The organism is Methylobacterium pseudosasicola (genome assembly GCF_900114535.1).
Taxonomy (GTDB): Bacteria; Pseudomonadota; Alphaproteobacteria; order Rhizobiales; family Beijerinckiaceae; genus Methylobacterium; species Methylobacterium pseudosasicola.
Map to the genome: position 1 here is coordinate 1 of NZ_FOTK01000027.1, position 57671 is coordinate 57671.

The following is a 57671-nucleotide window of genomic DNA, read 5'->3' on the forward strand; positions in this document are numbered from 1 at the left end:
CAGAGATGCGGCGGATCAAACGCTGGGTGCACGAGGACGTGCTCGATGCGATGCAGGAGCGGCTCGACCGGATGCCAGACGCGATGAAGATCCGTCGCCAGACGGTGGAGCACCCATTCGGCACACTGAAGGCCTGGATGGGAGCAACACACTTCCTGACCCGGACCTTGGCGAAGGTCAGGACCGAGATGAGCTTGCAGGTTCTGGCCTACAACATGAAGCGGATGATCCAGATCTTCGGGGTCGGTCCGCTGATGGCGGCGATCCGGGCCTGAAGGCCACCACTTCGCTCTGCGACACTCTCAGGACCTTCGCCTTGAACCTAAGGGATCTGCGTTCTCACACGGCCTCGGTCGGAAGCAGCCTGTATTTCGAAACCATTCTCTGTCCGTTCGATCCCTGGCTATCTGCCTAAGCTGACTCTATCGAACTGATGAAAGCTATGAGGATGTTTTTCCGCGCTCATCCGACCCGCTTCGACGCAGTTGTGCTCACCATGTCACAAGCGTCAGCTTTCGCCGGTTAGCGGGAACGTAATGGCGTCGGCCCATTTTAACGCAGATCCTCGCAACCTTCGGTCGTAGGAGCCACTTGGTGTGACAGAGCGAACGCCCCCGATTGGGCCGGCGATGATCGACCTTGAAAGTCCCCTCCCCATGCCAGGACCCCAGACGCACTGGGTTCACTCCAGCTCCCCCCATGCGATCCAGCGTCACCTCGGCCGCAATCTTCGGCAGGTCTACGCCGCGCTCCCGTCCGAGCCGGTGCCAGAGGCTATGGCCGCACTGCTCCGTCGGTTGGATACCACCCAGAGCCAGCGTTTCTCTGATCCGGACGCTACCGAAGATTAGACGAGCGATCCCAGATCGTGGGCCTGCAATCCGCTGAGCGGCGCCGTGATCGTACAGGCCACCCCCGTCGGCGGGTAGGCGAGGTCGACCACCCCGCCAAAGCTGCCGGCAAGCCCGCGACCGATCAACCGCGTGCCGAAGCCCGTCCGTGTCGGTGCGACCACAACCGGGCCGCCGACCTCCCGCCAGCTCAGCACCATCTCCGGCTCGTGCATCTCGGATCTGATCTGCCAATCGATCGTGACCTGCCCTGCATCGGTCGACAGCGCGCCGTACTTGGCCGCGTTGGTCGCGAGTTCGTGCAGGATCAGCGACAGGGAGAGGGCCGCCCGCGCGCCTACCGCGACCGGCGGACCCGCGATCACGAAGCGATCGGGTCGATCCCGGTGCAGCTCCAAGGCATTCGTGATCAGGGTGTCGAGTGCGGTGCTGCCGATCTCACCGCCGAGTAGGAGGTCATGCGACTTGCCCAGGGCGACGAGCCGCCCGGCGAGCACCTCTTTAGCGGTGTCCATGTCGGTGGCTGTACGCATGGTCTGCGTGGCGATGGCTTGCACCATCGCCAGCACGTTCTTCATGCGGTGGCTCAGCTCCTGGTTGAGCAGCCGCTGCCGGTCCTCGGCCTCGACCCGGGCGATAGCCGCGCGGGCGCGATCAGCGACGCTGTGCAGGAAGGCCACCTCGTCGGCGCTCCACACGTGCGGCGTCGCCTTCAGCGCGAAGAACAAAGCCACGAAGCGACCGCGCTCCATCACCGGCAGGTTGACTAGCGCGCGCGCCTCCATGGCGGCGAACGTGTCAGCCGCAGCCGCCGTGCGCGCGTCGCGGGCGAGATCGGCGATCAGCACGGTCGCGCCGGCCTGCAGATCGTCGATGTACGAGCCATAGTCGCGGAACCTGTGTAGGCCGGTGATCGCCGCGACGCCGGGCATGCTCCAGCCCCGTGTGATCACGATGGTCTCGCGGCGCTGATCGACGGCGCCGTATCCGGCGTGGGACAGATCGAGCGTCTGGCCCATGATCTCGGCCGCGGCTCCGATGATCTCCGAGCGCTCGCTCAGGTCCTTGAGGCGGTCGCCCAGCGCGACGAGCGCCGCCTGACGTAGGGCATCGAGCTTGCGCGCGGTGATGTCGATCGACACCCCCGGATACCGCAGCGGACGGCCGGCCGCGTCGTGGTAGCAGCGCCCGCGGGCATAGACCCAGCGCACGCTGCCGTCCGCCCGGAGCAGGCGGTACTCCTCGGCGAACTCACCGGCGTTGGCCAGTGCCTGCTCGATCTTCGCACCCACCCACGCCCGGTCGTCGGGGTGGATGCCGTCGATGTAGCCGGCGATCGAGGTGCCGACCGCCGCCGCCGCGGGATCGACCGAGTACAGCTCGGCGAAGCGCGCGTTGGCCACGATCCGATCGTTGGGGACGTCCCAGTCCCACCAACCGATGGCGCCGGCCGCCTCGAACGCCAGGCTCAGGCGCTCCTGGCTGATGCGCAGCTCCTCCTGCGCCGCCCGCTGAGCGGTGATATCACGGGCGACGCCGGAGAAGCGCGCCGGCCCTCCGGCGTCGTCGTGCTCGATCTCGCCCTTGCGCGCGATCCAGCGGACCTCGCCGGTGTCCGGCCGGCGGATGCGGTACTCGACGTCCCGCGGCGCCGCGCCGCTGCTGCGTGAGCGGGCGGTGGAGATCAGGTGCTGATCCTCCGGGACGATCAGTTCCTCGAACGCCGTCGACAGGTACGCCTCGCGCTCCGGCAGGCCGTACAGGCGGCAGAACTCCGGGCTCGGCCGCAGGATGGCGTCGGCGATGCCGATCGAGAACACCCCGACCCCACCCGCCTCCTGCGCCCTCTGCAGACGCACCGCGGTATCCCGCAGCGCATCGGCATTGCGGCGCTGCTCGGTGCGGTCGCGCAGGATCTTGACGAAGCCGATGGCCGCGCCGGCTTCGTTGCGCAACGCCATCATCTCGCCGTTGGCCCAGAACCGCTCGCCGCTCTTCCTCAGGTGCCAGCGCTCGTCGATGCCGCGGCCCACGGTCAGGGCGCTGTGCATCTCCTGGTCTGGGATCCCGGCCTCACGGTCTTCGGGGGTGAAGAACACGTCGGCAGGCTTCCCGCAGACGTCGCTCGGGGCCCAGCCCAGGATCCGGGTAGCGCCGGCGTTCCAGTCGATGACGTTACCCTTCAGGTCGAGCACGATGATCGCGTAGTCGATCGCGCTCTCGAACACGGCGCGGTAGCGCGCCTCACTCGCCCGCACCGCGCGCTGCGCCGCGATCTCGCTCGCCTCGGTCAGCCCGACGGTGGCCAAGCCGGCGAAGCTTCTGACCAGTTCGAGATCGCGCTCGGTGAACACGTCGGGTTTGCTCGACTGCAGCTTGAGCACGCCGAGCACCTTGCCGCCACGGTTGACCGGCGCGTGCACGGCCGAGCGAAGGTCTATGAGTGCGCGAAGATCGGCCTTCACCCGCGGGTCGAGCAGGGCATCGGCCAGCAGGATCGGCTTGTTGGCCCGGGCGCAGGTGCCGGACGTGCTGCCGTCCAGCGGCACGCGCACGCCCCGATGCTGGGTCAGGGTGCCGCCGACGGTGCGGTACTCCAGCTCCTCGCCGTCGAGTAATTCCAGGACGCCGCCCTCGGCCGCGGGCACGGCGCGCATCGCCCCTTCGATCAGGGCGTCGAGGATGGTGTCGAGATCGCCGCCGCTCGCTGCGATCGCGTCCTGGGTCTGGCTGTAGGTGCGTCGCTGCTGCGTCGCCACCCGCTGTTCGGCGAGCAGGCGCTCGCGCTCGCTCAGGGCACGACGCAGTTCGAGTTGGTCGACGACCTGTTCGGCCAGCCGCTCTAATCCTTCGAACTGCCCCGGTGTCAGTCCCTCCGGGCGCGGCTGCCGATCGAGCACGCACAGCGTGCCGAGCACCGCGCCCGCGGCGGTCCGCAGCGGCATGCCGGCGTAGAAGCGGACCCCGCCCTCGGCGACGGCCGCGTTATCAGCATGGCCCTCCTCGCGCGTGTCGTGGATGATGAGCGGCGCCTCGGCCTTGACCACCAGCGGACAGAACCCGACGTCGAGCGGCGCCTCGCAACCGCCGTCGAAGCCCGCTCGCGCCTTGAAGAACTGCCGCCGATCGTCGACCAGGGTCACGAGCGCAGTCGGCACCCCGCACAGCAGGGCCGCGATCCTGGCGAGATCATCGAACCCTTTCTCCGATGGCGTGCCCATCACCGCGTAATCGGCCAGGGCGTGTAGACGGTCGGGCTCAGGAGGGGCGATCGTCATGCGTCCGCGGAGGGCGACGGGGGAAGGATGCTGAGCACGGCCGAGATAGACCAAGCTGAGCTGTAGCCCGAACAGCTACCCCCGCCAAGCTACTGCCGCGGCGGCATGATTTGTCTCCGATCGTTATCGCTTCCGTTGTAGCTATCCCTGGGGTGCCACGGCGCGGTGAGCCCGCGGCTCATCACCCTCACCGGTGGGGTGAGGCTACCGCGTCGGCGCGAGCATACGGCTGCCGACCTCGGCCAGCGGCACATCGATCCGGCAACGCAGGCCGTCCACGTCGAAGTCCAGATCGACGTCCCCGGCCAGCTCGCGCCCGACGCCGCCGGCGATCAGCCGCGTCCCGAACCCGCGGCGCGCCGGTGGGGCAACGGCCGGACCGCCGCTTTCCCGCCAGGTCAGGCGTAACCACGCCGCTCCCGTCTCGCTTCGATCCACCCGCCAGCTTACCTCGACCCGACCGTCCGCCGTCGACAGCGCCCCGTACTTGGCTGCGTTGGTCGTCAGCTCGTGCACGGTCATGCCGAGCGCCAGGACGTGGCGCGGCGGCAGCGCCACCTCGGGCCCGTCGAGGACGATGTGGTCACACCCGGCGCGGTAGGGTGACAGCTCGTTCTCCAACACCTCATTCAAGGTGGCGCCGCTCCAGTCCTCGCGGGTGAGCAGGTCGTGGGTCTTCGACAGGGAAAGGATGCGCGCTTCGAGTTGCACCGCCTGTCCCTCACCGCCCTTGGCCGATTGGCGCGCCAGCGACTGCACGGTGGCGAGCGTGTTCTTCACCCGGTGGTTCAGCTCGTGCAGCATCGTCACCTGCCGCTCCTGTAGGGCATGCCCGCGCCGGATCTCCTCGCGCAGCTCGCCCTCGTTGCGCTGGAGCAAGGCGGCCATCGCGTCGAGCTTGTCCCCGAGCCGCCCGAACTCGCTGGCGCCGCCCAGACCGGTCCGCGCGGTCAGATCGCCCGTCTGCCAAGCGGTGGAGGCGCGCAGTAGGCGGTCGAACGGGCGACGGATGAACAGGCGCCCGGCCACGAGGGCCGCGGCAAGGGCCATCGCCACACCCAGCCCGATGAGGATCGAGCCTCGGTGCGCCGCCGCATCGACGTCGGCGAAGGCGACGTCGCGGTCGCGCCCGACCGTGACCCAGGCCCGCACCGCCGTCCCCCGCGGGCGGACGTTGGCGAGGATGCGCGCACGCCCGTCGATGCCGAAGTCGAGGCGCACACCCTCGCCCCGGCTCGCCAGCAGCCCCATACGCTCGGCGGGGACCGGCTTGCCGACCCAGTCGGTCCCATCCGGCTTGCGTACGATGATGACGTTGTCCTCGTCAGCGATGGTGAGCGACGTGCTCGGCAGCCGCAGTTCCTGTTGCAGGTACTGCGACAACCAATCGAGATCGACCGCCGCGACCAGGACGCCGTCGATGGCCCCGCCCGCGCTGCGCAGGGGCTGGGCGAAGTGGACCGAAGCCCTACCGGTCGCAGTCCCCCGCGCGTAGCCGCCCATGACGAAGCCGCCCTCGGCCAGGGCGCGGCGGTGATAGGTGCGCTCGGCGTTCGAGTAGGCGCCGGGCTGCGAACCGACGCTGTTGCACGCGAGCGATCCGTCCGGGCGGGCCAGAGCCAGCAACAGGATGTGCGGCAGCCGGGCGGCGGCACGGCGGAGATAGTCCGTGCACGGGACGGCGTCGAGGCTGCGCACGCTCGGGTCCTCGCCGACGAGGTCCAGCGCTTGGTGGACGCCGTCGGCGAACTGGGCGAAGTCATCGGCGACGGCCCGGGCAGTCGCCATCGTGTCGGCGCGCACGGCCTCGTCACGCGCGGCGCGCAGGTCACCCTCGTTGTAGCCCTGGATCGCGAGTGCTGGGGCGAGGGCGAGCAGCACGAGGAGCAGGATGCGGGTGGTCAGGGACATCGAGATGCCCGGCCGACAGGATTTAGGGGCAGGTGGCATCTCTCCGACCGGCCACGAGCACGGGTGGGCAGGCCGATCCTGGATAGGTTGCGGTCCGGCGGGGGAAAGCTGGGGTGGGACGGCATCAGCTCGGCCGCAAACCCATCGATCGCGGTCGAGGTCATCCGTGCGGCCTGTAGCGCCTTCGTCTACGAGCGCCAAGCACGACCCAGAAACCTTATGGTCGCGTAAACGGCAGGACGACTGCGACGCAACCCCAACCAAACCAAAAGAGCGGTCTCATACCGTCGATCATCAATGGCAAGGTCAAGTTCCGGCTATGCAGTTCCATTGAGCTTGCCCTATTGGAACGGCCACATTCCAGCGGGATAGTTCTAGTCAGCGAGCCCTATTGGAATACAACGGCAGGTAGCGCGATCGGTTGTGTACGAAAAATGATGGTTTTCCCGACATGCCCAAGCGCTAGATTTCGACCTATAGCAGTCCTCAAGTTTCGCGTGGCCATGCCCAACGGATGTGAGAAATAACGAACGACTTTGAACTGCTGCGCCACTCAGCAGTCTGGAGCGTAATGTTGGGATAGGGCTTTTGGAGGAAACGGTGCAGCCGGTGCTGGCCTACGCGGTGGTGGCATCGAACTACTGCGCAGCGAGTTCGCGTGTACGGTCCGCCAAAGCCCGCCGGAGGTTAAGCTGCTCCATGACTTGGCCAGCGAGGGCCTGGAGGCATTCTCGCTGCTCAGGCGTCAGGCCGGTCCGTCGAGCTACAGTGTCGATGACGCATAACGTCCCAAGCGTGTGTCCCTTTGGCGTAAGCAGGGGGGCACCGGCATAGAAGCGGAGATGCGGTTCCCCCACGACCAGAGGGTTCTGGCGGGTACGCGCGTCGAGCGTCAGATCGGTGATCACCAGCAAATCGGTACGACCTAAGGCATGGGCGCAGATGGACCCGCTGAGTTCGGTCCCCGTCAGCTCGAACCCGGAGCGCGCCTTGAACCACTGCCGGTCCTCGGCGACGAGGCTTACCAGTGCCACCGGAGCAGCACAGAGCACGCGCGCCAGCAGCACGATGTCGTCAAATCCCTTCTCGGGCGGCGTATCGAGCACCGCATAGCCATCAACCGACGCGATGCGGTCCGGATCTGAGACTTCAACCGGCGTTCGATCGGTCACGAAGGCGGCACTTTCTGCGTAGGGCCCGAGGCGCTGTTTTCGCCAATGATCCGGCGCAGGACGCGCGAGAGCTGATCGGCCGAGTACGGCTTGTGCAACAGCTCGAAGCCGTGGTCCCCGTCGCGGGCGAGGACGTGGCTGTAGCCCGAGGCCAGTAGTACGGGCAGGCTCGGCAGCCGATCCCGCAGCTTCTCGGCCAAGACGATCCCGCCCATGCCCGGCATCACCACGTCCGAGAACACCGCGTCAAAGCCGCCGCCATCTGCCCCCAGTCGTTCGAGGGCATCCTCGGCGTTCGCTGCCCAAACGGGATCGTAGCCGAGGTCCTCCAGGATCTGCGTCGCGAAGCGACCGACCTCAATGTTGTCCTCAACAACCAGGATGCGCCGTCCGCCACCGTGTGTCGCTTCTACGGGGGCCGGCGACGTGATCGCCGCGCCCGCAGCAGCTTCGACCTCCGGCAGGTAGAGCGTGAAGGTCGTGCCATGCCCCAGCGTGCTCTCGACGTCCACGTCCCCGCCGGACTGCTTGGCGAAGCCGAACACCTGGCTCAGCCCTAGCCCCGTCCCCTTGCCCACCGCCTTAGTCGTGAAGAACGGCTCGAAGATCCGCGCGAGGTACTCCTCCGGCATGCCCGTGCCGGTGTCGGTGAGCGATACGGCGGCGAAGGCTTTGCGCGAGCCGACGTGCCCGCGGATCCCCGGCATCGGCAAACCGCCAGTAAGGCGTAGCGTCAGGCAACCTTCGCCATCCATCGCGTCGCGGGCGTTCACCGCGATGTTCACTAGCGCCGTCTCGAACTGGCTGCGGTCGCAGCGCACGAAGCACTCCACCGTGGCAACCTCGACCACGACGCGGATACGGGCGCCGGTGATCGTGTCGAGCATGTCGGCCACCTCGTGCAGGCAGGCTCCCACTTGGAACGTCTCAGGCTTGAGCGCTTGGCGCCGCGCGAAGGCCAGCAGCTGACCGGTCAGCTTGGCGGCGCGGTCCACCGTGTCGGAGACCGCGTCCATGTACCGAAGGCGCCGTTCCTCGGGCAGCGACGGTCGGCGCAGGAAATCCACCGACGATCGGATGATGGTCAGCAGATTGTTGAAGTCGTGGGCGATGCCGCCGGTGAGCTGGCCGATCGCTTCCATTTTCTGAGCCTGCCGCAGCGCCTCCTCGATCCGCTCGCGCTCCATACCCTGCGCCTTGAGCTGGGCATTGGCCTCGGCCAGCTCGTGGAGATGCTGCCGCTGCTCGGTCAGGTCGGTGAGGACGCCGCACAGCAGGGCCGCGCCGTCGCCACGCTGTAGGCGGCTCAGGGAGACATGCACCGGCAGATGCGACCCGGCGGCCGACCGCAGGCAGACCTCACCCCGGGCCGCGCCTGTCCTGTTGGCTTCTTCCAGTAGCCGCACCAGCGCTGGTCGCTCCTTCGCGTCGATGAACTCATGCAGGAAGCGCCCGATCAGCTGTTCCGGAACGCTCGCGAGCATCGCGGCGACCCGGGGGTTGCCATACAGTAGCGCCCCATCCGCGCCGAGCGTAAACGCCCCTTCCTGGATCTGCTCGATCAGCACGCGGTAGGGACGATCGGCGTTCTCCAGCGTGTAGACCTGCTGCCCGCCGCCCGGGGCCTGGACGACGACGGCGTCGAAGTCGCCCCGCCGGATCGCGGCGAGCGTCTCCTCGCTCTCCTCTAACCGTGCTTCGAGTTCACGGATGCGAGCGCGAGCTTCATCGAGTGTGGTCGGATCAGATCCTGGGATCATCGCCGCCTCCAAGAGGCGGGAAGATGCCGAGCCCGCGTAGCACGCGAGCCTCGTCCGAGAGATCTCCGATAATCCGTCGTAGGGGCTCGGGTGTCAGCTTGAGCAGCGTCGGCGCCGCGACGACCTGATCAGCCTCTGCCAACTCCGGCTGCTGGTAGATGTCGACGATCACCAGGTTGTGCCGGTCGGCAAGGTGCTGACGGCAGATCCGGCGCAGGTTCTCGATCGTGCGCTGCGAGCGCGGGCTCGTGCCGGCGATGAACAGGCGCAGCTGATACTCGGCCGGGTCCGGGCCCTCTGCCCCACCGGTGCTCAAGGCGCGCCGGACCCTGCGGAGGCGCGCGGGCGGATGTCGAGGCCGACCAGCACCTTCTCGGTGTTCGACAGGTCGCCGATGATCCGCTTAAGCGGGGCGGGCAACCGACGGACCAGGGTCGGGATTGCCAGGATCTGATCGCCCGCTGCCAACTGCGGGTTCTTCAGTAGATCGACCACCTCGATGTCGTAGCGCCCGGCGAGATGCTGCTCGCAAACCCGCTTGAGGTTGGCCAGCGCGGCCATCGACTTCGGGGTTTGGCCGGCTACGTACAGGCGAAGATGATACTGCCCCGGATCACCATCCTCTTCCGAGACGGGATCGCCGGCATGTGAGGTTTGCTCGCTCATTCGGCCGCACTCCGGCGACGGGCGATGTCGGTGCGCTCGCTCGACAGCAACGTCTCGCGCGCCACGTCCTCGTCGAGGAGCAGCGTCTCTTCCTCTTCCGCGGTCTCCAAGCTGGCCCGCAGCTCGGCGATCTGCCGCTCGATCGACAGCCGCCGCCGGACCACGTCGCGCTTGCGCCGCTCGCTGTCCTGCCGACGGCGCAACGCGGCGGCCTCCTCCTGCGCCTCCTGCACGATGCGGGCGGTCCCGGTCAGTACCCCGGCCGGGCCAATGTAGGCATCCACGAGCTTCAGCCCGGCAGACGACATCTGGAACTCACGCACCTGGTTCGAGTGGCTCATACCGCGGGCCTTGATCACGTAGAGCGTGCGCGAGCGCTCGCCGTTGGCCTCGATGTCCTGGAGCTTGATCCACACGTCCATCAGCGAAGATAGGCCGAGATCGCCCGATTGCCCGAATGCGCCGTCGGTGCGCAGGGACGTGAACACCGCGGTGATGCCGCGGGCCTTGAGCATGTCGACCATGCGCAACAGCGTCGCCTGCAGCTCGACCTCGGGTCCGCGCAGGGCCGAGATCGGGTCGATCACCACGACGCTCGGCCTGAACTGCTCGATGTCCCGATGCATCCGGGCGAGATGCATCTCCAGTCCGTACAAGCTTGGTCGCGCCGCCTCGAAGCGCAGCAGGCCGGTATCGACGTGACGGTGCAGGTCGAGCCCGACCGACCGCGCGTTGCGGCAGATCTGCTCGCCGCTCTCCTCGAACACGAAGGACATGCAGCGCTCGCCGCGGGTGCAGGCGGCGTCGATCGTATGGCTGCTGATCGTCGTCTTGCCAGTGCCGGCCGAGCCGGAGATCAGCACACTGGCGCCTTGAAACAGGCCGCCGGGGCCGAACATCGCGTCCAGGCTCTCGACCCCCGTGGAGACGACCTCGTTTGAGACGTCGTAGCTCAGATCGGCGGCGGTCACCGGCAGGACGCTGATGCCCTGCTCATCGATCAGGAACGGGTACTCGTTGGTGCCGTGGGCTGAGCCGCGGTATTTGACGATGCGCAGGCGACGCGTGGTGATCTGGTCCTCGACGCGGTTGTCGAGCAGCACGACGCAGTCCGAGACGTACTCCTCGAGCCCTTGGCGGGTGAGCTGTCCCTCGCCGCGCTCGCCGGTGATGATCGCGGTCAAGCCGCGGTCCTTGAGCCAGGCGAACAGCCGGCGCAGTTCGGAGCGCAGCACCGCTGCATCGCTCAGCCCGGCGAACAGGGTCTCGATCGTGTCGAGGACCACGCGCTTGGCCTTGATCGTGTCGACGGCGTAGCCGAGGCGGATGAACAGGCCTTCGAGGTCGTATTCGCCGGTCTCCTCGATCTCGCTGCGTTCGACCTTGACGTGATCGACGGCGATCTTGCCGGTTTCCACGAGCCCGTTGAGGTCGTATCCCAGCGAGGCGACGTTGGCTGCGAGATCCTCGGCGCGCTCCTCGAAGCTCATGAACACGCCGGGCTCGTCGAACAGCGTGGCGCCGTTCACGAGGAATGTGGTGGCAAACAGCGTCTTACCGCAGCCGGCGCTGCCGCAGACCAACGACGGCCGCCCCGCGGGCAAGCCGCCGAACGTGACGTCGTCAAAGCCGTCGATACCGGTGCGCGCCTTGGGCAGGGACGCTGTAGTGCGTTCAGAAGTCACGCGGTCGTTCCCTGCTCTGCTGTGCGCAGTCCTGTTCGCGTGCGACGAGGGCTGGCATGACTTCAGCGATGCGTTGGCGCAGCGCAGTCTCGATGAAATTGGTGAGCGTGCGGTTGTCCTGGCGCGCGCACTCGCGAGCGGCAGCCAGCACCTCCGGGTCGATCCGCAGAGCGATCGGGGTCTTCATCACCGCCTTCTCCCAAACGCATCAGAACGCAGGCCGCTTACAGGCTTGTATCGCAAGCGGCAATACGCCCCAAAGTTGACGGCAGTGAGATAGGTGATCCGAAGGGCGCCACTCACGGGTCACGGTTATTGTCCGTTGGGGAATGCCCCAAAGGACAAGGGTTCTCATGCGCCCAGTGCAAGGCCACGAATTGACGGTCTGCGAGCGACCGGTTCCGACCTATTGCTGGCTTGGGAAGGTCCGCTTCCAGGCTGACAAGGGCCAAGGACCCACGATTGGGTTGGGTGGTTTGCTGCCTGTCTGCTTTCGAGCAGCAAGTACGTGAAGCTGACCTTCGACTATCGCCTCTGAGGATGATCACCCCCATAGGCGGTGCCGCACCCAACGCGCTGCGTCTTCAAGGGTATCGAATACGGGCGCACGCACTCCCGCAAGCCGTCCTAGTCCGACCTCCATGAACCACGCTCCAGGCCGCTCGTGTTCGGGCGTATCGAGACGGACCAACAGGGCGACCAGCCGACCGTTCACCATCACCAGCATGCCGGCCTGGTCCGGGCTCGCCGTATCGATGGAGATGGGCTGGAGAACGACCAGGGTCTCGACGTTACCCCGGTCTGCCAACGCTACCTACCCTAGACGCTCTTCAGCCACGGCACCTGCCGGCGGCCACTCCAACGCGCGTTCCTGAGGTGGAGGTAGTTGGGATTGAACCCGCAGTACGCCTTGAGCTGATCGACGTCCAGGATCGTCAGGAGCCGGCCCTTCAAGGTGATCAGTTCAAGCCGGCGCAGTTCTCTGAGCGTGCGGTTCACATGCACGTCAGATAGGCCCATCGTATCGGCGATCTCGGTTTGGGTGAACGGGAACTGATAGCTGTTGTTGTTTACGTGCCCCACGGCTTCCAGACGTAGCAGCAGCTCACAGAAGAGATGCGCGATGCGCTGATCAGCCGGACGGTTGCCGATGTTAACTAGCCATTCGCGCAGCACGGCCTCATCCACCAGGGCGCACCACATCATCGCCCGCGTCACCCGTGAATTAATCGCCATGATTTCTTCGATGGAGTGGCGAGGGATCTCTACGATTTGGCAGGCTGAAATCGTGCTGATATTGTGGTCCATCTGGTCAAGGATGAACACGTTCAGATCGCAGAAGTCGCCCGGCACGAAGATAGATATGATCTGGCGCTCGCCATTCGGCAGGACCTTGTAGCGACAGGCGTAGCCGCTGAGGATGAGGTTCACATTGCTGGGAACGTCACCTTCCCGGATTAAGTCCTTCCGGGCCCCCACCTGCCTAACCCTGGGGACGAGCGCCCGCAACGCCTTGCAGTCGGCGTCGGTCAGTTCCTCGAAGCTCTCAAGCTTCCGTATCAGCGCATCTTGCATTGGACCACGGCAGCGAAGGGCGATCTGCCTCCCTACGTCCGGTGTGAGACAAGAAACCCCGTCATATGATGGATATGGTCAGCTGGCGGCTAGTAAGTGACTGAGGTTGTTATGACTGTACGCATTCGGACGCACCGAACCGCAGCCTCAGCGCTTCTGACCGGGTGAACATCCGCTTATGAGCGGAGGGCGAGGGTCCGGTTGCGACCCGAAGTAGGCCTTGGGAATGTTCGCTTCCAAGCACTTCGTAAGATAAAGCCGCGCGACCAATCAAGACAGGGGGACGGCGCGCTAGCCGCCTTCTATGATCAACATTGATCCCACGTACCCAAGAGAACTTCGAATGAGTAGTAGACAGCAGCCGCGAACCGAACGCCGCCCCAAAATAGCGAGTACTCGCGCCCGTGACAGTATCTTGCTATGTTTTGTGCTAAATGAGGCCCTGGATGGCATCCAACGCATCTTCACGCAATCTATCAGTAGTAAGCTGCTCCCACAATTGTAGCATTCGATCGGTTTGCTCAAATTTTATAAAATCTTCGCCAAAGCCATACAAGTCATCTATGGATATGCGAAGCGTATCTGCAATCCGCTTCAAACTCTCATGACGAGCGTCTTTCTCGTTGAGCATATTGCCCTCCAAAGATCGTCGGTCGTGTGCGGTCGTAGGGGGTACCATCCCGCTTGGTTGTAACGCGAACGACTTGTGCGTTCAAAGGTTGTGTCAGCATGTTGGCCCGACCGAACTGAGGCGGGAGGTGCTGGTGATCTTCACGACCGACGCTCAGGGCGAAGTCACGTACATCTGCCTCGAATGGTTCTCCTACGCCGGGCAGACACGTGAGGCCGCGTACCGGGACGGCTGGACCACGTCAGTCCTGGAGAGCGACCAGAGTGCTGTCAGGGCCATCCTCGCGGAGGCTGCCCAAGCACAAGCCGAGTTCAGCGTCCGGTTCCGCATTCGGTGCGCGAACGGGTCGGTGCGGTGGCTGGCGGCTGGAGGCGTTCCCTCATTTGGACCGCCGGGGCGCTCGTTCCTCGGCTATCTCGGGTCCATGATCGAGTTTGCTCCGACCGAGGCGACTGAGATTGCAGCGTATGGCGGCATCGAGAGGTTCGTTCCACCGCCGACACACGTGGCCACACGGGCCGTGGCACCGCTCGACACCATCGCGGATCACCTCATCATCGTGCACGCGCTGATGGAGCAGCACGACGTGATGTCAGGTCTGAAGGAGGTCAAAGGCGCATTGTTTAGGGTCGGTCAAGCGTTGGCCCGTGGAGATGGATCGCGGTCGCAGGTCAACTGAGTGACTGCAACCTCGTGTCCCGCTTCAGGCGCACCTTGCTCACTACTTCGTTGGCTTTGACGGCGGTCGAGGCGGGACGCGGATCTGGACGAGTTTGCCGGTCCGAGGGTCGAGCACTACCACCATGTCATGCCCCCTACGATCAGATGCTTTACTTCAACACCAGGCGGAACACAGCCTTGATCCTCCGGGCGGTCGCTCACGATCATCGTCGCCCGGCAGTGCATGCTACGATACTATGCAACTTATAGTTGTAAAGTGCGTAGGCGCTCAACTAATGCAATAAGGCAAGGTTTGGCCCTCCGGGAAGTTCGGTTGGGGTGTAAGCCTCGCAGCCGTGCGTGCCATGGGTTGGAAACCGAACGTCCGCTTCGGGGCGAAGGGCGAAGGTCTGATTGCCACCCTGATCGGACCTCAGTCCTATCACCCGTTCTGTCGGTTATCCGATCGTCTTCCCGACAAACGCTGGCCATGCATGTTGCACCCGCCGAGGCTGCCGGTTTTTGTAGGAAAACCGCGTCGGAAATTTAAACTTCGAAAAAACGTGTCCGTCGGCAGCCGGCGGCGAGAACGTTGCGATGTCCGGTTTAGCACCTCGCGCAACCGAAAGCCGCCAGACCGCTTTCGGCCACCTTCGGTCATTCTGGTTCGATCAGACCTCCAGCAAGCGGACGTTCTGGATGTCTGAGATGGGTCAAAAAGTACAGCATGCCCGCAACGTCGTGTTGGTATATGGGCGTGCTTCTAAGTCGTTGGCGTCGGCATCACGGCCGTGGCCTTCGCCAACGCCTGCCTCGCCGAGGTAGTCCGCGTGGGCAGTCGGCGGCGAGCTGATCCGAGCGACCGCCAGCCTCGAAGCAGACCGCGCCGGGGTCGACCGCTTCGCCACCGTGACCCGCGGTTCGCCTCACCGGCCGCCGGTTCGGAACGGAGCCGGGCGGCCCCGCGTTCGACGGCCAGCCGATGCGGGGACATCCGCGAAGGTTCCGCCGTGACCCCGCTCCGTTTGCTTCCGCGCGACCCCGGTGTGGACCGATCGGTCACGAACGTCGGGTTTCAGGCCTCCGCATCGATCACGTCACCCCAAGCCGCGGCTGGGACGCGTTCCCAGGGGGACCGGCGGGGGCGTGCCGTGCGGATCGGCCGCCCCCATGTCGGCATACAGCTCGAGCCTTCGCAGCAGCGCCTGCAGCGTCGCCCTCGTCTTGGCGAGCTCCCTCCCGACCATCGGGGTGTCGGATGGCGATGGGACGACCGTGTCGAGCAGGCGCGACACCTCCATCAATCCTTCCCTGGCGGACAACGCCGCGATGCGTCGATCTTCCGGCACGTCACCCATCTGCCTCGGATCCCTCATCGATCCGCCCGCATAGGGCGAGGTCGTCCCGCCTCGAAGAGAGCCAGCACGAAGGAACGCCAAACCGCGGGCGGATCGTCAATATGCGGCGTTTGGCGCACCGGTGGGTTCCCCGGAACGGCGCACCGGCGGCCCGGCTTCCCCGGCGTCAGGATCGCGTCGATCGCACCCTCGAAGGCGACCGGATCGAGGATCGAGGCCGCGCCCACCACGGTCGCGTGCCCCAGGGCGGCGACATCCTGCCCGCTCGGGGCGCCGGTCCGGTCCAACGAGGCGCGGATGGCCTCCATCGCCGCGACGATGACGTCCCGTCGCCGCCGCGCCGGCACGCGGGCGCATACGGCCCGCCTGGCGTCGACGGACATCCCGTCGCACGCGATCCGCAGCCAGCGAAGGTCCGCATGGACGAAGCCCAGGCCTTGCAGGACGTAGGCGTCCCCTTCGGAGGCCAGCAGGCCGTCCAGCGTCCGCAGGGCTGAGCTCGCGGCCGCTAGGTTTCGGCCCAGCCGGATGACCTCCTCGGCGATCTCGGGGCTCGCCCCTTGCGCGAGTCGGCCGAGATACTGGTCCAGCGTCCAGGGAGGCGGCATGATCGTCGTCGAGTGCGTCCAAGAGGAAGTCGGCCTGCGGATGCCTCCAGGATAGCGATTCGTTCGGATGCCGGTACTCCCGGGAGGTGCGACGGCCATCCCCGGCGGACCGGCGATCGGGGGGCGTCGCCGCGCCCGATCAGATCGGGCCCATGCTCGGCGGATCGTCGTCGGAAGACGCCGAGGGCGCGACCCGCGCCGGACGGAGCGGGGACGGGCGATAGCCGAGGTCATCGAGCAACCGCGCCTTCTCCTCGGGCGAAGGGCCGCCCGATGGCGGGTCGACGAAGACCAGGGCATGCGGCCGATGCCCGTCGAACAACTCGGGCAGTTCATCGGGCCCAACTAGATGACCGACGCGCGAGTTCGGGTCGGCGAGGAGGAGCGCGGCGAAGATCGTCAATTCGACGCCGTCGTCGAGGCTCGTGGAATATACACCGCGCATCGTTTCCTTGACGGCGTGGGCCGCCCGCACGGTGGGCAGCAACAGCTCCCCTTGCACGGTCGCCTCGTGCCAGAACAGGTAGAAGCACCACCGGCCGAGGATGCCGTGCTCGCCGAGGCAGGGCAGCCAGCCGCCGTCCACGTCGACGACCGGATGTCGCGCCTCGTGCCGAACCAGGAGGTCGACCTGCAGGGTGTCGCCGACAGTGTGGTCGACCTTCGCGAGGGGGAACCGTCTCGCGCGCTTGGCCTGCAGGAAAGCCACCTTGTAGCGATCGCCGCCGAGGCCGACGACGAGCGCAAAATCGGCCCCCAGGCTCGGCTCGAGGCGATCCGAGGCGAAATCCGCCCAGTAGACCAGGCCGTAGGAACCCTCGGGGTCGTCCACGTCCTCCAGGAGCCTGAAGGTCCGCAGCGTGCTCGCGAGGTGGCCGAAGAAGCCCGTGTTCCTGGCCACCTCGTTGAGGCCATGTTGCCCGGATGTCAGCAGAAGATCCTGGACGGCCCGGGCGATGGCCCAGAACAGCAACGCCGTGGCATGGGCGTCGCGCGGCGACGGCGCGATGAACGTGGCCGGTCGCACGAGGCGTTCGAGGTAGCCGCCCCGCTCTTGGGCACCGCCGTCGCGGACGGTCCCGTCGAGCGCCGGCGAGAGGAATCCGATGAACCCGGCCACGTCCCGGGTGAGCCGGTCGAGCGTCGGATAGCCGACCTCGTAGCGCTGCATCAATTCGACCGTCTCCGCGATCAGGCGTCGTACCGCCGGGGCGAAGTCCGCGAAGTCCCGTTCCTCGTGAACCGCCCTGTCGCCCTTTCTTCGCCGGGATCCCGGAACGCCGCTCCGTCGGGCCTGGATCGCCCGTGTGGCGAAACCACGGTCCGGCTTCGCCCCCGCCGATCCGGGGCCGCCCGGGCATCGGGGGACGCGCCGTTCCGTCGGGCGCATCCAGGCCCGGCGCAAGCCCATCCGGCCTGGGCCGCCCGGGCCGGTCGGCGCAGCCACGCGCGGACCCGGGACACGCAGCAGAGTCGGTTAGCCGTCCCGCGGCACGGGACCGGACCCGCCGCCGCGGCGGCGCGCGAGGTCGGTTGAACCCGGGGGCCCAGGCCGACGCGGCCGCTCGGCAGGTTCGGCGCCGTCGGCCGAGGCGCCGGGTCTGGCTTGTCGGGCAAATCCTGACCTGCCGCGCCCGGCGTGAAGGCGTGCTGCCGGAGCGGTTCGAACCCGCGGCGGATGGCCGGCCGGCGGGGGAAGCGGATCGGGGAAGCCCAAGCCGCGCTCGTCGATCGCCCTTGAAGGCCGCTCCCTCCGACCCGCGGGAGGGGCGACGCGTCAGGATCGTCACGACCAGCATGGCGGCAAGCTGTCATGCTGGCGGGCATCTATCCTCAACCAGCGATGACATCTTAACAGCTTGCTGTCATGCTGGCTTGCTGCTGTCGCCAAGGAGGCCTCGACCCGTGTCCGCATCCGATCGCGCGCCCGAAGGCGGCAGGCGCCCGGCCAACGCCAACGCCAAGGTCATGCTCTACGTCGCGCCGTCCGTTCATAAGGCCATGGCGCAGGTCGCCCTCGACGAGGACCGATCGACGAGCTCCGTTTACGTCGAGGCGGCCCAGGCCTTCCTGGAGGCACGCGTGAAGCGGGCCGCGCCGGAGCATGCGGCCGGGGTGGTCCCAGGGGCCTCCACCGTTACCGAACTTGCGGAGGCGATCGAGCGTCAGGGCAGGCGCATCGAGGAGCTCCATGCAGCGATCGGCCTCGGTCGGGGCGCCCCGCCGCAGGGCGATCGACCGCCCGCCGGGACGAAGGCCGCCGAGGCCATGCGGGTGATCCTGGGGATCGTGCGGGCGGCCGGGGCCCCGGGCCTCTCAAGCCTGCACCTGGGCGCGGCGATCCGCGCGGCCGGCCTCGTGCCGGGGACGGCCGAGACCGCCAAGGCCGTCCTGAACGGGGCCGGGCTCGTTCGGTTCGAGGGTAGGCGGTGGTACGTCGACGGCGCCTGACGGCCGGCGGGATCCGGTTCGCTGACGCCGGCCGGCGTCATGACGGCAGGGCGGCTTGATCGCCGGTGACGACTGTGCCGAGCGGTAGGCGGAGCCTCGATATGGGCTGCTATGCTGTCATGCCGTAGGCCTTTGCCGCCGATCGCGGTCGCCTCTCCGGCGACCTTTGGCTTCGGTGCCCCCAATCTCCGACGGTAAAGGCGAGGCAGGCGCCCGTCCGGCCTGGCCATGACGAGCTGCCGCCGGGCCATCGTCATTCGCGGCCCCAATCGGGAAGGCCCGGGATGGACCGGACCGGTGACGGGCGCGACGCGGGCTGATCCGACCATCGCCGTGATACGGCGCGATCGTCGCGCACTCGGGGCGCGCATGCCTGCCGGCATCGGCCGGCCCGACACGGGCGCCCGCGCGGCGGCCACGGACCGAGCCCCCGCCGCCCCGCCTCCCGCGTCCAAGGGTGTCTGATCGCCCCGATGCGCCATCGTCCGGTCCGGTTGCAGGCGGGCCCTTCGGCGACACCGTTCGGGATCGCCGGTCGATGCCCGCGCAGGTCAGTCGCCCCCCAAAGGGCAGGGCAGGGCCATGCCTTACCTGGACGGTGCCGCCTGCGACCGATATCCCCTCTCGCTCCACGGCGCGGGCGCCCTGGGCAGCCACGTCACCCCGTACGGGCAGGAACTTGTCGATGGCGATCGGGCCGGAAGGAATCCAGGGTCCCGCGCAGATCGAGTTCCGCTTCCATCGGGACGGCAAGCCATTGGAGCTTGATGGTCTCATCGATCGGACATTCCGGATCGAGCGCTTCAGGGGCCTCGTGCAGGCGACCGTCGCCTTCGGCTTCTGGTTGCAGGACATCCCGGCCTTCACCGACAGGGGCTGGCTGCTGGCTCGCCGACATCTTGAGGACTTGCGGCTTCTGGAGTCCGGGTTGCGGCACCATGATGTCGCGGCGGTCGCGCTTCATCTGATGGCCACGGAAATCGCCTCCGGGGCCGATGAGGACTGGCCGTACGTTCCCCGCCTGCGCTTCGACTTCGTCGGCGCGTATCGCCTGAACCCGACCGGCTTCAGGTTCCAGGTCCATGGGGCGCCGTACGCCCTGCTCATCCTGGCGGGGATCTGCGGTTGCACCGCAGCCTACAAGGAGATGAACGCCGTCACCTGCGAGGAGCTGGTCCATGCGGCCGAACGCGAACAGATCGCCGGGCTGGAAAGGATGCACCGTCGCGAGGGGCGTTGGACGGCGAGCCTCGCCGAGAGCCACGAGCGCGTCGTCCAGTCATCCAGGCTGGCGACGCGGGAGTGCCACGTGCTCTTCCCGGACGTAGACATCGACATCTCGTTGACCCCACGACCCCACTTCGAGGTCAGGATCAAGCAGCGCCCCGAGAATCCGACGCAGCATCCGGTCCCCGGGCGCTAGGGGTGCCGAGGGCTTCGAGGAGCGCCCCGGACAGGGGTAGGGCCGGCCGAAGCCCCGCCGCGCCTCCCGCCCTTCCGCTCTTCCGCTCTTCCGCCAGGAGAGCCACTGATGGATGTCCGGCACCGACCTGATCGATCCGTCAGCCGCCGGATGATCGGCGGTCCGGTGGTCACCCTCGATGAAGGCCTTCAGCTCCTCCTCGTCGATGAGGCCGCGGCTCGCCAGGTACTCCACGACCGCCCCGAGCGACTGGACCGTGCGAGCCGCGCCCCGCTCCAGGCAGGCGGCGACGATATCTTCCTGGATCGCCAGCCTCATCTCCAGGTGCTTGACGCGTTCTGCCAGCGCCTCGGTCAACGCGGGGACCGCGGCAGGGGCGCCCGCGTTTCCGGGATCGGGGCGATCGGAAAGGGAGGCTTGAGGTCGGGGCATTCCGAATGGTCACCCGCCGGGCGATTCGCGGCAAGCTCGAATCTGTCCGACCATCGGTCGCGCCCCATCACGTACGACGTCGCCGATCGCCGCCCGTGCACGGTGGCCTGCATCCGTCGTTCCGCCTTGGTTAAAGGTGTGGTCGCCGGCATTCCAGGCGCGCGGGCTAAGCTGGTGGAAGCCGGCGGTAGCCCGGCGGTCCGACGGCTCGGGGCAACTCCGGGAAAGGCAATCAGCCGACGCCGTCGGCCAACCTGCGTCCGCCCTGTTGCCAGATCGATCGCCGGCCGCGCATCGGCCGCGTGACAGCTAGGCCGGTCGTTGCCGACGCGCCCGCGCTCGACGAGGGCGGCCGGCCGTGGGATGGGTGAGCCGGCATGGCGTGTCGCTGGCGCGCGCCAGGCGCAGTGCTCTCAGCGAACGCAGGAGAGTTGGTAACATCAGAAACCAAGATACTTATGTCTAGAAGGACGTCAGGATCTGATGTTACCAACTCTCCCGCGGCACTTGGCGAGCGGTTCGGCGTGTTCGACCAAGGCGCGGACTGGTTGGATATTGTCCGCCGCATCATCGCGCTGGCCCGCGCGAACGGGGTCTCCAATCCGGGTTCGCGATCCGTACGGTCATTGGAGCGACACCGAGGGTCCCGACCAACGCTGCGGGATTGATCGTCATTGGACCGATGTTCCAATGGGCCGATTGCAGAAACTGCAGACGCAACCTCTCGCCGGGCAAGGGATCGAGGTCGAGAACCAACTGCCACCCATGCCCAAGGCAAACGAAAAGTACGGTTCGCTTTGGGGATGCTCTTCAACCCTCGGGGCGATCGAGATGGGCGCGAAGCGGCCAACCAAACCTGCACGGGCGTCAGCCGTCTGTCAGGGGTGTGCGGTTAAGTCCACGTCGAGCGGACGGGTTTATTCCGCGGCCAGGCCGTTGGCATGGTCTGAGGCAGTCGGACGAGGTCGATGGAACGGTCAGCGCAGCCCACGGATACCCCAGCGGCTGCGGTCGGCGAGCAGGAAGCGGTGATCGAAGCTGCCGAGGAGGCGGTCCTCGAACCCCTCGCGGACTTCCCGCACGTCGACCTGCGCTCGGGCGTCGAGCCGTGGGAGAAGCGTCGCGCCGCCGGCAAGGTCCTGCGCTCGAGCCTGCCGCACGCCGCCCATGCCAGCCTCAACATCGCCCATAATCGTCCCGACCCGGTCGCCCTCGTCGAGTCGGCGCACGAGGGGCGGCAACCACACCTTATCCCGCTGCGTGTCGCCCGCATGGCCTCCTCGCCGTTCGCGTTCCTGCGCGGCGCCGCCCAGGTCATGGCCTGGGACCTCGCGCAGGGCCCGCGCGGCGCGATCGACGTGGTGATGAACGGCGATGCACATATCGCGAACTTCGGGCTGTTCGGCTCACCCCAGGGTGACATGGTGCTCGACCTCAACGACTTCGACGAGGTCACGGTCGGGCCGTGGGAATGGGACCTGAAGCGCCTTTGCGCGAGCATCGAGATCGCAGCGCGCGATGCTGACGTCACCCCAGGCGAACGGCGGCAAGCGGCGCTGAGCGCCGTGGCCGGCTACCAACACACGATGGACGATCTCGCCCCGCGCGGTTCGCTCGACGTCTGGCAGCGCTCGGCGCGAGCCGAGGACCTCGCCTTCGCTGGCATCGAGATCGACGCGCGGTCGCAAGCCGTGGTGCGCAAGGCCGTCGAGAAGGCGCGGCGGAAGAACAACACGAGCTTGCTCGATCAGGTGGGCGAGCGTCGCACGGACGGTGGCTGGCGCTTCCGGGAGGAGCCGCCGATCCTCGTCCGCGTCGATGAGGCGACGCGCGAGGCCGTCACCACGGGCCTGGAGCGTTACGCCGAGACGCTGCCGCGCGAGCGGCGGTTCATGCTCAGCCGCTACCACGTGGTCGACGTGGCCCATCGCGTCGTCGGCGTCGGCAGCGTCGGCACCCGGGCGTATGTCGCGCTGCTGTGCGGGAACTCGGATCGAGACGTGCTCTTCCTCCAAGTGAAGGAAGCGGTGCGACCGGCCCACGCGCCGTATCTACGCGGCATGCCCAAGCCTTATGCCGATCACGAGGGCGAGCGCGTGATCTACGGGCAACGCCTCCTGCAGGCCGTGGGCGATCCGCTGCTGGGGTGGACGAAGATCGAAGGGCGGCCCTTCTACGTCCGGCAGATGAAGAACATGAAGGGTGAGATCCCGGTCTCACGCATGACGGGCCAGTCGCTCCTGTACTTCTCCCACGCCTACGGCGCCCTGCTCGCCAAAGCCCATGCCCGCACCGGGGATGCGGCGGCGATCGCGGGCTACTGCGGCCATGAAGGCCGCGCCGACCTGCGCGAGGCCCTGGCCGATTGGTCGATGGCCTACGGCGACCGGAACGAAGAGGACTACCGGATCTTTCGGGAGGCCATCGCGGCGGGCAGGCTGCGGGCGGCCGGGGATCCTCACCTTTGACGTTACGGGTGTGACCGGCAGCCCGGTCACTCGGTTATCGTGGTGATCCCCGACGCGGCGGCATGGTCCGATCCCGGCTCACCGTCACCCTGGTCGGCGTGCATCGAACCGTAGAGCGTTTTCAGGAGTGCCGAGAGATCTGAGAAGGATAGGCCGGCCTTCTGTACGACGCGGGTGGCTTCCGACGCTCCGCGATGCATCCGGCGATTGGACCGGGATTGAGCGGCGAGTCGGCCGCGCAGACGGTCGTCCATGCTTCACCCCCGCATGCGCGCCCCCGTCCGCGGGTCTTCCCGAAATCGCCACTCGGCGCGCATCCCATGGACAGGCGTCGTTAAGCGATCCGCCCTACCCTCCGCGCACGTGCGGAACAAGGCCCGATGCCTGCGATCGATCTCAAAGACCTCGAACGGATCGTCACATCCAGTCCCGACAGGGACGACCCGGACGAAGGTTATCCCGACCGCCCCGCATCCTGGTGGGAGGCGGCCACGGATGCTGATTTGATTCAGGCGGTGCGCCGTGCCGCCGCACGAGCCGCTGCCCTCCCCGACCCGGCCCTGGCCGGGCGAGCGACCGGCACCGGGAGCAAGCCTGGCGAGGCATCCGGGTCGCCCGGCACACCGCTGGACCTCGCGCTGGCGCGCCTCGCGCGGGCGGATCGCTCGCCAAGGCCCGGGGAGTGGGTCGCGGCGCGCTTGTCGACGTGCCTCCTGCTGCTCGAGGACGGCGACTTTGACGGCGCGCGGCAGATGGCCTTGCAGGCGTCCGCGATAGCCGGGGGGACCGAAAACGCCGCTGGCGCCCGTACCAAGGACCTGGTCCGCCGGATAGGCGTATGCGCGAGCGCCCTCGGGGAGACCCGACCCCGCCTGCGGCTCTTCCCGTTGCCGAGGATGGTCGCGAGCGCGATGCCCGTGCCGGAGACGCCGACGCTCGATCGCCTGATGGACCTGGACGGGACCACCACGAGCTTCGCCGTTTCAGCCCAGCCCGTCGGCACCGGCGACATCGCGCCCCACGTGCTGCCGAATATGTGCGATCGGCACATGGCGGCGGCGGGGGATGCCTGCAGGCGGGCCCTCGCCGACGCCGCGCATTCCGCCGCTCCGTTGTCGACCGTGCTCCACTGCGTCGGCGCGATCGAAGCCTACGCCAACCTGGCGAGGCTGTTCCTGGCCGCCGTGGACGATCCGCGGCGCACGCCCCCGGCCGGGTCGGATTGCGAGGCCAACGGAGCCAAGCGTGGGGTTCGGAACCAGGCCGAGGGATTGCGCCGGCTCTACCGCCAGCTGTCGGGCGGCGAGCCGATGGACCAGGCGCTCGCCACCGAGGTGAAGCTCCTCATCGAGCTGAGGCACCTGCTGGTCCACGCCGACACGAGGTTGGGTGGCGACGCCGCCCCGACGACGCAGCGCACGCGGGACTTGCTGGCCGGGCTGGAACGGTTCGCGACGCCAATGCCGGGACCGCCCCTCATGATCGACCGTATTCTCACCCCGGGCTTGGCGCTCTGGGCGATCGGCGTGTCGGCTCGGTTGCAGGATGCGTACCGTGCGGCATGGAAAACCGGGAGGCCGACGTTTCCCGACGAGCGGGAAACCGGCGATGTCCCGCAGGAGCCGGCGCCCCGCCAGATCAACGCGGGGTAGCGGACGGCGCCGCATCTGGATCCTCGGCTGACCCGGGTTCGTGTCCCGGGGACTGGGCGTCGCCGATCGGCGGCACCGGCCCCGTCGGTGCCCCGGGCGGCGCCGGGATCTCGCGCCATTCCGGGCCGTAGGTCAGGAAAAGCCGCCCCTGTCCGGCGACCTGGATCAACCGCCTGTCCGGGTCGAAGAGGACCAGTCCCGGGACCTTGTACACGCTCCAGATAGTGGCATCCGCGCCAGTCGATTGAAGGTAGCCGGACATCGGCGGCCTTGTCTTGTTCCGCGGCAAGCGGGCGCGGTAGAGGATCGATCGACGTGTCATCTTAGGCCTCGGCTTCGCTCTTCGGGAAGCGTCCGACGGATGGATGAAAGCCACAACGCGGCGATCGCGTCGCGGCCGCTCGGCACCGCGCCGGCGACCCTCGCCGGGGGGTGACGGACACGGCCGGCACTTGGGTCGGCGTGGCGGCTCGGCGCCGACGAGCCCGGGCCGCCGGGTTCCCAAGCTGCTCCGACGCAGCCGATCGAGGGATTCGACCGGCGGATCGACCCCGCTCCCGTTCCGGGGCGGGGGCCGAGCGACGACAGGGGAATCGGCTGGGACAGCTTTCGCGCCGTCGCGGCGACGGGCGGACCGCACGTTGCCAGCCTTCAGCCGATTCGGCACCGGCTGGTCGACCCCGAACCAGCGCTGGCCGGCAGGGCGCAGTGACACTTCCATCATCGGACCGCGTACGCGCTCCCGCCCGGCTCATGCAGGGGGGCGGACAATCGGTCCGGTGGGCCAAGACCGTCATGGACGCACCGCGAAATGCCTGGTGCGTCCATGACGATCCAAAGGCCCGAAAGCGAGCGTGCGAGAACCGCCGTGGGCAGGTCGGGGCGGCCGTCCTCGACGATATGACCCACCGGCGCGGTCGGTCCCGCGGTCGCATCGCCCGAGAGACTTCGTGCCGTCCGGACCGTCCGTCCACGCATTCCACAGGCCGCCCGGCGCGGCCCGGTCGACGGCCCGGCGATCGATCTATACAATAACGACATCCCTGCATTTTGATCTGGCGACCGCCGCCTCGGCTGGCGTCGTCGGCCTGTCGATCGACCGGCCGCCCACCGAGCGCCGACGCCGTCACGGCGTCCCCCCAACCATCGATCGACCGGCCAGCCGCCGCCCGAGCGGCGGCTGGCGTCGCCGGCCTGTCGATCGACCGGCCCCCCGCCGAGCGCCGGCGCCGTCGCGACGTCTCACGCCAACCACCGATCGACAGGCCAAGCCGCCATCCGGGCGGCGGTCGAGTCGTGCGGCGGCGGCCGACGCATGTCCGAACCCGGATTCCCCCCACTGCATCACAAGAGGAGCGATCATGCGCCATGCCCCTTTGAAGGCCATCGACCAAGGGGGGTCGGCGGCCGACGAGACGATCATCCTTCATCCGTCCGTGCAGGCTTTCCTGGAGGCACTGGCGGCCTGGCGTTTCCGAAGGGCGGTCGCGGAGGCGGATCGTCGCCCCGGCCCCGATGTCGCTTCGTCCGGCACGCGGCGCAGCCGACCGGACGGCAGGACCGTCTGATCGTCCGTCGAACCCGCGACTCCCGATATGCAAAGTACTCGTAAATATAAGACTGGACTTGTTCCAGATGTTTCGAGATCCATTCTTCGGCCCGACTCGGGCCATGGACAGGCGATCACCCGATCGACTTGTCGCCTCACGGAGTAATCGCGAGTATCGCCATCATGAGTTGCTTGAGCATCCGCCACGCTGAACGCGGCGACGGCGCCATCGTTCTGAATTCGCGTCACGAGGATGGCGCGCCTGCCCTGCGCGAGAAGCTGCTCGAGAGCGTGCCGCGCTCGCTGCGGCTGCCCGCGAGGAAGGCGACCCTGGACGTGGGCGGCCCCAAGATCGCGCTCGTCTACACGCGCTATTCCACGTCCGGCCAGAACCAGATGAGCACGGCGAGGCAGCTGGAGGATACCGCGGGCTACGCGAAGCTCGTCGGCTTCCAGATCCCGAACGACGGCGTGTACTCCGACGAGGAGCGAAGCGGCTTCTTCATGACCGGGCGCGAAGAGCTCGAAAGGATGTTGGCGCGCGTGAAGGCGGGCGGCATCCACGCGATCCTGATCGGCGACTCGTCGCGCCTGGCGCGGGATTTCGTCGACCTGGGCTGGCTGTTCAAGACCCTGCGCCGGCAGCGCGTCGAGCTGCACACGGCCCAGGGCGGGAAAATGGACATGGCGCAGGTCGCCATGCACGGTTACGTGAACCATCAGCAGGTCGACACCCTCGTCCACAACACGCGGCACGCCCGCAGGTCGATGGTCGCGGAGCTCCGGATCCCCTGGGGCGCGCGCAACTTCGGTTACGTCAAGAGCGCGAGGGGCCGGGGCCACGTGGAGCCCGACCCCGTGGAGAAGGGGATCGTCAAGGAGATCTTCCGGCTCGCCGCCCTGGATCTGGGCCGCGCCCGGATCGCGGCCATCCTCAACGAGCGTAATCAGATGGGGCGGCGCAAGACGCCGTGGACCGCGGATGCGGTCGGCCGGGTCCTGAACAACGTCCTGTACCGGGGCATCATCCTGTATGGCCGGTACATCTACACGAAGGATTCGGAAGGCAATTACAGCCGCGAGGCCGCGCCCGAGGACGCGTGGGTCATCGCCTACGCCGAGCACCTCGCGATCGTCGACGATGTCGTTTGGGAGGCAGCGCGCCCGAAGCGGCGCACGGCCCGGACGGACGGCGAGCCAAAGTCGGCGCGCGGCCAGTTCCTGCTGTCCGAGCTGGTCCGGTGCCCGACGTGCGACCGGCACATGGTCTGCATGGGCGGGCGGCCGAGCCGCTTCGTGTGCTCCGGACACAACTACAACAAGTCGTGCGCCAACGCCCGCAGCTGGGACATGGGCTGGGTCGAGACGGGGGTCCTGCGCCTCCTGGCGGGGGTCCTCGACGACGCCTCGCTCTACGCGCCCTACCTCGCGCGCCTCGGCGCCGAGGCGGCCCGGGCTGCGTCCGACGCGGCCTCGCGGCGCGACGGGCTGGTCCGCCAGCGCGACGCGCTGGAGGCGGAGCTCGTGGCCAGCTTCGACGACGCCTACACCGAGGGGCTCGAGAAGCACATCGTCCTCAAGATCCGCAAGGGCAAGCAGGCGAAGGTCGACGCGATCAACGGGAAGCTGGCGGAGATCGGGTCCCCGCGCGTGGTCATCGACGTCGCCCGTCGCGTCGAGGAGCTCGGCGGGTTGGCGAGCGCCCTCCGGGAACTCTCGGGCGAGGGTGCGATCGACCTCGGGACGCCGCAGGGCGAGGAGCTTGCGGGCGCGATCCGGGCGCTGATCCGTCGCGTGGTCCCGACGCCGGACCCGGGCTCGCACGGCGTCCATATCGAGCTCGCCCTCGCCGAGCTCGGATTCTACGATCCCGGCACGCCGGCCGACGTGGGGCCGGTCCGGATCGTCCGGGGCGCGCACGTGCCGCCCAGCCGCGAGGAGCAGAGCCGGCGGCGGGGGCTGGAGGAGGCCGAGCGGCACCTGGCGTCCGGCGCCTGCAGCCTGGACCGGGCGACCTGGGCCGCGATCCGGCACCTCGTCCCGGACGAGGCGGTCGGCATGCTCGACGGAAGGCGGAGGGGCGCCGAGGCGCTGGTCGAGGTCATGCTCCTCGCCCTGAGGCTCCGTCGCGCGGCGACGGACCTCCCGGACCGGTACGGCAGCCCGGAGGCGCGAAGGAAAGCGATCAAGCGCTTCGTCCGGTCGGGGTGGTGGGCCCGCGTGGCGACGGTGTTGGGAGACGAGGCGCCGCACCTGCTCGACGGCATCGACCCCCGGCGCTTCGACTACGTGGCGCGGCCCGGGATGTCGGCCAGGGACGGCTCCGGCAAGAAGAGGCCGCGCCGGAACATGGGCATCGTGGTGGCCATGCTCTCGCGTCCCCGCGGCGCGACCCTCCCCGAGATCGCGGCCGAGACCGGGCAGGCGAACCGCGCCATCCGCGTGGCGATCTCGCGGCTCCGCTGCCGCCGCGGCTTCCGCATCACCAAGGCCCGGCGACCGGACGGTCTGAACGCCTGGCTCGCGGACAAGGCGGCGCGTTGAAACCTCGGCGCGCAACCATGGCCCCGCCGTCCGCACCGGGACGGCGGGGCCACCCTTGAAGGCCACCGACCCCGCCACGACCCGAACGATCCTGCCCGACGGTTGCCGGGGCGCCGGGACTGGCCGCGCGGGGTCGCCCGACGATGATGCTCCCGGATCGCGGCCTTTCCCGATCTAAGCAAGTCTTCGTCAATGCATCCACAAGACAGGCATTGCCAGGCAATCCAAATCGGCGATTCTGTTGATTTTGAAACTCAAGACCAGTATAATAACCAAGCTCAACGCACAAAGAGTGGCCCGGTCGAGAAGATCGACGGCCAGCCTCGCCCAAGTCCTCGGGCGGTGGCCGCCAACGAATGCGCGACGCGGTACGCCGCGCCCGTAGCTCGGGCGTGCCGCCCGCCTCGTGCGGGACGGGTCGTCCCGGCTAGGTCCGTCGAGGTCGCCGGGCTCGGTTCGGTGGGCGTTCCCTTGGAAGCTCCGTCACGGCCGGACCCGCGTTCGCCGGGCCGCGATCCCCCCGGGAAGGCCTGAAGCTCCCGACCCGTGGGGACCGCGTGGCATCGCGGGGCCTTCCAGCGCTGCGCGTGTCCGGCGCCTGCCGACCGCCGGGCGCGTCGACCGGGGCGGCCATCGCCGACCTCGCCTTCCTTCCACCGTGTCCTGACCGAGGCGGCGTCGACCGGCGCCGCGAAAGGAGTCGTGCGCATGCGCTTCTGGATCTTCTCCGACCTGCACCGCGGAGGCACCGCGCCGTGGACGCCGCCGGCCGTGCCCGAGGCCGACGTCGCCCTGGTCGCCGGGGACGTCGGCGAGGGCGTCGAGACCTCGCTCGCGTGGCTGGCGCGGACCATCCGCCCGCACATGCGGGTGGCCTTCGTCGCGGGCAACCACGAATACTATCGTGGATGCCTCGGCTCGGAGCTGGCGCGCGGCCGGGCCGCGGCGGCCCGTCTCGGCATTGATTTCCTCGAGGACGAGGTCACCTGGATCGGCGACGTGGCCGTCGCGGGCTGCACACTGTGGACCGACTATCGGCTCGACGGCGACGACCGCGTCGCGGCGTCCATGGCCGCCGCCGGACGGATGCTCAACGATCACCGGCTGATCGACCGCGCGCGCCGGCCGCGGCGCGAGCCGTTCCTGCCCGAGGATGCCGCCGCGCTCCATCGCGCGAGCCGCGCCCGGCTGGAGTCCCTCGTCCACGAGCGAGCCTGGACAGCGGCGCGGGCCCGGGTCGTCGTCACCCACCACGCGCCCGCCGCCGCCTCGCTCGATCCGGCATTCGCCGGCAAGCCGCTCAACCCTGCCTTCGGCTCGCGGCTCGAGGGCCTCGTCGACCGGATCGGGGCCGAACTGTGGGTGCACGGCCACGTGCACGCGAGCCGGGACCACCGCATCGGCCGGGCGCGCGTCGTCTGCAACCCCAAGGGCTACGGCGCCGAGAACCCGGCTTTCGACCCCGGCCTGGTCATCGACCTGTCCGCCTGATCCGGGGCAGCGCCCCGCTCCGAGCCGCCGCATGGAGGTCCCCTTGGAAACAGTGCCCCCCGCGGTCGCGCGCGCGATCGTGCTCAGACACCTTCCGCGGGCCCTGCGCGCCGCCCTCGACCGCGAGGCCGCGAACGGCCCGCTGCCGGCGGAGCTCGCCGCCGATGCCGAGCTGATCCTCCCAGGCCTCGGCGTGACCCTCGCCAGGTGGATCGACGACAACGTCGGCGTCTGCCCGGGCCTGTCGGGTTGGCTCGACGACGCCGGCCCGCACGCGGAGCCCGCCCCCCACGCCGCGGGGGGCGATCCGGCGGGGAGCGGGCTCGCCACGCTGGACCGGGCGGCGGCCGAGCGGGACGACCCGGCCCTGCGCGAGATCTCGGACGCGCTCGTCATGCTCGGCGGGCAGGATCGGCTGGCGACGCTCGCCGGCCGTGCCGCGGCCGCGGCTTGGGCTTGCCTCGACCGGATACCGGAGGCGCAGGCTCGGCTCCACCAACTCGGGCTCGCGGCCGCCGGACCGCCGGAGGACGACCACGCCCTCCATCCCCCATGGCCCGCCCTCGCCGCCTCCGGGCGGCCGGTACGTCGAACGGAGGGCGCAGCGCAAGAGGCCACGGCGGAAGAGGGCGCGCCGGAGGCCGGGGCCAAGTGGCGCGCGGCGATCGATGACGCCCTCGCCGACCTGCGCCGGGACGCATGCCTGCTCGCCGTCGGCCTGTCGGCCATGGCGGCGGGATGCCCGCGGCGGACCTGGCACGTCGACACCCTGGCGCAGGCGGCGATCGATCACGGGCGGTCCGTCACGCACCCTCTGACGCACTGGGCCGTGCGGGAGGCCCGGCAATCCTTCGAGGGGGACGCCAAGGCGGAGATCGAGGAACTGCGCGAACTGGTCCGGGCGCTCGAGGCTCCCCCGACCCCTGAGCCCGGGCCGGACGCAATCGCAGTCCCGCCGGGCCACGTCCTCGTCTGTCCGGCCCTGCCGGCCAAGGGCGCCGCCAAGGCGAAGGACATCGCGCGCGGCTACGAGCATGCGATCGGCCGGCCGTTGCCCCTGGTCCCGACCCCGGACATCGGACGGGCCCACGTGGCGCTCACGACCGAGTTCCCCCACGCCCGGGAGGCGATCGGCGCCGTCCTCGGCGCGTTCTTCGGGAGGGCCCATGTCCGAGCGCGCCCGCTGCTCCTGGCGGGGCCGCCGGGTGCCGGCAAGACGCGTTTCGTGCGCCGACTCGGCGAGGCGCTCGGCGTCGGCGTATACCGGGTCGACGGCGCGAACGACTCGGGCGGCAGCTTCGGCGGCACCGAGCGGCGGTGGTACTCGTCGGAGCCATGCCGGCCATTCATGGCGATCGCCAGGCACCGGCAAGCCAACCCAATCGTGCTCGTCGACGAGATCGACAAGGCGGCGACCCGGTCCGACTATGGACGACTTTGGGACGCGATGCTCCAGGCCCTCGACCCGGAGAACGCCTGTCGCTTCCCGGACCCGAGTCTGCAGCTCGAGCTGGACATCTCGTGGGCGAGCGTCGTGTCCACGGCCAATGATCCCTCGAAGCTGCCCGGCCCCCTTCTGGATCGGATGCGGATCATCCGGTTCCCCGAGCCCCGGGCGGAACATCTCGACGCGCTCCTGCCCGGGCTGCTCGCGGAGATCGCCGGGGAGGCTGGGCTCGACCCCCGGTTCCACCCCCCCCTCGACGGCGTGGAGCGGGCCGCGCTGCGCGCGCGGTGGCGGGGAGGCTCCGTACGCCGGCTGGGCCGAGCCGTCGAGGCGATCCTGCGCGTCCGCGACCGAGCCCAGGCCGGGAGGGCGCATTGAGCCTCGGCCTCGACCCGACCGGGCGTCGGAGCCCGGGGTCTGCCCCCGCCGTTCGAAGGCCGGCCCCGCGGCGCCCCGAGCCGCGGGGGTATCCCCCGGCGCGGCCAGCGCCGCGGCCGCGCCGCGCGTTCTGGGTGCTGTCCGACCTGCGCCTCGACCTGGATCCGGGCGTCGAGCTGCCGGAGCCGCCGGACGGCTACGACGCGGTGCTGGTGGCCGGCAACGTCGCCCCGGGCCTCACGGCCGCGCTCCGCGCCCTCCACGGCGCCCTCGGCGGGCGCCAGGGGGACCGGCCGGTCTTCTTCGTCCCGGGCCCGGTCGAGTACCGGTCCGACGTCCCGCTGGTCGAGGCGCTCGCGCGGGGCCGCGAGGTCGCCCCCGAGCTCGGCCTCGTCCTGCTCTCGGACGACGCCGTCCGGTTCGGGCCGCCCGGCGGCGACGGGACCGTCGCGATCGGGGCGACGCTCTGGACCGACTGGGCTCTCGGCGCCTCCAGCGAGGTGCCGAGCGCGCGCGTCATGGCCCGGACGGCCTGGAAGGAGGCGGGCCGGATCTTCCTGCGACGGGGACGGGCCCTCACGCCCCTGGACGCACTCGGGATGCACGCGCGCTCACGGGCCTACATCGAGGACGCCCTGACTAGCGTGGCCATCCGGTCGCTCGGGCTCCGCGGCGGCCCGAACGCCTGCGTCGACTGCGCCCTGCCGGGCGACGTCGCGGTGGTCCTGACCTGCCATGCGCCCACCCCGCGCTCCCTGCCGGCCGACTGGGACGGCTGGGACGCCGACGGCTGGGTGCCGGCGTCCCTCGCGTCCGAGGCCGGCGCATCCATGGAGGCGTGGGGCGCGCCCAGGCTCTGGGCGCACGGCAACGTGCCCCGCGCCGCCGACCACGTGCTCGGCAAGACCAGGGTCGTCGCCAACCCCCGCGTGGGCGAGCGCGGTCGCGACACCTTCGACCCGGGCTTGGTCGTCTCCGTCTGAGCGGCCGTCCGAACGCCAGCGCCGCCCCGCCCGCGGCCAGCCCCCCCTGCTCCCAGAACGACGGAGATTGCATGCGAACCCCCATCTCCCGCCGGGGCGCCCGCCCCGCGCGAGCCAGGCCGGCCCCGCGCGGTCGCGCGTGCCCGTTGCCGCTCTGGCGGACACTAGACCCGTCCGACATCACCGAGGAGGACGTGACGGCCCTGGCGCGCGCCGTCGCCGCGACCGCGATCCTGCACGAGCGGCGCTGGCCCGCGGCGCGGGCCGGCGATCCCGCGACCGCCGCGGCGGTCGCCATCGACCGGATCCACCGACACGAGCCGGAGGGCCCCGTCTTCGACGTCGTGATGGGCAACCTCGTCGTGATAGCCCGCCGACGCGGCGACCAGACGGCGCGCGTCGTGCTCGCCCATGCCCTGAGGTCCCTAGCCCGGCGGCACCCGCGCCGGCCCGACCTGCGCCGGATCGCGGAACGCTGGGCGGGACCGTCGCGGACAGGCTCCCCGCGCATCCCGTCGAGGACGCGCCCGTGACGCCGCACGGGCGGGACCCGAGCGGCCTCCATCGGAAAGGTCGGGAGAGAATTAGGGATACGGTCCTGCAGGTGCCAACGGGTGGGATGCGAGGCCTAGCCGGGCGGATCGCGACCCAGGAACTCGACCAGGGCGGCCACCCGCTCGGCCGACGCCCGGCACAGCAGCGTCGTGGACCGGCGTTCCTGCGTCACGAGCCCCGACTGGACGAGCTGCCGCAGGTGGTTGGAGAGGGTCGACTTCGCGTCGATCCCAAGGCGCTCCTGAAGGGTGCCGACGGACAGGCCGGCATCGCCGGCGCGCCTGAGCTCGATCAGGATCCGCAGGCGCGTCGGGCTACCCAGGGCTTCCAAGATGCTTGCGGCGACACCTACGTCCATCCGCCGGGTTCATCCGCAAGCGTCCGCGCTGTCAAGTCGCCGCGAGATCGGGGTCCTCGCCGCCGCCCCGCATCCTCAAGCCCTGATCTCCGGCGTCCCGGTGACGCAGCGCGCTTCGTTCCCGAGGATGGACGAGCCATACCGCCTAGGTTCGCGCAAGGTGCCTTGGACGAGGCTTGAAATTCCCGGCCGGGGTCCGGCCCCGCGCGCTGGCAGCGTCCGAATCGCGTAGGCTGCCCACACGCGTTCCAGGCAGGGGCCTCGGCCCGCATGTCACCCAGCCCCGAAGCAACCGTCCGCAGGCCTACGAGGCGAGGCATGTCCGGATCCGCACCGTCGCCTGAGGCTCCGTGCGGATCCGGTCCGATGCGGTCATGACGAGCCGTGGCCCGAGCCAGGAGGCCGTAGGTTCGAAGGGGTACGACGATGCAGGCAATTCACCTGTTGGACGAGACCGCGGGGCGGCGGATGCCTATGAAGCCGCCGCATGGCCAACAGTGCAATGGTTGCGGATATTGTTGTGCCACGAAAGTCTGCGGGTTGGCGCGTGAGCACATCGGCGCGATGGAAGCGCCCTGCCCGGCGCTCGAGTGCGAGGACGGTCGGTTCCTGTGCGGATTGATACGCCGTCCGGGCCATTACATGGCGCTGCCGAATGACGCGGCCGATCCGATGCTGGGTCGCCTGTTCGCGCAGGCGCTGGGCGTGGGCCGGGGGTGCGACTCGAGCGATCCCTAACGCCGATGCGCGGCACGCGCTTGGCTCCGGCGACGGCGCGTCGACGAACCTGGTCGCTTGTGCCGGGTCCGGGCCATCCGAGCCTCGGCGCATGGGAGAAGCCCTACTGTGCATCTTGCGAAGGTCGGCCCGATCACGGCCTAGGTGTATGGTCCCGGGATGTGGTGTGACGGGTCGAGCCTGAAGCGTTTGGGCTCTTTGGTCCAGACCTGAAGGACATGCTCGTAGGGCGTAAGGCCGCGCAGGGTCTTCAGCCGACGGGCATGGTTGTAGGCGTCGACGAACAGCTGCAGGTGCGCCCGGAGCTGTTCGTGGGTGTCGTAGTGATAGCGCTTGACCGTGGCGTCCTTGATGGTGCGGTTCATCCGCTCGACTTGACCGTTGGTCCAGGGATGGTTGGGCTTGGTCAGACGATGCTCGATGCCGTGCTCGTGGCAGACGCGGTCGAACATGTGTCGGCTGTAGAGAGCTGTCGGACCTGAGCGGTTGCGCGGGGCATGGCAGAACTGCACCCCGTTGTCGGTTAGCACGGTGTGGATCGTGTACGGCACGAACGCGACCAGCGCGCGGAGGAAGTCCGATGCCGTGTAGCGGTTGGCTTCAGCTTCCAGCTTGGCGAACGCCAACTTTGAGGTTCGGTCGATGGCGACGAACAGCTAGAGCTTGCCCTGTTCTGTCCTGACCTCGGCGATATCGATGTGCACGTAGCCGATGGGGTAATCGGCAAAGCGCTTTGTCTTGGGCTTGTCGCCCTCCATCTCAGGCAGGCGGCTGATGCCGTGCCGCTCCAGGCAGCGGTGAAGCGACGAGCGGGTCAGGTGCGGGATCGTGGGCTGCAGGCCGTAGAGGCAGTCGTCCAGCGGCAGCAGAGTATGCCGGCGGAAGGCCACGATGATGGCCTCCTCTTCTGGGGTCAGAACCGTCGAACGGGGCTGCTTCGGCCCCATGGCGGCATCGCCTGTCGTCTGCCGAGTTCGCCACTTCTGGATCGTCGTCGGGCTGACGCCGTAGCGCTTGGCCGCCCCTCTCACGCTCTCTTGACGTAGCTGTATTGCGCGACGGACCGCCTCCGTCGTGCGGGCGCTGCCGTGGAGAATTTGGCCCATAGCGCATCTCTCGCTGCATGGTGGTCAACCGTACCACCACACCGCGGGATCAAACACCTAGGGAACTACGAACGGCTGTCGCAGGGCTGGGTCGAAGGCGATGATCCCGCTTGGATCGACGTCCCCGACGGTGGCCTCGCGGACGAGGGACGTCGCGCTTTCCTCCCCCCTTGCGTCGGGTGCGGATCCCAGGGCGGGAACTGACGGGCGTCGCGGGCCTGGGGACCGAGCCCCCCGGGCTCACCGCGACGCTCGCAGTCGGGTCGACCACTACGAGGGTCCTTCCGACGGGGTTGCGTGGCGCCCGGCCGTCAGGCCGCGGCCGCGATCTCGGCGGCGACGTCGCGGTAGCGACGCAGGGGCCGGCCCAGGAGCGAGGTCAGCCGCCCGAGGTCGCCGGCCTCCGGGACCATGCCGTCGGTCTGGAAGCGCTCGGCCATCATGCGCATGTCGTAGGCCATCCAACCCGGCATGAAGTTCCGGAGGTTCGCCTCGAACTCGGCGGTGTCGTCGCCGCCGTAGGCGACCGGGCGTCCGAGAACCTCCGACCAGATGGCGGCCACGCCCCCGCCGGTCAGGGTGTCCGGACCGACGACGTTGATCCGGTCGAGGGGAAGCGGCCGCTCGGCCCGTTCGTGGCGGATCAGCGTGACGGCCGCGATCTCGCCGACGTCGCGTCCGTCGGTCATGGCGAGCCCCTTGGCCCCGATGGGCATCGGGTAGACGCCGTGCCGCAGGACGATGTCCTTGATCGTCAATTCATTGCTCATGAAGTAGGCGGGCCGCAGGATGGTGGCCTCGAAGCCCATCCGCTCGATCATCCGCTCCACGCCGAACTTGCCCGCGAAGTGCGGGACGTTCACGTATAGGTCGCTGTGGATGACCGACAGGTAGACGATCCGTTCGATCCCGGCCTCCCGGGCGACGTTGAGCGCGATCAACGCCTGGGTGAATTCGTCCGCCGCCACCGCGGTGAGTAGGAACAGGGTGGACGCGCCCGCGAACGCGCCGCGCAGGGATTCGACGTCGAGCATGTCGCCCCGGACTACGGCGACGCCCGCCGGGAGGCCGGCCTTGGCCGGATCCCGGACGAGGGCGCGCACGTCGGCGCCGCGCCGGACGAGATGGTCGACGACATGGCGGCCGATGGTGCCGGTGGCGCCTGTAACGAGGATGGTCATGCGATGTCTCCGGGTTGCCGTTGGTGGCAGGCCGGAAGTTGGCGATCCACGCCGGCGTCGAAAGCCGTTATGGTTGGACGGTCCGTCCCACCGGTGGAACGCATGGATTTGCTTGCACTCGCCGATTTCAACCTCGTCGCCCGACACGGGGGCTTCGGACGCGCCGCGCGGGCGGCCGATCGACCGAAGGCGACGCTGTCGCGCCGGGTCGCGGAACTGGAGGCCGCCCTCAACCTCCGCCTGTTCGAGCGGGGCGCGCGCATTCTTAAGCTCACCGAGGAAGGACGGGCCCTCCACGAGCGGACGGAGACGCTGCTGGCCGAACTCAACGAGACCGCGGCGGCCATCGCCTCGGGCGGCGCGAAGCCGCGCGGCCGGCTGCGGATCAGCGCGCCGCTTCTGTTCTCGCAGGTCGCCATGGGGAAGCTGGCGGCCGAGTTCGCGGCGAAGCACCCGGAGGTCCGGCTCGAGGTCACCACGGAGGACCGGGGCGTCGACATGGTCGAGGAGGGCTACGACCTGGTGATCCGCGTCAATCCGCAGACCGACGAGAGCCTGGTCGGGCGCGTCTTCCTGCGGGATCGTCTGGTGGTCGTGTCGAGCCCGGGCCTGGAACGGCCGGCGGCCGACCGGACCGTGCCCGCCGTGGAACGTGGTCCCGGCGGCGGCGATGCATGGCAGGTGAGAGCACCTGGCGGCGGATCACGCATCGCCTTCGAACCAATCCTCAGGCTGTCGTCGCTCATCATGGTCCGCGATGCGGTCCGGGCCGGCGTCGGGGCGGGATGCCTGCCGATCTCGCTCGTCAGCCACGACCTGGCAGCGGGAACACTGGTTCACTGGGGCGACGTCGACGGCCCCGACATCGCGCTCTGGACGCTCTATCCCTCTCGCCGGCTTCTCAGCGCACGCGTGTCGGCGTTCCTTGGCCACCTGAAGCAAGCGTTTCCGAAAGGCACGCCGGACGAGCTGGCGGCCTATATGGGGGCATGAGGTAGGGGTCGGCGTCCCGGGGCTGCGCACGCTCCCAAAGGAGCACGAGCGCCAGGTCATCGTTGCGGTGCACGGCCGTCAGCCGTTCGAGTATCTGCGCCTTGACCTCAGCTCCGCGTTCCCGACGGACAGTCTCCTGACGCTCGAGCGACCAGGATGAGACAGGCGCACTCTGCACTTGGCGGCGGCATACGGCGACGCCTTGTTCGCGGGCTCCTACTATTACGGCGCTACGGGCTTCTGCGCCTCCTTCCTTCATACGGCCCCGGCGGGCATCGCCGACGAAATGATCGGCCGCGTCAGGCTGTGCCATGGCAAGTCGCTTCGAATGGTGGGCGAACGCGCGAAGGCCATCGAGATCATGGAGGGAATCGACCCGTCGTTGCTCGATAGGTTCGACCAGGAATCGTTGCTGGTGAGCCTCAGCCTGGCGCATTCAGGCCACGATGACGGCAAGGCCACGGAGGTCGCCGAGAAGTTGCTGAGAGCGACGAAATCCGTCCCGTATAAAATCCAAGCGTGCTCCATCATCATCCAGGCGAAGCCAGCCACACCCGAACGGCGATCCAAGCTCATCGCCCTGGAACGGGAAGCGCGCAAGAAGAAATGCTGGGTCGTGGCCAACAACCTGGCACTCGCTCTTGCAAAGCAGAGCGACGACCTCGAACAGGCGAACCGCTATCTCGGAGCTGTCGTCGATACGGGGACGGAAACTGAGGACATCTACAACGTCGTCAGGGCGACGGTCGAGTTACCCGAACGCAGCATCCGCGGCGGCAAGATATTTCATAACGACGATCATGCTCGAATCATTTCCGCATATCAGTATTTACTCATGAGAATAATCCCCCATTTGTTTGATAACTGCCATGGATTGCTATGGAATAGTTTCATCCACCGCGGGGAAAATTTGAACCTGCTCGCGTTGTTCCGGCACAGTTCGTTCATCTGGCAAGTTAGAGGCGTGGCGCCTAAGGAGGATCAGTACATCTCCATGTTCCTGGAGATATTGGAGAACGAGGACGCCGGCATACTCGACAGTCAGGATGGAGGTTATTTCTGGGCTCGGCTGCCCGGCCATGCGACATCTGTCGGAACGGCGAGGCTCCCGGTGGCGGGATGAGCCTCTCTCCGACGACGCGGTCGATACCGTCGCGATCGGCCGCCGGCACGGTTCGCCGTCGACGTTCCCGGGGCGGGCTCGGCGATGCGGCCGGCGCCGTGATCCGTTTCCCACCTCGCCGGGGAACGGATGTCCACCACGATGAAGGGCCGCGCCCATCGCGGGCAGGCAGCCCGAACGGCGACCGGGCGTCGAGCCGACGTGCGCCTCGCCGAGTGGGGAACGGGATCGGCGCCTCACGGCCATGCGTGGGGCCGGTCGCTCGGATCGCAAGAGTCAGCATCGATCGCAAGCCGATGCGAAAGCGACGTGACGGGCGCTCAGGCAGCAGCCGACGGTCACTCGCGAAAGAATGCCGCCGAGACGGCACTTCCCCTGGCGGTGACGTCAGCTCCCACATCGAACGGATGAGTTCGGATGCGGGGTGGGGCCCAACCTTTTCGCCGGATCGGGATGCCCCTTCGGTTTCGGACGTCGGCCTGCCCCGAAGCCGATCCGCGCCGCGGCTCCCATGCGGGCCAAGCCGTGGCCGGTCCGGCGCTCGGCGGGGACTCTCGGACGCGCCTACTCCCCTGGGGGGAAGGCTCACCGGCGTCGAATCCGGCCCGAACGCGGACACCGACGGTCACGTACCGACCGAGATCGCAGATCGGGGTTACATCGTCAGGACGGGCCCGTAAATCCCGGATTCATCCCCGGCTCCATCCCGACAAGTCTCTGACTGGCATGATTTTTAAGGCGCGGCAGGAGCTTGGGCGAGTGCGGGGTTACGGTCCCCTCAGCTCCACCACTTATTTTTCGCTCCAGAAAAGTGAGTGGTGGCAACGCGTTACGAGACAGCTCCCTAAATTTTATCCCCAGGTCTCCCTATCCAAAGGGCGGACCTCGCCTCATGCCGAAGCACGCGGCACGAGTTCGTTCCTTCGTTCGGTTCCTTCGTCGACGTGCGGTCCCGGCATATTCCGCGATGCCCTCGACGCAGACAGGCCACCGAACGTCCCTGACGTCAGGCCCGCTGCCGGGTCCGCCATATCAACCAGACCAGCCCGGGGGGCGGTACCAACGAGATGTCGATTCGAGAGTTGGACCTACGCGCTTCGCCCGTGGAGCTGCGATGCGTCGGCCTCAGTTCTGCCAACGTGAAAAGGGGCGACGGAAGGAGCCGTGCGATGCACCCGCGGCGTCGTCTTCGGGTGACCGATCAGGGTGAGGAACTTCCGCCGCCCCGATCGTCCGCCGGCGCTGCACCGACGGCCGCTTCCCGAGGCGCATGACACGGCTGAAACGGCTGATCCATATGGATCGCCAACGCTCGGTTCACAGTACCTTCTTTCCACCGCCCAGCAGTCTGGAAGACTGCCTCCGCAGGTTCTCCGAAGTATTCGACTTCCACGGCAAGACCCGCAGCCTGACGTCTGGCCGCCGAACCTAGCGTAACGGATGCAAAGCCCGTTCTTTCGACGCTTGGCCGCAAAATGGTCCCGCCTCGTACTTTCGAGAGGGATCGGAAGCGACGAAGTTACTCTGACCCATCCTCTGCGACATCGATCAGGGCGTGGTCGATGGCGGCATCGATATGGCGCTTCCTGGGCCTCTCGCCCCTCGTCTCCGCCAAAGCACCGTTCAAACCGCCGCGAACGCTACAGTTTCTTCGTGAGCCGATCTCTCATCCGCCTCCTGCTTGGGGCCGCGGGCCTGATCCTACGAGGTGCGGAAGGAACAGCGCCTAGGGATGCCTTCGCCGGGGAGGGGCGACGCTGTACGGGACGACGGAACCTCATCCCCGATCTCGGCGTCGAACGGCACTACGCGAAGGATTGGGGACGCTTGAACCGTAGAATCCCTTTCCAGCAGCACTCCGGTTGAAGATGCAGGGTGGGATCCCGACGATTTCCTGGCCGCGAATGACGGACGGATCAGCGAACACGTGGATTTCGACGTGGTTCTGTCGGAGGATCTCGCTGAACTTGCGGCGGTCCAGGGCGTCCGCCTTTCCGAGGCCGATCTCGAAACGCTCGGGCCGGCGGTCCAGGACCAGACCCGACCCGCATGGACTCGCGTCGGCCTCGCTCTGTCCGGCAGCGGCATACGCTCGGCGGCCTTCGCGATGGGAGTGGCGCAGCGGCTCCCGGTGACCCTGCTGTCCGCGGTGGTGGGGAGCCTCTCGTCAGTGCCGAGCGCCACGGCCTCAGCATCGAGGGTTGGATCCTGAGTTCGGCCGCGATCTGCATCTGCGCCCGGCCGCTGCTCTCCAGCGGGGCCGCCGCCTCGCGTTTGAACGTGGGCGTGAACGCGCGTCTCGTCTTGGCCACCAAACACCTTTCCCCGCGCGTAACCCGCGTATCAAAGGTGTCCGTGAAACCGGGGGAGGATCAGGATCGGCAGCTACAAAAATGCGATCGGCCGCGCCGCGGCGGGGTTTGTCGCGGCCTGCTCGGTGAAGCGGTGGATCAGCCAGCGCCCGGCCGGGCCTGGTGGATCATCGCTCCGGTAGATCGCGGTGAACGGCAGCCGGCGATGCTTCGCGTCAGGCACCGGCAGCGCGACGAGGCGCCCCGCCGCGAGGTCCGCCTCGACCATGTGTGCCGGCATGCTGCCCCAGCCGATCCCGGCCAGAAGCAGCGTGTGCTTGGTGCTGAGATCCGAGAGCCTCCACGTGCGGTCGGCGATCACGCCGAATTCCTGGCCCTCGGAGAGCGGCGAACGGTCGGCGATCACGAGCTGGACATGGTCCCGCGCGGCGCTCGGGACATGCCCGCCGGCCTTCGCCAAGGGATGCGCCGGGGCCGCCACCGTGATCATCTCGACGTCGCCCACCGGGATCCGTTCCAGCGGATCGGTCTCCCGGTTCCAGAGTTCGACGCTGATGCCGAGCACAGCCTTGCCGGTGACGATGTGGTGCTGGACGGCGCCGAGGGCCTCGACGTTCAGGCGCAGCGAGACGGTGGGAAACGTCGCCTGGAAGGCGGTGAGCGCGTCCACGAGCCGGGCGCCCGGCATCAGAACACTGACGACCAAGCGCACCTCCGCCTCCAAGCCGCCCAGCAGGCCGCTGACCTTCGCGCGCAACGCATCGATGCCGTGGGCGACGGTGCGCGCCTCGGCCAGCACGGCGCGCCCGGCCTCGGTGAGTTGCGGCTTGCGCGTCGCCGCACGGTCGAAGAGCGACAGGCCGAGCTGGAGCTCGAGGTTGGCGATCGCGTAGCTGATCACCGAGGTCGCGCGGTTCAGGCGCCGCCCGGCGGCCGCGAAGCTGCCGCACTCGATCACGGTGAGGAAGACGCGCAATTGATCGAGGGTCGGCGTCCCGGGTCCGTGCATGTCGAAATCCTCGAACGACGCGCGCGTCGCCTTTCCGGAGGTCTCGACAAGCAAGGGAACCGCCAGTCCCGTGCCCGACATGACGAAGCCGGCCCCGTCTCCGGAACCGGCTTCGTCGCGCGAGGCGTATCGGCTCAGCGGCGGGCGGCCCCTCGGCCGTTGCGGGTCACGGACCCGGTCGTCAGCCTGTCGGAGGCGATCGCCGCACCTCCGGTCCAGGCACGGCTGGGCTCAGAGACGCTGGCGCCCCCGGGGGCCGCGGCGGCGGGGATGCCGGCAGGAGCGGTGTAGCTCTGGGCCTGGGCGGTCGTGTTGGCCGCGAGGGTGAGGGCGAGGACGGAGGCGGCGAGCAGGCGGGACATGGTGGGCTCCATCAATCCGGTGGGGTGACGGCGCGTCGCCGTCATCCGATGCCGTCAAGATGGTCCCGTCCCGACCCCGCGAAAACCCGAAAAGACTAGATCAAAACGTTCGAGAAAGTCGAAATGCCGGGTGGCGCCCTGCGCGCCTCAATGGTGACCGGCCATGTGCCGGCCGATCGTGCCGATCTCGGCCGTGGCGGCAGCCGTCTCGTAGACCAAGCGCCCGTCCGACATCACGACGATCCGGTCCGACAGTTCCAAAATCTCGTCGAGGTCTTCGCTGATCAGGAGTACCGCCGCGCCGGCGTTGCGGGCGGCCACGATCCGGGTGCGAATCTCCGACACCGCCGCGAAATCGAGGCCGAAGCAGGGGTTGACCACGATCAGCAGATCGACCGGGTCGGTCAGCTCGCGTGCGAGCACAGCGCGCTGCACGTTGCCCCCTGACAGGGTCGCGATCGGCGCCTCGGAGGAAGCGGTCTTCACCTTGAAGCGCCCGATCAGATCCTTGGCGCGCCGGGTCATCGCCCCCCGGTCGAGCCACAGGGTCGGCGGTCCGGACGGGTCCTCGCCACGCCGGTCGAAGGCGCGGAAAGCCAGATTCTCCGCGACCGACATCCGCGGGGCGCAGGCGTTGCGCAGGGGCTCCTCCGGGATGAAGCGCACGCGACGCGCCCGGCTCTGCGCGCGCCGGCCGGTATAGGGTTCGCCGGCCACCGCGACGCGCCCGCCGGCGGCGCGGATCTGGCCGCCGAGCACGTCGGCGAGCTCCTTCTGGCCGTTGCCGGAGACGCCCGCGATGCCGACGATCTCCCGCGCCCGGACGCGCAGGTCCGCGATTGCGATGCGGCGCAGGCCCGAGGCGTCGGTGGCGTCGAGTTCCTCGATGCGCAGGATCTCGCGCTTCGCGTCCGGCTCGCCGATCCGGGCCGCGATCGGGCGTACGACCCGCTCCCCGATCATCATCGCCGCCATGTCGTCGCGCGAGAGGTCGCCGACCGCGCCGCCGCCCACCAGCCTGCCGCGGCGCAGGACGCTCAGCGAGCGGGCGAAGGTCTCGACCTCCCGGAACTTGTGGCTGATCATCAGCACGGTGAGGGCGCCGCGGTCGGTCATGGCGCGCAGGAGCCCCAGCACCTCCTCCGCCTCGTCGGGGGTGAGCACCGAGGTCGGCTCGTCGAGGATCAGGAAGCGGGCCTTGAGATAGAGCTGTTTGACGATCTCGAGCTTCTGTTTCTCGCCCGCGGCGAGTTCCGCGACCGGCCGGTCGAGGTTCAATCGGAACGGCATCCCGGCCATGAAGGCCGAGAGCGCCGCGCGCTCGGCCTTCCAGTCGAGGATCGCCGGCGCGTCGGCGCGGCTGATCACGAGGTTCTCCGCCCCCGTCAGAGACGGCACCAGCGTGAAATGCTGGTAGACCATGCCCAGGCCGCGCGCCTGTGCGCCCTTCGGGTTGGTGATCTCGGCCTCGCGCCCGTCGACCAGGACGCTGCCGGCGGTCGGCGCGTAGAAGCCCATCACGCATTTGACCAGCGTCGACTTGCCGGCGCCGTTCTCGCCGAGCAGGGCGTGGAAGCCGCCGGCCTCGATCTTCATCGACACGTCGTCGAGGGCCGCGAAGGCGCCGAAACGCTTCGTCATGCCGATCGTCTCGACGCCGATGGCGCCGGGCGTGGTGGTGTCCATCGCGCTCACCCCATCGCCTGGAGGATCGCCGCGGAGGCGGCGACCGCTCCGAAGACGCCGCCCTGCATCGTCACCATCCGCAGCGCCGCCTCGTGGTTGCTGCGATCCGTGGCGGCTGTGCCGTCGGAGACGATCACGCATTCGAAGCCGCGGTCGTTGGCCTCGCGCATCGTGGTGTGGACGCAGACGTCGGTGGTGATGCCGGTCAGGATCAGGTTGCGGATGCCGCGCTGGTTGAGGATCAGCTCCAGGTCGGTCGCACAGAACGAGCCCTTGCCGGGCTTGTCGATGACCGGCTCGCCGGGTAGCGGCGCCAGCTCGGCGATGATCTCCCAGCCCGGCTCGCCGCGCACCAGCACCCGGCCGCACGGGCCGGGATCGCCGATTCCGGCCCCGATCCGGCGCGAGCGCCAGCGCTTGTTGGCGGGCAGGTCCGCGAGGTCCGGGCGGTGGCCCTCGCGCGTGTGGATCACGTGGTAGCCGTGGGCCCGCGCCGCAGCGAGCAAATCCGCGATCGGGCCGATCGGAGCGCGGGTGAGCGCGAGGTCGTAGCCCATGGCGTCGACATAGCCGCCCGGCCCGCAGAAGTCGGTCTGCATGTCGATGATGACCAACGCCGTGTTCCCGGAGCGCAGGTCGCCGTCATAGGGCCAGGGATAGGGCTCGGCCGCCACGTAGGTTCCGGCGGCGGTCACGCCAGGGCATGGGACCCCGCTCACTCCGCCGCCTCCCGCGAAGCCGGCGTCTGCGCCGCGCCGTAGGAGCGGGTCGGCGCCGGAAAGCCGCAGCCCGTGCCGTCGACGACCTTCACCGCGTCCTCCCAGGGAAGCGCGTACCGGCCCGCGGCGAGGTCGTGCATATAGGTGTAGGGGCAGTCCTGGGCGCCGCCCTTCACGGCCGTGTAGCCGCGATGGCCGAGCTGGTAGATGTTGTTCTCGACGCCCCAGTGGATGCGCGCCTCGCGCACGAGGTCGGGCCGCACCTCCGCCGTGATGATCTCGTCGACACGACCTGTGGTCCCGTGGGCGATCACGGACCCGTCGAAGTTGCAGATCATGCCCTCGCCCATCGAGTCGAAGGCACCGTCGGAGCCGCACATGCAGACGCTGGCGGTGATCATCAGATTGCAGAAGGCGTTCGACTGGTTGGTGAAGCGCCAGGATTCGCGGATCGGCGCCGTGTAGCCTGCCGTGCGGATCATGATCTCGGCGCCCTTGTAGGCGCATTCGCGCGCCATTTCCGGGAACATGCCGTCGTGGCAGATGATCAGGGCGATCTTGGCACCTCTGGGACCCTCGATGACCGGGATGCCGATATCGCCGGGCTCCCACGGCTCGACCGGCACCCACGGATGCATCTTGCGGTAATAGAGCTTCACCGCGCCGGCATCGTCGATGATCAGCCCGGAATTGAACGGGCTGCCGTTCGGGTTGGCCTCCATGATGGAGAAGCAGCCCCAGATCCGGTTGTCGATGCAGGCCTGCTTGAAGGCCGCGACCTCGGGACCGTCGAGACGGCACAGGATGTCCGGATCGGTGTCCATCGACAGGCCGTGCAGGGCGTATTCGGGGAAGACGACGAGGTCCATTGTCGCGAGGTTGCTCCGCGCCTTGGCGACCATGGCGACGATGCGGTCGGTCTGGGCGGCGAGATCAGCCTTCGTGGCGATCCGCGGCAGTTGGAGCTGCACGAGCCCGATCACGACGCCGTTGGGAGACTTGTTCAGTCCGCCGAGCCCGTTCATCGCGACGTTCCTCACTTCGACAGGGACAATTCGCCCGGGGCGCCGGCCAGCGCCCGGTCGGGCGAGGAGGTGGCGATTAAGAGGGCGAGGGTGAGCACGTAGGGGGCGGCGTAGAACAGGTAGTAGCCCTGCGAGACGCCGACCGATTGCAGCGCGGGGCCGAGCGCACCCGCCCCTCCGAACAGCAGGGCCGCGCCGAAGCAGGCGAGCGGGTTCCAGCGGGCGAAGATCACCAGCGCCACCGCCATCAGGCCCTGGCCGGACGAGACGCCCTCGTTCCAGGATCCCGGATAGTAGAGCGAGAGGTAGGCCCCTCCGATGCCGGCGAGCACGCCGCCGATGCCGGTCGCCAGCAACCGGACACGGTCGACGTCGTAGCCCATGGCGCGGGCCGCGTCCGCGCTATCGCCGACGACGCGCAGGACCAGTCCGGCTCTCGTGTTGCGCAGCCCCCACCACAGGGCGACGGACAGCGCGGCGCCGATCAGGAACAGCACGTTGACGCGCAGCGCCGCCTGGACCTGCGGCAGGTCCGACCACCCACCGAAACTGATCGCCGGCAGCGGCGGGGCCGAGGGCTGGATGAACGGCTTGCCGAGGAAGAAGGCGAGCCCCGACCCGAACAGCATCAGCGCGATGCCGATCGCGACGTCGTTGACCCGGGGGAACTTGCAGACGAAGCCGTGCAGCAGGCCGAACAGGCCGCCCGCGAGCCCGGCCACCGCGACACCGGCCCAGGGCGAGCCCGTCATCACGGCGGTGGCGTAGGCCGCCATGGCGCCGAAGACGAGCGTCCCCTCCAGTCCGAGGTTGATCCGGCCTGAGCGCTCGGTGATCGTCTCGCCGAGGCTTACGAACAGGAACGGTGTCGAGACGCGGATCGCTCCGCCGATCACCGCAAGCGGCACCGTCCAGAGGCCGAGATCGTCACTCATCGCGGGGGCCTCATGCCGGCACCGCGGCGGAGGGCACCGGCGCGCGCTTCTCGGCCCAGAGATGCGGGTTGAACAGCTTGAACCGGCCGTAGAGCGTCTCGCTCATCAGCACGATCAGGAACAGCAGCCCTTCGAGCACGAGCACGGTGGCGTCGGGCAATTGCATCCGCCGCTGGATCAGCCCGGAAGACGCCTCGATGCCGCCGAGCAGGAAGGCCACCGGCACGATCGCGATCGGGTTCTGCCGGGCGAGGAAGGCGACGAGGATGCCGGTGTAGCCATAGCCTGCGGCCAGGGTGCCGTTGGCGGTGCCCTGGACGGCCACGACCTCGAAGAAGCCCGCCAGCGCCGCGAAGGCGCCCCCCAGCGCGGTGAAGCCAACGATGAGCCGGCCGACCGGCAACCCCTGAATCTGGGCCGCGCGAACGTTGCCGCCCGCGATCCGCGCGGCGAAGCCCAGCGTCGTACGGTCCATCAGCCCGTAGGCGATCAGGCAGGCGATCACACCGCAGCCGAGGCCCCAATGCACGCCGATCACCGGCATCGGCCCGAGCATGAACGCGTCGTCCACGGGCAGGGTCGAGGGCTTGTTGAGGCTGGTCGGATCGCGCAGCGGCCCCTCGATCAGGTGGTTGGCGAGGGCGAGCGCGATGTACGACAGGAGCAGGCTGGAGATCGTGGCGTTGACCCCGCGATAAGCCTGGAGCCAGCCGACCGACCCGATCCAGACGGCACCGACCAGGGCGGCGGCGCAGGCCATCAGCGGCACCGCCAGCAGGGCGGGCAGCGCGGCCAGCGGTTGTGCCGCCGCGGCGGCGGCGAGGCCTCCCAGCACGATCGCGCCCTCGCCGCCGATCACCACGAGGCCGAGCCGGGCGGGCAAGGCCACGCAGAGCGCGGCGAAGAGCAGAGGCGCCGCCCGCTGCAAGCTGTTGCCGAGGGCGAAGGAAGAGCCGAACCCGCCGCGCCAGACGATGTCGACGAGTTGCAAGGGCGATTTGCCCAGCGCTGCGAGGAACAGGCCGAACAGGAGGAAGCCGAGCGCGGCGGCTCCGACGGGGATCGCCACGGCCTCCGAACGGCGTGCGAGCCACGCGCGGATTCGGAGGAATGCCGACGATCGCGAAGGCGCGACGGTCAGGCTTGATGGGGCTGTGTCCGCGACCACGTCTCAGGGCCCTCCGGATAGGTCGGCGCCGAACGGCCGGCAGAAACCGTGCCAGCGCGCCTCAAACCGAGCCCTTCACCCCGGCGACGAGGTAGTTCGTGCTCTCGAGTTCCGCCGCCTTCTCCGGGTAGGCCTTGCCCGCCGGCAGGACCTCCTTGCCGGCGTTGTCCTTGAGCGGGCCTTTGATGATCGTGTAGCCGCCCTTCAGCATCTCGGCCTTGACAGCGTCAGCGTTCTTGCGGGCCGCGTCGCTGACGCCGGGCCCGTAGGGGCTCATCTTGACGTAGCCGTCGGCAAGGCCGCCGCGAACGAAGTTCTCGGGAGACTTGCCGGCCTGCATCGCCTCGATGAAGCCCTTGTAGATCGGCAGCCAGTTCCACTCGGCGCCGGTGAGATATTTCTGGGGCGCCAGCGGCGACTGGTCGACGTGATAGCCGCACACGAAGGCGCCACGGCGCGCGGCAGTCTCGACCACCACCTTTGGGCTGTCGACATGGCAGGTGATGACGTCGGCGCCGCCGTCGATCAGGGCGTTGGTCGCCTCCGCCTCCTTGACCGCGAGCGACCACTCGCCGGTGAAGATCACCTGGCAGGTTATCGCCGGGTCGACGCTCTGTGCGCCGAGCAGGAAGGCGTTGACGTTGTTGAGCACCTGCGGGATCGGCTTGGCCGCCACGAAGCCGATCTTCTTCGACTTCGACGCATGGGCGGCCACGATGCCGTTCAGGTACTGTCCCTGCGCGATGTAGCCGAAGTAGGAGCCGGCGTTCTTGGGATCCTTCTCGGTCCAGAGGCCGCCGCAATGGCGAAACTGGATCTTCGGGTTCTTCTTCGCCTCGGCGAGAAGATAAGGACTGTAATAGCCGAAGGATGTCGGGAGCAGCAGCGTCGCCCCGTCGAGATTGATCATGCTTTCCATGGTCTTCTCGACGGCGTTCGTCTCCGGGACGCGTTCTTCCTCGGTGACCTCGACACCGGGCAGGCCCTTCAGCGCCTTCGCGGCCTGGGCATGCGCCTGATTGTATCCGTAATCGTCTTTCGGGCCGACATAGATGACGCCGACGGTCAGGGCGCCGGCCGCGCGTGCGCGGGACCCCGTGGCGACGCCGAGCCCCAGGACGGCGCCCGCGCCGAGAAGACGCCTGCGCGTGAAAGGAAGATCTGCCACGGGCATCCGCTTGCTCACGCCATCCGATCGATGACGCGAGCCAATCTAGAACCTCGTTAGACAGACGGTGAAGCCGATATTTTCAGCATTCGCCATAACGATTGCTACTACAGGGATGGATGCCGACCTATGCGGACGCACAAGAATCGGTCGGGTCGTGCGCGATCGCGCGCCACGCGTGCGTTGCTGCTTCTGACCGGTGATTCAACCGGGAAGCCTTCATCGCAGACCTGCCCTATAGCCGAACGGGGTCGAGATGAACGAACGCCGCCCCATGCGGGAGCGCATGGGGCGGCGTTGAGCTGTCCTGTTTCTGAACTGCGCGGCACCTTCTTGCGAGGAGACCTGCGAACGGACCGGTCATCAGGCCCACCGCGCAGCGCTCAAGCGAAACCGGGCTCGGCTACCGTCAAGGGATCAACCGGTGTTCGTCTGCGTCGCGTTGCGCGTCGGCGACCGCCTTCAGCGCACGCCGCCGGTGTAGTTCCGATGCGGGCGGCGCAAGGCGCCGGTGACCAGATCGTCCGTGGTCTCGTAGGATTGACCGAGGCCGACCGTGCGCCCGCGGTCGTTCATGAGATTGGGGAGGGCCGCGCGCCCTTCCAGGCCGCCCGGCGCGGTGGTGGCGGGGATCCCGGCGGGCGCAGTGTAGCTCTGCGCGAGCGCGGCGGTGGACAGCGTGAGGCCGAGAGCGGCTCCGAGAAGGATGCGGGTGGTCATGACTCAAGATCCGATGACGAAGGTGCCGGGCATGGGCTGCCCACCTTCCGTAGAGTCAAAATTGTGCAGCGCTGCCGAGAAAAACAACAACGTCTGTCCGCTATTTGTGCGCTTTCGCACGATGCGACGCGTGCTCCGGAGGCCTGCCCCGAGGCAGGCGACCGGATTGTCGTTGAAAACAATCAAATTGTCAGTGATTTAGCTGATCGGAGCGAAACGATCGTTGCGATCGACGTGGTGGCACGCTTCTTTCGCAGGCACGCGTCGGCTCGTCCGCCAATCGCAGACGCTGTGCTTGTCGAAGGCTTTCAATCTGCCTGGCGACGCAGTGTGCGGGCGGGTGCAGCGTGGAACGGACACGCTGCACCTGCGCGGCGATCAGGGTGACGGCAGCAGCCTCGCGAAGAGCCATGAAGCCGAGGCCGCCGCGGGCGATCTCCGCACCGATGTCGGGCAGATCCAGGAAGGCGATGTGCGGACCGTGCGCGGCGCCTCAGCCCGTCCGGCGGATCGTTGCCTCGATCTGGCCGTGCGGCTCGTCTGTGGGCAGGAACACGGTACCCGGGTTCTCCAGGCCGAAGGGCTGCAGGTTGATCGGGATGTAGTGCTTGTTCGGCATCGCGAAGCCGATTTCGTCGAGCTCCGGCACGGCAGCCAGCGCCGCCTCGCCCATCCGGTACATGCTGTCCTGGACGCCGTAGCTGTAGGTGGTGCCGAACACCTCGATCAGGAGCGACAGGATCTTGGCGTTGGCAGCGGCGTAGTCGATCGGCTCACGGGCCCATGTCCAAGTCGCGTCCATGCTGGTGGCGGCGATGCGGTCGATCGTGTCCGGCAGGGTCCGGTAGGCGTCGTCAACGAAATCGGCCCAACCCGATTGCGTGGTCTTCATGAACGTGAATCCGCGCAGGCCGGAGCGCAGCACCGAACCGCCCCGGCTCGCCACGAGCCCGACATAGCCGAAGCCGTTGCCGTCGAGGATGAAGGTGTGGCCATGCGGGGCGCCACCGATCTCCTGGCGCAGCCAGCGCGTCTCCGTGGCCTCGATCGAGATTTCCTCCACTTGCGGATAGGTGTCGAGGAAGACCTTGGCCACGGCCTCGGCGAACGCCTCCTTGTCGAGCGAGAGGTTCTTCGCCGCGGTGACGTTGACGATGTTCTTCACGCTGTCGGTGGCCACGCAGGCCCGGTTGTCGCCTGCGGTCCAGGCGGCGTCGAACCCGCCCTTCATCAAGACGGTGAGCGTCAGTTCGCGCGGGACGTGGTGGTCGCCGTCGCGGGTCAGGCGCATCACCCGAACCCGGCCTTTGCCGTATCGCGATGCCGTCAGGGCCATGGGGATCTCCGGGAAAAGGCCGAAGGCGTTTCTCAATGCGCCTCGGCGGTCTTGGCTTGGCGGATGGCGGCCTCACGCGCCTCGTCCGTGCTGCCGAGCCCGTTGAAGAACAGGTTCAGGAGCACGGCCGAGAGCGCACAGAGGAGGATGCCGGATTCGAGCAGCGGATGCAGCGCCTGGGGCATCTGCCGGAAGAAGCCCGGCGCCACCAGGGGGATCATCCCGAAGCCCACCGAGACCGCGACCACAAACAGGTTGTTGCGGTTGTTGGCGAAATCGACGGCGCCGAGGATGCGCGTGCCGGTCGCCCCGACCATGCCGAACATCACGAGCCCCGCGCCGCCGAGGACGCATTGCGGCACCGCCTCGACCAAGGCGGCGAGCTTGGGAACCAGCCCGAGGCCCAGCATGATGATCCCACCGACCACCGCGACGTAGCGTGTGCGCACGCCGGTGACCCCGACGAGGCCGATATTCTGCGAGAACGAGGTGTACGGGAAGGTGTTGAAGATGCCGCCGATCACCGTGCCGAGGCCGTCGCCGCGCAGGCCCCGGGTCAGGCGCGCCTCGTCGACCGGATCGGCGCAGATCTCGCTGAGCGCGAGGAACATGCCGGTCGACTCGATCATCACGACGATCATCACGATGCTCAGCGTGACCACCGAGACGGGATCGAAGCTTGGCCAGCCGAACGCGAAGGGGCGCACCACGTCGAACCACGGCGCGCTCGCCACGTGGCTGAAATCGACCAGCCCGAAGAAGCCGGCCACGACCATGCCGACGATGATGCCGATCAGCACCGAGGCCGAGTTGACGAAGCCGGTGCCGTATCGGGTGATCGCCAGGATCACGCACAGGACGAAGGCCGCGATGGCCAGGTAGACGGGCGCGCCGTAGGCCGGGTTTCCGACCCCACCGGCCGCCCAGTTCACGCCGACCCGCATCAGCGAGATGCCGATCACCAGGATGATGGTGCCGGTCACCACCGGCGGGAACAGCGGTAGCAGCCGCCCGACCAGCGGCGCGACGAGGAGCGCAAACAGGCCCGCGGCGATCACCGCGCCGTAGATGCCGGCGAGCCCGATCTCGGGATTGCTCCCCATGGCGATCATCGGCGTCACCGCCGCGAAGGTGACGCCCATCATCACCGGCATCCGGACGCCGATCCCGGGCAGGCCCCAGCTCTGGACCAGGGTGGCGAGGCCGCCGGCGAACAGGTCGGCGCTCACCAGCATCGCCACCTGCTCCGGCGCCAGCTTCAGCGCCCGCCCGACGATGAGCGGCACCGCCACCGCGCCCGCATACATCACCAGCACGTGCTGGAGGCCGAGGAGGCCGAGGGCGAGAGGGCCGACCCGACCCACCGGGGCGGTGGCCGGCCCGAGGGGGACTGGACCTGAGGCTGCAGAAGGCTCTGACCGGATGGCGCTCGACATCGTGGAGACTCTCCCGAGGCGCAGCGAACCGGCAGCCGGATCGCGGCCCGATGCGCCAGAACCTCAGATGCGCAAGCCATATGCCACGCCTCCCTTTCAACGCCCGTCATGGCGGTGACGACCGGTCGATCGCTGGTACTTGGCTCATTGCCTGCTTCGCGGTCATACTGGACTGGGGCGGTGCGGGCGCGATGACGTTTTCTCTCGCAGATCTCGACGGCATGCCGGAATCCGACTTCGTCGCGGCGCTGGGCGCGGTCTTCGAGCACGCGCCCTGGGTCGCCCGGGCCGCCGCGGCCCGGCGCCCGTTCGGCACCGTCGCCGCACTCTACGCGGCGATGTGCGCGGCGGTGGAAGCCGCGCCGGAGGCGATGCGCCACGCCTTGCTCGCCGGCCATCCGGAGCTCGCCGGCCGCGCCGCCCGCGACGGCGCCATCGCTCCGGACTCGATCGCGGAGCAGGCGGCGGCCGGCCTGGACCGGCTCTCGGATGCGGAATATGCGCGGTTCGCGGCGATGAATGCCGCCTACCGGAGCCGCTTCGGCATCCCCTTCATCCTCTGCGTGAAACGCCACGGCCGCGCCTCGCTGATGGCCGCCTTCGAGGACCGCCTCGCCTCCGATCCGGAGACCGAGTTCCGCACGGCCCAGGCCGAGGTCTTCCGCATCGCCGCCATCCGCCTCGGCGCCCTGGTCGAGGGGGATGGCACGTTGGGGACCACCGGCCGGATCTCGACCCACGTGCTCGACACGATGCTGGGCAAACCGGCCGCCGGCGTCGCCCTCGAGCTGGTCGAGATCGTCTCGGAGATGGAGACCGCCCTCGTCGCGCGGACGCACACCAATGCCGATGGCCGCACCGACGCGCCGCTGATCAGCGGACGCCCGGTCCCGATCGCGGTCTACGAGCTTCGCTTCGCGCTCGGCGATTATCACCGCCGGCTCGGTATCGACCTGCCGCGGCCGGCCTTTCTCGACGTGGTGCCCCTGCGCTTCGGCGTGGCGGAGCCGGAAGCGCATTACCACGTGCCGCTGGCAGCGACCCCGTGGAGCTTTCAAACCTATCGGGGGAGTTGAGGCCTGCGGCACAGGGTTTGCGGCGAAGCCGGGAAGGCCCGTCGAGACTTCAGGAGCAGACCGGATGCGGATTGTCCGCCTGGGAGCGATCGCGTTGCTGGCTGCGGGCGCGTGGCTCGGCCTGGGCGCCGGATTCGAGGGCGGGCTGCCCGCCGTCCCGCAACGTGCCGCGGCGCAGGGCACCGTGACGCCACCGGCCGGCCAGCCGCGCGTCACCGCTCCGGGCGGCCTGCGCGGTCACGGCGTCCGCCGCCGCGGTTTTCGCCTCTTCCGAAGGCATCCCCATCATCGCCGCTGAAACCGCGGAACCTGCGGGCGGCTGCGCCATTCGTCCCGATTACAGAATTCATCGGGAACGAGGCGGCCATGCGAAAGAAAACAACGGTCATACTAGCTCTCTGCGGGCTTCTCGGCACGGCCGGCGCCGCATCGGCGCAATCCTACGGTGCGCCGGCCGGGCGCGATCCATCCACCGCGCCGGGCGGCACGGAGGGCCTCGCCGGACCGCGCAACGAGGCCGAATCGATCCGGTCGGGTGATGCCGTGGAGGTGGCGCCGAACCGCGGCGGGGTCGCCATCGAGGAACCCGCCCTGCCGCCGCCCAGCACGAACGAGGCGCCCACACGCCGCTGACGCGCGCATCGTACGGCGCCGAGCCCGATCCGCGTCTGGGTCGGCGCCAACCCGCCGTACCGGCCGCCCTACTGGGGCAGCTTGTCGTCGATGCCCTTCACGTACCAGTTCATGCCGAGGATCATCGGGTCGGAGGCGGTCTCGCCGTCCTTGACCGCGACGGTCCCGTCCTGCTTCGTCACCGGCCCGGCGAAGGGATGCGTCCGGCCCGTCGCGATCGCCTTCACGGTGTCCTCGGCCATGGCCTTCACGTCGGCGGGCATGTTGGTGAAGGGCGCGAGCACGACGAGGCCGTCCTTGATCCCGCCCCAGGTGTCGTGGCTCTTCCAGGAGCCGTCGAGCACGGCCTTGGCCTCGTTGATGACGTAGCCGTTCCAATCGTCGACGATCGACGTGAGCTGTGCCTTCGGGGCGAAGCGGTACTGGTCGGAGGATTGCCCGAACGCGAGCTTGCCCTGCTTCTCGGCCTCTTGCAGCGGGGCGGCTGAATCGGTGTGCTGGGTCAGGATGTCGGCGCCCTGCGCCAACAGGGCCTTGGCGGCCTCGGCCTCCTTGCCCGGGTCGAACCACGTGTTCACCCAGACGATCTTCACCTTCACGTTCGGGTTGATCGACTGCGCGCCGAGCATGAAGGCGTTGATCCCGCTCACCACCTCGGGGATCGGGAAGGACGCGATGTAGCCGACCGTCCCGGTCTTCGACAGCTTGGCCGCGATCTTCCCGCAGACGTAACGGCCTTCATAGAACCGGGCCGAGTAGGTCGAGACGTTGGCCGCGCGCTTGTAACCGGTGGCGTGCTCGAACTTCACCGTCGGGAATTTCTTGGCGACCTTCAGGGTCGGCTCCATGAAGCCGAACGACGTGGTGAAGATCAGGCCCATGCCCGACCGCGCGAGTTTCTCGATCGCCCGCTCGCTGTCGGCCTCGGGCACGTTCTCCAGGTAGGTGGTCTCGACCTTGTCGGGCATGGCCTCGGCCAGCGCCTTGCGGCTCAGGTCGTGCTGGAACGAGTAGCCGTAATCGGCCACCGGCCCGACATAGACAAAGCCCACCTTGAGCTTGCCCTCGGCCTGTGCCGGGCCGAGCAGGAGCAGGAATGCACCGAGGCCGGCGCAGAAGGAATGTCGCATGGTCGCTCGTGTCCTCTCCGGTGGACGGCACCGCTAGCGGTGCGGGGTGAAGTCGCGCCCCAGGGCGGCGGGTGCGAGCGAGCCGCCCTGCCGCCGCCCGAGGGACAGCAGGACGAGGGCGACGATCGTCGCGAGGTAGGGAAGCGCTGAGAGCGCTTGTCCGGGCAGGCCGATGCTCGCCGCCTGAGCATGGAGTTGCAGCACCGTGGCGCCTCCAAACAGGATCGCCCCGGCCACCAGCCGCGCCGGCCGCCACGAGGCGAAGACGACGAGCGCCAGGGCGATCCAGCCGCGGCCCGCGGTCATCGCCGGGGCCCAGAACGGGGTGTAGGCCAGCGAGAGGTAGGATCCGGCGAGCCCGGCACAGGCCCCCCCGAACAGCACGGCCAGGAAGCGCAGCTTGCGCACCGGCAGGCCGAGGGCGTGGGTCGCGGTGTGGTCGTCGCCGATCGCGCGCAGGATCAGGCCGCCCCGCGTCCGCCACAGGAACCACGAGACGGCGACGGTCAGGGCCAGGCCCGCGTACACGAAGGCGTCCTGCCCGAACAACAACCGGCCTATGCCCGGCAGGTCGCTGAGGCCGGGAATATCGAGATGCGGGGCCGGCTCGCGCTTCAGGCCGACATACGGGGCACCGACGAGACCCGACAGGCCGAGGCCGAGGATCGTGAGCGCAAGGCCCGAGGCGACCTGGTTGGCCGCGAGCCCGACGGTCAGCAGCCCGAACAGAGCCGCCAGGCCCAGTCCGGCTCCGGCGCCGGCCAGGGCGCCCAGGAGTGTCGAGCCGGTCTCGACCGCGGCGGCGAAGCCGACGGCCGCCCCGCAGATCATCATGCCCTCGACGCCGAGGTTGAGCACGCCCGTGCGCTCGACCACCAGTTCGCCGATCGCGGCGATGATCAGCGGGGTCGCCGCCGTCAGCACCGTGACCAGGATCATCTGGACCATGTCGAGGGTCATCGCGCCGCTCCCGGGACGAGGCGGACCTTGAAGCGGGTGAGGACGTCCGCCCCCAGGACGAAGGCCAGCAGCAGGCCCTGGAAGGCCCGCGTCAGGTCGAGGGGAAGCCTGAGGTCGATCTGCGCGCCCTCGCCGCCGATCGTCGTGAGCGCGATCACCAGGGCGGCGACGAGGATGCCCGGGGGCGAGAGCCGGCCGAGAAAGGCGACGATGATCGCTGTGAAGCCGTAGCCCGGCGAGATCGTCGGCTGGAGCTGGCCGATCTTGCCCGCGACTTCCGCGATCCCCGCCAGCCCTGCCGCCCCGCCCGAGACCGCGAAGGCGGCGAGCGTCAGGCGGCCCTCGCTGAAACCGGCGAACCGGGCGGCGCGCGGGCTCGCTCCGACGACCCGCACCTCGAACCCGAACAGGGTCCGCCCGAGGACGATCGTGGCCAGCACGACGGAAGCGAAGGCGACGAGCACGCCCGCATGCAGGGTATCCCCTTCCATCAGGTAGGGAAGGCGCGCGGCGGCATCGAAACTGACGCTCTGCGGGAAATTGTATCCGGCCGGATCGCGCAACGGCCCCCGGGCCATGTAGTCGAGGAGCAGTTCCGCGACGTAGACCAGCATCAGGCTGGTCAGGATCTCAGAGACGCCGAGCCGGACCTTCAGCACGGCCGGGATCATTGCGTAGGCGACGCCGGCGAGCGTGCCGGCGACCAGCATCGTCGGCAGGATCCACAGGGTGAAGCCCGCGCTGCCTTGGGCAGCGAGGGCGACGCAGCCGCCGGCTAGGCCCCCGACCACGAACTGGCCTTCGGCACCGATATTCCACAGGTTCGCCCGGTAGCAGAAGGCCAGGCCGGTCGCGATCAGGGCGAGCGGCGCAGCCTTCAGGGCGATCTCCTGGAGGGACCACAGTTCGGACAGCGGCGCGATGAAGTAGGCCGAGAAGGCCGCTGCCGGCGAGACGCCGAGCAGGGAC

Annotated in this window: 49 protein-coding genes and 2 pseudogenes (1 of these 51 running past the window's edge); 17 read left to right on the forward strand and 34 right to left on the reverse strand. The window is 68.6% G+C overall.

All coding sequences use genetic code 11. The features are described from left to right. Positions 1-275: transposase (locus tag BM228_RS22415; protein ID WP_139234161.1), on the forward strand; the 275-nt coding region annotated here is incomplete at its 5' end. A 381-nt stretch (positions 276-656) separates the two neighbouring features. Then, positions 657-851 carry a NepR family anti-sigma factor gene (locus BM228_RS36125; protein ID WP_425284983.1) on the forward strand — a complete coding sequence of 65 codons (195 nt, stop codon included), beginning with the start codon at positions 657-659 and terminating at the stop codon, positions 849-851. Here the strand turns inward: BM228_RS36125 and BM228_RS22425 are convergent. The 10 genes from BM228_RS22425 to BM228_RS33960 all read right to left on the reverse strand — a co-directional run bounded on the left by BM228_RS22425 (position 848) and on the right by BM228_RS33960 (position 13529). Beyond that, positions 848-4129 carry a PAS domain S-box protein gene (locus tag BM228_RS22425; protein WP_092044096.1) on the reverse strand — a complete coding sequence of 1094 codons (3282 nt, stop codon included), beginning with the start codon at positions 4127-4129 and terminating at the stop codon, positions 848-850. The two genes, BM228_RS36125 and BM228_RS22425, sit on opposite strands and share 4 nt — an antisense overlap. A 204-nt stretch (positions 4130-4333) precedes the next feature. After that, the gene (locus BM228_RS22430; RefSeq protein ID WP_092044098.1) at positions 4334-6040 is read right to left on the reverse strand and encodes a sensor histidine kinase; all 1707 of its coding nucleotides are present in this window, start codon (positions 6038-6040) and stop codon (positions 4334-4336) included. A 638-nt stretch (positions 6041-6678) separates the two neighbouring features. Further along, the gene (locus BM228_RS22435; protein WP_092044099.1) at positions 6679-7212 is read right to left on the reverse strand and encodes a GAF domain-containing protein; all 534 of its coding nucleotides are present in this window, start codon (positions 7210-7212) and stop codon (positions 6679-6681) included. Further along, the gene (locus tag BM228_RS22440) at positions 7209-8972 is read right to left on the reverse strand and encodes a PAS domain-containing hybrid sensor histidine kinase/response regulator (protein ID WP_092044101.1); all 1764 of its coding nucleotides are present in this window, start codon (positions 8970-8972) and stop codon (positions 7209-7211) included. Before BM228_RS22440 ends, BM228_RS22435 begins: the two co-directional genes overlap by 4 nt. After that, positions 8956-9288: a circadian clock KaiB family protein gene (locus BM228_RS22445; RefSeq protein ID WP_243960452.1), complete on the reverse strand. Its 333-nt coding sequence runs from the start codon at positions 9286-9288 to the stop codon at positions 8956-8958. The genes BM228_RS22440 and BM228_RS22445 overlap by 17 nt, the downstream gene beginning before the upstream one ends. Beyond that, entirely contained in the window at positions 9285-9638 is a 354-nt protein-coding gene (locus tag BM228_RS22450) for a circadian clock KaiB family protein (protein ID WP_092044103.1), read from the reverse strand. The genes BM228_RS22445 and BM228_RS22450 overlap by 4 nt, the downstream gene beginning before the upstream one ends. After that, positions 9635-11323, reverse strand: coding sequence for a circadian clock protein KaiC (kaiC, locus tag BM228_RS22455; protein ID WP_092044104.1), 1689 nt, complete (start codon positions 11321-11323; stop codon positions 9635-9637). The genes BM228_RS22450 and kaiC overlap by 4 nt, the downstream gene beginning before the upstream one ends. Then, a complete protein-coding gene (locus BM228_RS22460; protein ID WP_092044106.1) occupies positions 11313-11510 on the reverse strand; it encodes a YlcI/YnfO family protein in 198 nt (65 codons plus the stop codon). Before BM228_RS22460 ends, kaiC begins: the two co-directional genes overlap by 11 nt. A 632-nt stretch (positions 11511-12142) precedes the next feature. Then, entirely contained in the window at positions 12143-12898 is a 756-nt protein-coding gene (locus BM228_RS22470; protein ID WP_092044109.1) for a Crp/Fnr family transcriptional regulator, read from the reverse strand. A gap of 430 nt (positions 12899-13328) precedes the next feature. Continuing rightward, the gene (locus tag BM228_RS33960) at positions 13329-13529 is read right to left on the reverse strand and encodes a hypothetical protein (RefSeq protein WP_139234162.1); all 201 of its coding nucleotides are present in this window, start codon (positions 13527-13529) and stop codon (positions 13329-13331) included. A gap of 133 nt (positions 13530-13662) precedes the next feature. Here BM228_RS33960 and BM228_RS22475 point away from each other — a divergent pair, with 133 nt between their 5' ends. Next, the gene (locus BM228_RS22475) at positions 13663-14208 is read left to right on the forward strand and encodes a PAS domain-containing protein (RefSeq protein ID WP_167367793.1); all 546 of its coding nucleotides are present in this window, start codon (positions 13663-13665) and stop codon (positions 14206-14208) included. A 1078-nt stretch (positions 14209-15286) separates the two neighbouring features. Here BM228_RS22475 and BM228_RS22480 read toward each other — a convergent pair. The 3 genes from BM228_RS22480 to BM228_RS22490 form a co-directional block, all read right to left on the reverse strand. Then, positions 15287-15547, reverse strand: coding sequence for a hypothetical protein (locus tag BM228_RS22480; RefSeq protein WP_139234163.1), 261 nt, complete (start codon positions 15545-15547; stop codon positions 15287-15289). Between the two features lie 14 nt (positions 15548-15561). Beyond that, positions 15562-16155 carry a hypothetical protein gene (locus BM228_RS22485; RefSeq protein ID WP_092044113.1) on the reverse strand — a complete coding sequence of 198 codons (594 nt, stop codon included), beginning with the start codon at positions 16153-16155 and terminating at the stop codon, positions 15562-15564. Between the two features lie 139 nt (positions 16156-16294). After that, the gene (locus tag BM228_RS22490) at positions 16295-17326 is read right to left on the reverse strand and encodes a hypothetical protein (RefSeq protein ID WP_092044115.1); all 1032 of its coding nucleotides are present in this window, start codon (positions 17324-17326) and stop codon (positions 16295-16297) included. A 734-nt stretch (positions 17327-18060) separates the two neighbouring features. On the opposite strand from BM228_RS22490, the gene BM228_RS22495 reads away from it, so the two are divergent. The 3 genes from BM228_RS22495 (at position 18061) to BM228_RS22505 (ending at position 22929) form a co-directional block, all read left to right on the forward strand. Further along, positions 18061-18606: a hypothetical protein gene (locus BM228_RS22495; RefSeq protein ID WP_092044116.1), complete on the forward strand. Its 546-nt coding sequence runs from the start codon at positions 18061-18063 to the stop codon at positions 18604-18606. 685 nt (positions 18607-19291) lie between these two features. Further along, complete coding sequence (locus BM228_RS22500; RefSeq protein WP_092044117.1) at positions 19292-20029, forward strand: hypothetical protein; 738 nt, start codon at positions 19292-19294, stop codon at positions 20027-20029. A 1400-nt stretch (positions 20030-21429) separates the two neighbouring features. After that, entirely contained in the window at positions 21430-22929 is a 1500-nt protein-coding gene (locus BM228_RS22505) for a DUF2252 domain-containing protein (protein WP_092044118.1), read from the forward strand. 26 nt (positions 22930-22955) lie between these two features. On the opposite strand, the gene BM228_RS33965 is transcribed toward BM228_RS22505, so the two are convergent. Further along, positions 22956-23183 carry a hypothetical protein gene (locus BM228_RS33965; RefSeq protein WP_139234164.1) on the reverse strand — a complete coding sequence of 76 codons (228 nt, stop codon included), beginning with the start codon at positions 23181-23183 and terminating at the stop codon, positions 22956-22958. Between the two features lie 126 nt (positions 23184-23309). Here BM228_RS33965 and BM228_RS22510 point away from each other — a divergent pair, with 126 nt between their 5' ends. Further along, positions 23310-24581 carry a hypothetical protein gene (locus BM228_RS22510; RefSeq protein ID WP_092044119.1) on the forward strand — a complete coding sequence of 424 codons (1272 nt, stop codon included), beginning with the start codon at positions 23310-23312 and terminating at the stop codon, positions 24579-24581. On the opposite strand, the gene BM228_RS22515 is transcribed toward BM228_RS22510, so the two are convergent. Then, on the reverse strand, positions 24568-24843 hold the full coding sequence (locus tag BM228_RS22515) for a hypothetical protein (RefSeq protein ID WP_092044121.1): 276 nt from the start codon (positions 24841-24843) through the stop codon (positions 24568-24570). The genes BM228_RS22510 and BM228_RS22515 overlap by 14 nt on opposite strands. 1470 nt (positions 24844-26313) lie before the next feature. Here BM228_RS22515 and BM228_RS22525 point away from each other — a divergent pair. The 5 genes from BM228_RS22525 (at position 26314) to BM228_RS22545 (ending at position 33506) form a co-directional block, all read left to right on the forward strand. Then, complete coding sequence (locus tag BM228_RS22525; RefSeq protein WP_092044124.1) at positions 26314-28674, forward strand: recombinase family protein; 2361 nt, start codon at positions 26314-26316, stop codon at positions 28672-28674. 708 nt (positions 28675-29382) lie between these two features. Further along, complete coding sequence (locus BM228_RS22530) at positions 29383-30165, forward strand: metallophosphoesterase (RefSeq protein ID WP_092044126.1); 783 nt, start codon at positions 29383-29385, stop codon at positions 30163-30165. Positions 30166-30217: 52 nt separating this feature from the next. Continuing rightward, a complete protein-coding gene (locus BM228_RS35485) occupies positions 30218-31990 on the forward strand; it encodes an AAA family ATPase (protein WP_244537266.1) in 1773 nt (590 codons plus the stop codon). A 134-nt stretch (positions 31991-32124) separates the two neighbouring features. Continuing rightward, on the forward strand, positions 32125-32973 hold the full coding sequence (locus BM228_RS22540; protein WP_092044128.1) for a metallophosphoesterase family protein: 849 nt from the start codon (positions 32125-32127) through the stop codon (positions 32971-32973). A 71-nt stretch (positions 32974-33044) separates the two neighbouring features. Beyond that, positions 33045-33506, forward strand: coding sequence for a hypothetical protein (locus tag BM228_RS22545; RefSeq protein WP_139234165.1), 462 nt, complete (start codon positions 33045-33047; stop codon positions 33504-33506). A gap of 95 nt (positions 33507-33601) precedes the next feature. On the opposite strand, the gene BM228_RS22550 is transcribed toward BM228_RS22545, so the two are convergent. Then, positions 33602-33886, reverse strand: coding sequence for an ArsR/SmtB family transcription factor (locus BM228_RS22550; protein WP_092044131.1), 285 nt, complete (start codon positions 33884-33886; stop codon positions 33602-33604). 540 nt (positions 33887-34426) lie between these two features. Between BM228_RS22550 and BM228_RS22555 the strand changes: the two genes are divergently transcribed. Next, positions 34427-34624, forward strand: a complete 198-nt coding sequence (locus BM228_RS22555) for a hypothetical protein (RefSeq protein WP_092044133.1) — start codon at positions 34427-34429, stop codon at positions 34622-34624. Between the two features lie 140 nt (positions 34625-34764). On the opposite strand, the pseudogene BM228_RS22560 reads toward BM228_RS22555, so the two are convergent. Together BM228_RS22560 and BM228_RS22565 are read right to left on the reverse strand one after the other, a co-directional pair. Beyond that, a pseudogene (locus BM228_RS22560) lies at positions 34765-35730 on the reverse strand (IS481 family transposase). Between the two features lie 311 nt (positions 35731-36041). Beyond that, a complete protein-coding gene (locus BM228_RS22565; protein WP_092044134.1) occupies positions 36042-36911 on the reverse strand; it encodes an SDR family oxidoreductase in 870 nt (289 codons plus the stop codon). Positions 36912-37013: 102 nt separating this feature from the next. On the opposite strand from BM228_RS22565, the gene BM228_RS22570 reads away from it, so the two are divergent. Further along, positions 37014-37904 (forward strand): LysR family transcriptional regulator, encoded by an 891-nt coding sequence (locus tag BM228_RS22570; RefSeq protein ID WP_092044136.1) that lies wholly within the window; start codon positions 37014-37016, stop codon positions 37902-37904. 178 nt (positions 37905-38082) lie between these two features. Continuing rightward, complete coding sequence (locus BM228_RS22575; RefSeq protein ID WP_092044137.1) at positions 38083-39027, forward strand: hypothetical protein; 945 nt, start codon at positions 38083-38085, stop codon at positions 39025-39027. A gap of 2045 nt (positions 39028-41072) precedes the next feature. On the opposite strand, the pseudogene BM228_RS22580 reads toward BM228_RS22575, so the two are convergent. The 12 genes and pseudogenes from BM228_RS22580 to BM228_RS22635 form a co-directional block, all read right to left on the reverse strand. Continuing rightward, positions 41073-41339: pseudogene (locus BM228_RS22580) on the reverse strand (transposase); the annotation flags it as partial. Between the two features lie 73 nt (positions 41340-41412). Continuing rightward, entirely contained in the window at positions 41413-42348 is a 936-nt protein-coding gene (locus BM228_RS22585) for a LysR family transcriptional regulator (RefSeq protein ID WP_092044198.1), read from the reverse strand. Between the two features lie 134 nt (positions 42349-42482). Further along, positions 42483-42710: a hypothetical protein gene (locus tag BM228_RS22590; RefSeq protein ID WP_139234166.1), complete on the reverse strand. Its 228-nt coding sequence runs from the start codon at positions 42708-42710 to the stop codon at positions 42483-42485. Positions 42711-42857: 147 nt separating this feature from the next. After that, entirely contained in the window at positions 42858-44396 is a 1539-nt protein-coding gene (locus BM228_RS22595; protein WP_092044140.1) for an ABC transporter ATP-binding protein, read from the reverse strand. A 5-nt stretch (positions 44397-44401) separates the two neighbouring features. Further along, positions 44402-45091, reverse strand: coding sequence for a biuret amidohydrolase (biuH, locus tag BM228_RS22600; RefSeq protein WP_092044142.1), 690 nt, complete (start codon positions 45089-45091; stop codon positions 44402-44404). Positions 45092-45111: 20 nt separating this feature from the next. Then, positions 45112-46140, reverse strand: coding sequence for a formamidase (locus BM228_RS22605; protein WP_092044143.1), 1029 nt, complete (start codon positions 46138-46140; stop codon positions 45112-45114). An 11-nt stretch (positions 46141-46151) separates the two neighbouring features. Further along, positions 46152-47075: an ABC transporter permease gene (locus tag BM228_RS22610; RefSeq protein WP_092044145.1), complete on the reverse strand. Its 924-nt coding sequence runs from the start codon at positions 47073-47075 to the stop codon at positions 46152-46154. A gap of 10 nt (positions 47076-47085) precedes the next feature. After that, complete coding sequence (locus BM228_RS22615; RefSeq protein WP_092044146.1) at positions 47086-48243, reverse strand: ABC transporter permease; 1158 nt, start codon at positions 48241-48243, stop codon at positions 47086-47088. Positions 48244-48304: 61 nt separating this feature from the next. Beyond that, positions 48305-49417 carry a BMP family ABC transporter substrate-binding protein gene (locus tag BM228_RS22620; protein ID WP_092044199.1) on the reverse strand — a complete coding sequence of 371 codons (1113 nt, stop codon included), beginning with the start codon at positions 49415-49417 and terminating at the stop codon, positions 48305-48307. 456 nt (positions 49418-49873) lie between these two features. Then, positions 49874-50131: a hypothetical protein gene (locus tag BM228_RS22625; RefSeq protein ID WP_092044148.1), complete on the reverse strand. Its 258-nt coding sequence runs from the start codon at positions 50129-50131 to the stop codon at positions 49874-49876. Between the two features lie 493 nt (positions 50132-50624). After that, positions 50625-51467 (reverse strand): factor-independent urate hydroxylase, encoded by an 843-nt coding sequence (gene pucL / locus BM228_RS22630; RefSeq protein ID WP_092044149.1) that lies wholly within the window; start codon positions 51465-51467, stop codon positions 50625-50627. A 32-nt stretch (positions 51468-51499) separates the two neighbouring features. Beyond that, a complete protein-coding gene (locus tag BM228_RS22635; RefSeq protein WP_092044151.1) occupies positions 51500-52903 on the reverse strand; it encodes a nucleobase:cation symporter-2 family protein in 1404 nt (467 codons plus the stop codon). Between the two features lie 191 nt (positions 52904-53094). Between BM228_RS22635 and uraD the strand changes: the two genes are divergently transcribed. Continuing rightward, on the forward strand, positions 53095-53979 hold the full coding sequence (gene uraD / locus BM228_RS22640) for a 2-oxo-4-hydroxy-4-carboxy-5-ureidoimidazoline decarboxylase (protein ID WP_092044152.1): 885 nt from the start codon (positions 53095-53097) through the stop codon (positions 53977-53979). A gap of 49 nt (positions 53980-54028) precedes the next feature. Here uraD and BM228_RS34785 read toward each other — a convergent pair whose 3' ends face one another. Beyond that, complete coding sequence (locus tag BM228_RS34785; protein ID WP_092044154.1) at positions 54029-54259, reverse strand: hypothetical protein; 231 nt, start codon at positions 54257-54259, stop codon at positions 54029-54031. Between the two features lie 86 nt (positions 54260-54345). Between BM228_RS34785 and BM228_RS22650 the strand changes: the two genes are divergently transcribed. After that, positions 54346-54612, forward strand: a complete 267-nt coding sequence (locus BM228_RS22650) for a hypothetical protein (RefSeq protein ID WP_092044155.1) — start codon at positions 54346-54348, stop codon at positions 54610-54612. 68 nt (positions 54613-54680) lie between these two features. Here the strand turns inward: BM228_RS22650 and BM228_RS22655 are convergent, their stop codons facing one another. The 3 genes in view from BM228_RS22655 to BM228_RS22665 are tightly spaced (at most 33 nt apart) and all read right to left on the reverse strand, a layout consistent with a single transcriptional unit that may run on beyond the window. Then, a complete protein-coding gene (locus tag BM228_RS22655; RefSeq protein WP_092044156.1) occupies positions 54681-55742 on the reverse strand; it encodes a BMP family ABC transporter substrate-binding protein in 1062 nt (353 codons plus the stop codon). Positions 55743-55775: 33 nt separating this feature from the next. Then, complete coding sequence (locus BM228_RS22660) at positions 55776-56702, reverse strand: ABC transporter permease (RefSeq protein ID WP_092044158.1); 927 nt, start codon at positions 56700-56702, stop codon at positions 55776-55778. Further along, positions 56699-57671: the 3' portion of an ABC transporter permease gene (locus tag BM228_RS22665; protein WP_092044159.1), read on the reverse strand. It continues 104 nt past the right edge of the window; only the last 973 of its 1077 coding nucleotides appear in the window; the start codon falls outside the window, past its right edge; its stop codon occupies positions 56699-56701. The genes BM228_RS22660 and BM228_RS22665 overlap by 4 nt, the downstream gene beginning before the upstream one ends.

Excerpts from the sequence above, each read along its gene's own strand:
- BM228_RS36125 (WP_425284983.1), top strand. The coding sequence starts at position 657 with ATGCCAGGACCCCAGACGCACTGGGTTCACTCCAGCTCCCCCCATGCG.
- BM228_RS22425 (WP_092044096.1), bottom strand. The coding sequence starts at position 4,129 with ATGACGATCGCCCCTCCTGAGCCCGACCGTCTACACGCCCTGGCCGAT.
- BM228_RS22430 (WP_092044098.1), bottom strand. The coding sequence starts at position 6,040 with ATGTCCCTGACCACCCGCATCCTGCTCCTCGTGCTGCTCGCCCTCGCC.
- BM228_RS22440 (WP_092044101.1), bottom strand. The coding sequence starts at position 8,972 with ATGATCCCAGGATCTGATCCGACCACACTCGATGAAGCTCGCGCTCGC.
- BM228_RS22450 (WP_092044103.1), bottom strand. The coding sequence starts at position 9,638 with ATGAGCGAGCAAACCTCACATGCCGGCGATCCCGTCTCGGAAGAGGAT.
- BM228_RS22460 (WP_092044106.1), bottom strand. The coding sequence starts at position 11,510 with ATGAAGACCCCGATCGCTCTGCGGATCGACCCGGAGGTGCTGGCTGCC.
- BM228_RS22470 (WP_092044109.1), bottom strand. The coding sequence starts at position 12,898 with ATGCAAGATGCGCTGATACGGAAGCTTGAGAGCTTCGAGGAACTGACC.
- BM228_RS33960 (WP_139234162.1), bottom strand. The coding sequence starts at position 13,529 with ATGCTCAACGAGAAAGACGCTCGTCATGAGAGTTTGAAGCGGATTGCA.
- BM228_RS22480 (WP_139234163.1), bottom strand. The coding sequence starts at position 15,547 with ATGGGTGACGTGCCGGAAGATCGACGCATCGCGGCGTTGTCCGCCAGG.
- BM228_RS22485 (WP_092044113.1), bottom strand. The coding sequence starts at position 16,155 with ATGCCGCCTCCCTGGACGCTGGACCAGTATCTCGGCCGACTCGCGCAA.
- BM228_RS22490 (WP_092044115.1), bottom strand. The coding sequence starts at position 17,326 with ATGCAGCGCTACGAGGTCGGCTATCCGACGCTCGACCGGCTCACCCGG.
- BM228_RS22500 (WP_092044117.1), top strand. The coding sequence starts at position 19,292 with ATGGCGATCGGGCCGGAAGGAATCCAGGGTCCCGCGCAGATCGAGTTC.
- BM228_RS22505 (WP_092044118.1), top strand. The coding sequence starts at position 21,430 with ATGGAACGGTCAGCGCAGCCCACGGATACCCCAGCGGCTGCGGTCGGC.
- BM228_RS33965 (WP_139234164.1), bottom strand. The coding sequence starts at position 23,183 with ATGGACGACCGTCTGCGCGGCCGACTCGCCGCTCAATCCCGGTCCAAT.
- BM228_RS22510 (WP_092044119.1), top strand. The coding sequence starts at position 23,310 with ATGCCTGCGATCGATCTCAAAGACCTCGAACGGATCGTCACATCCAGT.
- BM228_RS22515 (WP_092044121.1), bottom strand. The coding sequence starts at position 24,843 with ATGTCCGGCTACCTTCAATCGACTGGCGCGGATGCCACTATCTGGAGC.
- BM228_RS22525 (WP_092044124.1), top strand. The coding sequence starts at position 26,314 with ATGAGTTGCTTGAGCATCCGCCACGCTGAACGCGGCGACGGCGCCATC.
- BM228_RS22530 (WP_092044126.1), top strand. The coding sequence starts at position 29,383 with ATGCGCTTCTGGATCTTCTCCGACCTGCACCGCGGAGGCACCGCGCCG.
- BM228_RS22545 (WP_139234165.1), top strand. The coding sequence starts at position 33,045 with ATGCGAACCCCCATCTCCCGCCGGGGCGCCCGCCCCGCGCGAGCCAGG.
- BM228_RS22550 (WP_092044131.1), bottom strand. The coding sequence starts at position 33,886 with ATGGACGTAGGTGTCGCCGCAAGCATCTTGGAAGCCCTGGGTAGCCCG.
- BM228_RS22565 (WP_092044134.1), bottom strand. The coding sequence starts at position 36,911 with ATGACCATCCTCGTTACAGGCGCCACCGGCACCATCGGCCGCCATGTC.
- BM228_RS22570 (WP_092044136.1), top strand. The coding sequence starts at position 37,014 with ATGGATTTGCTTGCACTCGCCGATTTCAACCTCGTCGCCCGACACGGG.
- BM228_RS22585 (WP_092044198.1), bottom strand. The coding sequence starts at position 42,348 with ATGCACGGACCCGGGACGCCGACCCTCGATCAATTGCGCGTCTTCCTC.
- BM228_RS22590 (WP_139234166.1), bottom strand. The coding sequence starts at position 42,710 with ATGTCCCGCCTGCTCGCCGCCTCCGTCCTCGCCCTCACCCTCGCGGCC.
- BM228_RS22595 (WP_092044140.1), bottom strand. The coding sequence starts at position 44,396 with ATGGACACCACCACGCCCGGCGCCATCGGCGTCGAGACGATCGGCATG.
- BM228_RS22605 (WP_092044143.1), bottom strand. The coding sequence starts at position 46,140 with ATGAACGGGCTCGGCGGACTGAACAAGTCTCCCAACGGCGTCGTGATC.
- BM228_RS22610 (WP_092044145.1), bottom strand. The coding sequence starts at position 47,075 with ATGAGTGACGATCTCGGCCTCTGGACGGTGCCGCTTGCGGTGATCGGC.
- BM228_RS22620 (WP_092044199.1), bottom strand. The coding sequence starts at position 49,417 with ATGCCCGTGGCAGATCTTCCTTTCACGCGCAGGCGTCTTCTCGGCGCG.
- BM228_RS22625 (WP_092044148.1), bottom strand. The coding sequence starts at position 50,131 with ATGACCACCCGCATCCTTCTCGGAGCCGCTCTCGGCCTCACGCTGTCC.
- pucL (WP_092044149.1), bottom strand. The coding sequence starts at position 51,467 with ATGGCCCTGACGGCATCGCGATACGGCAAAGGCCGGGTTCGGGTGATG.
- BM228_RS22635 (WP_092044151.1), bottom strand. The coding sequence starts at position 52,903 with ATGTCGAGCGCCATCCGGTCAGAGCCTTCTGCAGCCTCAGGTCCAGTC.
- uraD (WP_092044152.1), top strand. The coding sequence starts at position 53,095 with ATGACGTTTTCTCTCGCAGATCTCGACGGCATGCCGGAATCCGACTTC.
- BM228_RS34785 (WP_092044154.1), bottom strand. The coding sequence starts at position 54,259 with ATGCCTTCGGAAGAGGCGAAAACCGCGGCGGCGGACGCCGTGACCGCG.
- BM228_RS22650 (WP_092044155.1), top strand. The coding sequence starts at position 54,346 with ATGCGAAAGAAAACAACGGTCATACTAGCTCTCTGCGGGCTTCTCGGC.
- BM228_RS22655 (WP_092044156.1), bottom strand. The coding sequence starts at position 55,742 with ATGCGACATTCCTTCTGCGCCGGCCTCGGTGCATTCCTGCTCCTGCTC.
- BM228_RS22660 (WP_092044158.1), bottom strand. The coding sequence starts at position 56,702 with ATGACCCTCGACATGGTCCAGATGATCCTGGTCACGGTGCTGACGGCG.